Origin of the sequence: Pseudomonas spartinae, assembly GCF_965197125.1 — a bacterium.
In the GTDB taxonomy this organism is placed as follows: domain Bacteria; phylum Pseudomonadota; class Gammaproteobacteria; order Pseudomonadales; family Pseudomonadaceae; genus Aquipseudomonas; species Aquipseudomonas composti_A.
Window position 1 is genome coordinate 1 of the sequence record NZ_CBDAMB010000012.1, and the last position, 56,409, is coordinate 56,409.

Below are 56,409 nucleotides of genomic sequence, written 5' to 3' on the forward strand. Positions count from 1 at the left end.
TTCTGATCCGCGAGACAGAGGACTCCACTACCTTCAGTATCGAGAACCCAGGGGACACAATCAGCTCAGAGCATCTAGAGAAGCTCTTCGACCGTTTTTACCGGGTTGACCCCGCTCGGCGGGAGGGCAGCCCGAGCAACGCCGGGCTCGGGCTTGCAATCACCCGATCCATCATTGAGGCTCACAAAGGCCGCATCTGGTGCACCTCAGCGGCTAGCCTCACGGGCTTTCACATCGAATTGCCCCATCCCAGATAATGCCGGTCTGGCGGTAAGTAGGCTACAGCTAACCGCTAGCCCAACTTGACAGGGTGGGTGCAGGTGCAACTCGACTGAGCGCAGATTGCATTCGCCATCCAGACAGTCAGGAAACTGCGGGTAGTCGCAGGCGACCGTCTCGCCGCTTTCCAGCTCCTCAGCTTCCAGCGTCTCGCCATCGGTAGCGAGCACATATTTAGCCTTGGCACGGGCCGTCGCGGGGCTGGCCTTCAGTGCCGCCAGGGTTTCGGTGACCTTGCCTGGCTCACACACAGCCAAATGGATATTGCTGGTCTGCAGTACGCCGCCCAGATCGGACTTATTGGTTGCACCCGAACGCAGGCGCTTGAGGGTGGTTTCCTTATTACCGAAAGCCTGCAGGAAGGCATAAGGGAACTCGACCCGGTCAAACGGCTGGCTGGCCAGGTCGGTGATGGCTTGTTCGATTTCTACGGCGTTCATATAAGGCTGTTCCGATCACTGCTGCCAAGGCGGCAAGGGGGCCTCTAGGCCCACCATCCATGCAAAGTGCATGGATGATAAAGGAACGAGCATTGGCATGTGAAAATGATCCTGTGCCCCATGGAAGCTATCAAAAACTGCTGAGGACGTGGAACGCTGCAGCCAGGACGCATCGCCAAGCCAGTCGAGTGGGCTATGCGAAGAAAGCTGCTATCCCCCGCCTACACCACTCGCTGGTCTGAGTTAATGGTCGCAAAGGCGAACTAGCCACTACCCTCGGCTAGTGCCGAATCCTCGCTGACGATCCCCGTAGGACTTGGTCGCTTTCTTACACAGGTAGCTGGCTCGTTTGAACAGATCATCCAGCTCATCGCCCTTGTCTCGACGCTTTACTCGATCGATTCGATACTCAGCATTCTTCGGGATGTGCACCAGCCCCCTGACGCAGTCGACATGTTGTCCCAGCGCACGTGCCCAGGACTCTTCTATACGGCTGATCATGTTCACCCGTTCTGACCCAAGACGCCCAATGCCGTAGTAGGCATCGCGGTTCAACAGTATCAGCAGGTGATAATGCTGCCGACCGGCCTGGCCGATCTCTCTCGACCAGACGTACCGGACTTTGCAACCACGCGAGTACCCACGCTCAGCCACTCGCTCCTGGTGGTACTGAATCCTCTTCGTAAACGATTCGAAGAACCGGCTGATGACCTGGTTTGTATAGGCGAAGTCGGGTAGCTCGACACCCTGAGGCAAACGGAGATCCACCCTGTAGGCCAAGACCCTCGGATACTCAGCTAGTGCCAGATCGACGGTGCGCTTGAGATCAGACAGGTATTCCCGAATAAAGGGGCCTACTTCGATCTGTATGGGAAAGCCCTCGAAGGTATCCCCGTAGTGCAGATGGAGGTTGGGATTATCAGGATGACGGAGTGGGTAGCGCTGGGTGGGTTCGGTATCGTTGAGCATGGTTATGACCTCTCGTTGGTTGAGTTTCATAACCAGTGCCTGCTGTGTACTTTTTAACCGTTACCTGTCCTCGCCTGATCCGTTGGTTGGTCTCTCTGGATACGCTGTAGTGATGGCCTCTCAGGTGGTGGATCAGTGTCCGACTCCCTGTGTAGGTCAGTAAAGGTTGCTACTCGGTTAGGCGTGAACCCTTCGGGTGGTAATGGCTAGTAAAAGCATAATACCCGCACCGCAATTTCCTTCTCCGAGCAGCTCGGGTAAAGCCACCTCAATCGTCCCGCCATAGCGGCAATTTTTACCGAGTTCGGATTTCGGAAATAAATCAAGCCGAAGAGGCCTGAGCCAGATATCGAAGAGGCTGTCGGGGCGGCGGGAGCGATACCGCCACGACTTGCCATGCGAGGCCGCACAGCCAGTCAATGAACGGCGGCATAAGCGCCATGACCAGCCGAAGCCGATCATGGCGCAGGTGGCGGTTCTAGCTGGCCATACTCAGATGGCCAATCGGGCGCGTAGCAGCCCCCTCGGCTTGGTCACGTTCCTCAATCCTGGCCAGGATCCAGTCGTGCACCTCGCTATCGACCCAGCCGACGCAGCGGTCGCCCAACGATACCGGTTTCGGGAAGGTGCCTTCCGAGATGTACTTGTACAGGGTCGACCGAGACAGGCCAGTGGCAGTGATCACGTCTTGTAAGCGGAAAATTCGCATGAGCAGGCTCCTCTGTGGCTCAGAAGATGTGCTGAGACGGTAAAAAAAGACCGCAATACGCCTCTCCTGAACCAGGTGCATGCCGCTCACAGACTCGTGGCTTTGAAAATATCCACAGCTTGTAATTAGAAAAACCTGCTATTTTTGCGATTAATAGCAGAAATAGCAGGTTTTAAGATGATTGAGGAAATTGAAAAAAACCAACCCTGGACTAGCCCTAACCCATCAATGGACGAACAAGGTTGGCCCCACTTTAGCGAGCACAGCCTCTTTGAGGCCGCAGTGGGGGAATCAGCGCGAGAGCATCAAGTCTCTCGTGAAATGGCGATGATGTGCGCCCTAGGTGCCATTGCCACGGCCTGCCAAGGCCTCGTTGACGTAGAAATGCCAACCGGACATAGAGTGCCAACCTCATTGATGCTCCTAACCATTGCGGAGTCTGGGGAGCGAAAAACAGTTACACAGAACTATTTTTTTGAGGCCATCACCAATCTAAATGATGTCGCACATCGCACAAATGAAGCCGCCTTACTTCAGCAAAAAGTTGATCATCAGCTGTGGATCACACAAAAAAAGCACCTAGAGCGTGCATTTAACAAATGCGCGACCCAAGGGGATGAGGCTGCTACACATGCAGCTTTAGAGGCAGTAGCTGAGCACCTCAGAGCTGAACCACAACCAGTTCGATCTGGAAAGTTTTTGTACGAAGACACAACCCCACAGGCTCTCGTACAGATGCTCTACGAGAATATTCCACATGGCTGCTTATTAACGAGCGAAGCAAGCAGTATTTTTAGCGGGAAAGCCTTAGGAGAACTGGACAAACTCAACACGCTGTGGGACGGCGGCAGCGTGAAGGTTGACCGAATATCAAGGGATAGTTTTGTCCTACAGAATGCTCGCCTTACTCTTTCATTAATGGCTCAGCCGAATGTAATTAATCGATTCATGAGCAAGCGCGGCGAAGAGGCTAGAGGAACTGGATTTTTAGCTCGATTCTTAGTCGTAAAGCCTCGCACAATGGCTGGGCACCGAACAAACCAAAAACTATCCAAGCTATCTCGTAAGAAAGCCTTCAATACCCGCATCCAAGAACTTTTGACTTCAGAATCATCATCAGAAAGACAAGTACTGCAATTCTCAGAACAGGCAAAAGACTTCTGGTTTATGTGCAACCAATACCTTGAAAAGCAGATGCAGGAAAACGGATTATATTATTACCTCAAAGATCACGCCTCAAAGCTACTAGAAAACACTAGCCGACTAGCAGCCACATTGCATACTTTCGAACGAAAATACAATAGCGATATAGAAATAGATATCTTCACATTAAAGTTTTGCTGGTCTTTTACCCAAAACTGTTCAAAGCACTTTATTGAGCACCTAGCCAACGAACCGCAAATCGTCACAGACACAAACCTCCTTGCGCACTTCTTGCTTAAAACCGCTTACAAGCGCGACCTTCACTCACCAGACCCCGAAACTGAAAGCAATCGAAAATCGGACCCTAACCGAATCAAAGCTAGACCAGTGCAACCAGGTGATCTGATAATCGGCGTGGAAACTATTTTCACACTATCCCAAGTTAAACAGTCTGGGCCAAGCGTACTAAGAGGTCGCGCTAATTCTGAGCGACTATATTCAGCAATAGATCTACTTATCAAGCTGGGGCACGTCAAAAGGGAGAGAAGTCACTTCAGGTTCAGAGAATCAATCCTTCTTAGCACCGGAGAGCCTGAACTAAAAAATGGCCAAATCATTACAATCAAGGAGCTACCGCTATTTTGCGAGCAGGAATTTGTTCAAGAAAATAACTCGCCTCACCATACATCGGGCTATCGCATCAAAATTAGTTAAAAAACTAATTCCAAGACAACCCATTCCAAGGGAAAGATTTTTTGGAACACAATTAACGCTACGTTATAACATATTATAAAAACCATAAGACACCTGAGCGAAGACCCGGATTTAACGAACAGGCACCCGAGTTTTTCTCTGAGAAGGAGTCTGAAGCTAACAGGAATGCCGAGAAGCCAATGCGCGAGATCCAAGAGGCAATCAGGGCAGTCGAAGCGAAGTGTAAAATGATAAGCCATAGGAACATCTGAGCCCACTAGGGAAGGTCTGAAAAAGCCGCCTGTTTTTGACCGACTTCAGCCCTTGCCGATTTTGAAAGCGGCAAATCGATCAAAACCCGCCCGATCACCCGCTCATTTCTTGGTTTTTAGCCGCTGCGAGCTTCTCGCGGCGGCTATTCCCCGCATTACAGGCGCACCTCTCCTGCACTCATCAAATGTCTTCGCGCCATCCACAGGTTCGACAGCGCGAACAGTGTCACCAACTGAGCGGTGTTTTTCGCCAGACCACGGAAGCGCGTCTTCACATAGCCGAACTGGCGTTTGATCACTCGAAACGGATGTTCGACCTTCGCGCGCACCTGAGCTTTGGCTTGTTCGATCCTGCGCTTGGCCTTGTACAGCACGCTGCGCTTGCCCAGCTTCTTGTAGGTGCTGCGACGGGCGGCAATCTGCCAGACGACCTTCCGGTCGGCGTGCTCCGGACGTTTGTCGACGCCGGTACGCTCCAGGCTCAAGCCCGCAAACTGGCGCAGGATGGTCGTCTCGTACAACGCCTCTTCCATCGCCGGATCGCTGTAGCCAAACCAGTTCTGCATCAGATGTACTCGCAGCATCGCCATCAACGGATAGGCCGGACGGCCGCCTTCACCCTTCGGGTAGTGCGGCTCGATCAACGCAATCAAACCCTTCCACGGCACCACTCGATCCATCTCGATCAGGAACAGCTCTTTGCGGGTCTGCTTGCGCTTGCCTGCGTACTCGGCGTCGGCGAAGGTCATCTGCTTCATGGGAAAACTCGGCGAGGTGAAGTCGGGGGATTTTGCCAAATCAGGAAGTCTTTTTCAGACCTTCCCTAGGGCAGCGACCCGCATCAGTGTGGGTCAAAGTGTGGGTCCCAACAGCAAGCAGAAATAAATTACTTTAAAATCAAAAGCATATTTAATAAGAATACCGGCCACAAGCCGGCTTTTTTATTGCCTGCGCCCCGGCCAAGTCTGGTCTCGCCTCAGGCGGCCCGCCCCCAGGCTGATGTGCAAGGACGGCGGCTGAGCGAACTCATGAGCGGGCGCACCCTGCGCGGTGGTGGCGCAAAGTGCGCGAATGCAGCTGACTCAGGCTTTTTTGCGTGAGTGGCGGCGGCTCTGCCAGGCTGCCGCCAGACCGCTGAGGCAGATGATCAGAATGCCGATCAGCACGGTGGCATCCGGCGTATGCCCGAACACCAGCAGACCGAGCAGGCCGGCGAAGATGATCTGCACGTACCCGAACGGCGCCAGCAAGGCGGGGGCCGCGTAGCGAAAGGCGTGGGTCAGCAACAGGTGCGCGGCCATGCCACAGCCGCCCAGAGCCAGCATCATCAGCCCGTGGGTGAAGCTGGGCACATGCCAGAAGAACGGCACCAGCAGGCTCATCACCAGCGTATTGACCAGGCCGGCGAAGAAGTTGCTGGTGGTCGCACTGTCCACTTCACTCAGGCGCCGGGTCAGAATCTGGTAGAAGCTGAAACACAGGGCGGCGCAGAGCGGCAAAAGCACCGCCGGGGTGAACAGGTTGCCCCCCGGATGCACGATGATCAGCACACCGACGAAGCCGATGATCACCGCCGCCCACTGCCCCCGGCTGACGCGTTCGCCGAGCAGTGGCACCGAAAGCGCCGTGACCAGCAAGGGCGCGAGAAAGATCACCGAGGTTGCCTCGGCCAACGGTATGAACATCAAGCCGGTGGTGAACAACAGGCTGACGCCGAGCAGGCACAGCGCCCGTAACACCTGCAAACCAGGCCGTTTGGTGCGCAACACTCGCAAACCCGATTGCGGCAGGAAGATGCCGGCCATCAGCAGCGTGTGCACCAGATAGCGCGCCCAGACGATGAGGATGATCGGATAGAAGCCCGACAGGTACTTGGACATGGCATCGTGACTGGCGAACATGAAGGTCGCCATTACCATCAGACCAATCCCCTTGAGCGGGTGACTGGTGCCGGACAATGGAATGATGCTCATGGAATACCTGAAGGATGTGCCTTGAAAGATAGCAAGGTAAGCAACTATACAGGCGTGGAGTACCGACGCCTATCGCCGACCGGCGCACGCTGACCAATAAGTCAGGCCGTGGCTCAAGATAACTGAGCGCGCTCGGCATGCGGCATAAGGTTTGCGCCGAAGCCGTGTAACTTGCCCATCTTGCCAGGTAAAAAAGCGCCGCCCGGATGCGTGGTCCGGGCAGCGCTCCATTGCTCGCGGGCTCAGTCCTGCAGCGACTCCACGCCCAGCTCATCCCACAGCGCCTCGGCAAGGTGGAAAGTGGCGTTGGCCGCCGGGATGCCGCAATAAATGGCGCTCTGCATGATCACTTCCTTGATCTCTTCGCGGCTCACCCCGTTGTTCTTCGCCGCGCGCAGGTGCAGCTTCAGCTCACCTTCGCGGTTCATGCCGATCAGCATGGCGATGGTCACCAGGCTGCGGGTATGGCGCGGCAGGCCCGGGCGGGTCCAGATATCGCCCCAGGCATGACGGGTGATCATCTCCTGGAACTCTTCGTTGAATGGCGTCAGGTTCTGCAGGCTGCGGTCGACGTGGGCGTCACCCAACACCGCGCGACGCACCTGCATGCCGGCTTCGTAGCGTTGTTTCTCGTCCATCGATCAATCCTCGAATTGGATCTGCAGGAGCGGCTGGGCGGCATTGCGTTTTAGCCGCGAAGTCGCATCGCGGCTGAAGCCGCTCCTACCAGATCAGGCCGTCAGAAAAACCAGTACCCGCTGGCTGAACTCGTCACCGGCCTGCACATTGGACAGGTGCGCGGCATGGAACTCCACCAGCTCGGCGCCAGCGATGCGTTCTTGCATGAAGCGGCCATGCTCGGGGGTGGTGACCGGGTCGCCACTGCCGCAGACGATCAGCGTCGGCGCGCTGATGCTGCCGAGTTGTTCGCGATAGTCGGCATCGCGCACCGCCGCGCAGTTGGCGGCATAGCCTTCGGGCGAGGTCTGCGCCAGCATGCCGACGATGGGCTCGACCTTGCCCGGATTGGCCTCGGCGAAGTCGGCGGTGAACCAGCGCGAGATCGACGCATCGCGCAGATCGCGCATGGCCTGCGCGCCTCCGGCCAGTACGGTTTCGATGCGCGGATTCCACACTTCCGGCGTGCCAATCTTGGCGGCGGTGTTGCACAGCACCAGGCGCTCGATACGCTCGGGCGCGTTGATGCCCAGCCACTGACCGATCAGCCCGCCCATGGACAGGCCACAGAAATGCACCTTGGCGATGCCCAGCGCATCGAGCAGGGCCAGCACATCGCGGCCATTCTGCTCGATGCTGTACGGGCCCGCGCTGACCAGCGAGGCGCCGTGGCCACGGGTGTCGTAGCGCAGCACCTGGAAGTGCTGGGTGAAGGCCGCAATCTGCGCATCCCACATATGCAGGTCGGTGCCCAGGGAATTGGACAGCACCAGCACCGGCGCACCGGCCGGGCCTTCGAGCAGGTAGTTCAGATCGCCATCGGCGAGACGTACGGCAGGCATGGACAGCTCCTAACGCGAAAGTTGGTTATGCTCGGCAACGGCCCGCTCGACCCAACGGCGAGCCTGGCCCAGGTAATGCGCCGCATCGAGCAGACGATCCAGCTCGGCGGCAGAAAGCTGGCCAATGACTTCGGCATTGGCGCCGAGCACGGTGCGCAGATGAGCGCCCTCACGCACGGCCTGTTTGCAGCATTGTTCGATCAGGTGGTGAGCGGCGTCTCGGCCAATCTTCTGCGCCAGGGCGATGCTCACCGCCTCGGCCAGCAGCAGCCCCTGAGTCAGCTCCAGGTTGGCGCGCATGCGTGCGCCATCCACCTCCAGGCCCGGCACCACCAGCAACGCCTGCTGCAGGGCGCCGGAGACCAGACAGCACAGCTCTGGCAGGCACTCCCACTCGGCATGCCACAGGCCGAGGCTGCGCTCGTGTTCCTGCGGCATGGCGCTCAGCATGGTCGCCACCAGGCCCGGCGCACGGGTGGCGGCGCCGATCAGCACGGCGGCGCTGACCGGGTTGCGCTTGTGCGGCATGGTCGAAGAACCACCTTTGCCCGGTGCTGACGGCTCGAAGACTTCGCCGGCCTCGGTCTGCATCAGCAGGCTCAGATCGCGCCCCAGCTTGCCCAGGCTGCCGGCGATCATTCCCAGCAGGCTGGCGAATTCCACCAGGCGATCACGCTGGGTGTGCCAGGGTTGCTCGGGCAATTTCAGATCCAGCTCCTGGGCCAGCGCTGCGCTGACGGCCCAGCCGTCGTCACCGAGCGCCGCCAGGCTGCCGGAGGCACCGCCGAACTGCAGGCACAGCAGACGCGGCTTGAGTTCTTTTAGGCGCTGACGATGACGGGTGACCGCGCCGAGTACGCCTGCGAGCTTCATGCCGAGGGTGACCGGCGTGGCCTGCTGCAGCCAGGTGCGCCCGGCCAGCGGTGTATCGATATGGCGTTCGGCCTGCGCCGCCAGGGCATCGGCCAGCGTCGCCAGATCGCTTTCCAGCAGGCCGATGGCGGCGCGTAGTTGCAGCACCAGGCCGGAGTCCATGGCGTCCTGGCTGGTGGCACCAAGGTGTACGTAGCGCTCGGCCTCAGGGTTTTCGGCGGCGATGCGCTTGCCCAATGCCTTGACCAGCGGGATGGCGGAATTGCCCGCCGTGGCGATGGCATGGGCCAGCGCCGGGTAATCGTAGAGTTCGGCCTTGCAGGCGGCCTCGATGGGCGCCACGGCCTCGGCGGGGATCCCCCCCACGCGCGCCTCGGCCCGCGCCAGGGCGGCCTCGAAGTCGAGCATGCCCTGCACCCGGCCGGCATCGCAGAAGATCGCGCGCATGGCCGGCGCGGTGAAGTAGGCATCGAAAAGTTGGTTGCTCACGCGCGCAACGCTCCTGGGAAAAATGTACGGCTAGTGTGGCATCAACCGGCGGGGCCGCGCACGGAGGGTGTCTGTGGGAGGGGCTTTAGCCGCGACCGATTAAAAGTGTCGCCGCTGAAGCGCCTCCCACAGGGCTCAGAACCTCACACCCGCTCGATGGCCAGTGCCAGGCCCTGCCCCACACCCACGCACATGGTCGCCAGGCCCAGTTTGCCGCCGGTCTTTTCCAGGTGATGCACGGCGGTCAGCACCAGGCGGTTGCCGCTCATGCCCAGCGGGTGGCCGAGGGCGATGGCGCCGCCGTTCGGATTGACCTTGGCGCTGTCGTCCGGCAGATCGAGGTCACGGGTCACGGCCAGGCCTTGGGCGGCGAAGGCTTCATTCAGCTCGATCACGTCGAACTGCTCGATGCTCAGGTTCAGCCGCGCCAGCAGCTTGCGCACCGCCGGCACCGGGCCGACGCCCATGATGCGTGGCGCGACGCCGCCGCTGGCCATACCCAGCACCTTGGCGCGCGGCTTGAGGCCGTACTTCTGCACCGCTTCAGCGGAGGCCAGAATCATCGCCGAGGCGCCGTCATTGAGGCCCGAGGCGTTGCCGGCAGTGACGGTCTTGCCTTCGCCGTTGACCGGTTTGAGCTTGGCCAGGCCTTCGGCGGTGGTGTCGGCACGCGGGTGCTCGTCACGGTCGACGACGATCTCGCCCTTCTTGCTCTTGATCACCACCGGGACGATTTCCTCGGCGTAGTAACCGCACTCCTGAGCTGAAGCCGCACGCTGCTGGCTGCGCAGGCCGAAGGCGTCCTGATCGGCGCGGCTGACGCCGTAGTCCTCGGCGACGTTGTCACCGGTGACCGGCATCGGGTCGACGCCGTACTGCGCTTTCATCAACGGGTTGACGAAGCGCCAGCCCAGGGTGGTGTCTTCCAGCTTCTGGCCACGGCCGAAGGCGCTGTCGGCCTTGCCCATCACGTAAGGCGCGCGGGTCATCGACTCGACGCCGGCAGCGATGGCCAGCTCCATCTCACCCGAGGCGATGGCACGGAAGGCGGCGCCCACCGCCTCCATGCCCGAGGCGCACAGGCGATTGAGGGTCACACCCGGCACCGTTTCCGGCAGGCCGGCGAGCAGCAGCGCCATGCGCGCCACATTGCGGTTGTCCTCGCCGGACTGGTTGGCGCAGCCCATGAACACTTCGTCCACGGCGCTCCAGTCGACCTGCGGGTTACGCTCGATCAGCGCCTTGAGCGGAATCGCCGCCAGGTCATCGGCGCGTACCGCCGACAGCGCGCCATTGAGGCGGCCAATCGGCGTGCGGATGGCGTCGCAGATGAAGACCTCGCGGCTCATTCTTCACCTCCAGCCTGACCGTGGGCCTTGGCGGTGCGGGCCTCCAGGTCACGCAGCGCGGCCAGTTCGGCGGCGGTTGGCGCCTCGGTGGTGGTCACGCTGTCGGCGAAGCGAATCTGCCAGCCGGTGTTCTCGATCACCTGCTCGCGGGTTACGCCCGGATGCAGCGAGGTAACGATGAACTCGTTGGTGCCGGCTTCCGGCTCCATGATGCACAGGTCGGTGATGATCGCCACCGGGCCTTCGCCCGGCAGACCGAGCTGCTTGCGGTGATCCCCGCCCTCGCCATGGCCGACCGAGGTGATGAAGGCCAGCTTGTCGACGAAGGTGCGATGGCCCTGCTTGAGGATGATCAGCACCTTCTTCGCTGAGCCTGCGATTTCCGGCGCGCCACCGGCACCCGGCAGGCGCACTTTCGGGTTGTGATAGTCACCGATCACGGTGGTGTTGATGTTGCCGTACTTGTCGACCTGGGCGGCGCCGAGAAAGCCGACGTCGATGCGCCCGCCCTGCAGCCAGTAGCGGAAGATTTCGCCGGTCGGCACCACGGTGTCGGCGGTTTCGGCCAGCTCGCCATCACCGATGGACAGCGGCAACACGCTCGGCTTGGCGCCAATCGGGCCGGACTCATAAATCAGCACCACTTCCGGGGCGTGGGTCAGGCGCGCCAGGTTGGCGGCCTTGGATGGCAGGCCGATGCCGACGAAGCAGACGCTGCCATTGCCGAGGCGACGGGCAGCGGCCACGGTCATCATTTCATTGGTGTTGAACTCGCTCATCACTTGGCCTCCCCATTCACTTTCGCCTGGTACTGCGCAAAATCCTCGGTGCCACGGATGTACTCATCGATCCAGGCAGTGAAGGTGTCGCGGTCGCGGGCAATCGGATCCCAATCCTGATAGAAGCGGTTGTCGCGCTCGTAGTAGCCATGGGCGTAGGACGGATGGGCGCCGCCAGGCACCACGCACACCGCGCTGATGGCCCAGGTCGGCAGCACGCAGGCATTCATCGGCGCCTGCAGGTCGTCGACGATTTCTTCGACCGTGACGATGCAGCGCTTGGCCGCCAGGGCGGCTTCCTTCTGCACGCCGAGGATGCCCTGGATCAGCACGTTGCCCTTGCGGTCGGCCTTTTGCGCGTGGATCACGGTGACGTCCGGGCGCACGCTGGGGATGGCCGCCAGCTTCTCGCCGGTGAATGGGCAGTCGATGAACTTGATGTCCGGGTTGACCTTGACCAGGTCGGAACCCTGGTAGCCGCGCAACACGGCGAACGGCAGGTTGGAGGCACCGGCGACGTAAGCGTTGGCCATGGCCGCGTGGCTGTGCTCGCTGATCTCCAGCTTGTGCGGCCAGTGCTTCTCGACCGCATCGCGCAGGCGGTGCAGCGAACCGACGCCGGGGTTGCCGCCCCAGGAGAAGGTCAGCTTGCGCGCGCAACCGGCACCGATCAGCAGGTCGTAAACCAGATCCGGGGTCATGCGTACCAGGTGCAGGTCTTTCTTGCCCTGGCGGATCAGTTCATGAGCGGCGGCAGTGGGAATCAGGTGAGTGAAGCCTTCGAGGGCGATGCAATCGCCGTCGTGAACATGGCGCGAAATGGCTTCGCGCAGCGTGATGATGTCGGCCATCTTGGTGTTCTCGTCAGTTTGCAGGTACCGGGTGACTGCAACCTTAGAAAACGGCCCGAACAAGAACAATCCGATAATCGCCATACCGGGCGATTATCGAACGACTTCCACCTTCAGGCTGGACGGAACAACTGGCCACTCAACTCGCGACTGGCACTGAGCATCAGCGGTAGGAAGCGCTTTTCCAGTTCGGCGGTGGGCACGCGACTGGCGTGGGTACTGATGTTCATCGCCGCCAGCACATGGCCGGCCGAGTCGTACACCGGCACCGCCAGCGAACGCAGGCCCTGCTCCAGCTCCTGGTCGACGATGCACCAGCCCTGCTGGCGTACGCGCTGCAGGCACTCCCACAGTGCGTCGGGAGTGTGCAAGGTACGACTGGTCTTGGCCTGCAGCTCGGCGTGGGCCAGGTAATCCTGGAGCTGGTCATCGTCCAGTGCGGCGAGGAGGATGCGGCCCATGGACGTGCAGTACGCAGGCAGTCGGCTGCCGACGCTCAGGTCCACCGAGATCAGTCGCTGCGGAATCGCCGAACGGGCGATGTAGAGCACCTGTTCACCTTCCAGCGTGGCCAGGTTGCAGGCTTCGTGCAGCTGTTCGCTGAGACGGTCGAGAAACGGCTGCGCGGACACCGCCAGCGGCGTCGAAGACAGGTAGGCGTGGCCCAGGGTCAGCACCTTGGGCAACAGCGAGTAAGTGCGCCCGTCGGTGGTCACGTAGCCCAGCTTCATCAGGCTGTAGAGGCAGCGGCGCACGGCGGCGCGCGGTATCTCGGTGCGGTGGCTGATCTGCGCGATGGTCAGGTGACGCTTGCGCTCCTGGAAGGCGTTGATCACCGCCAGACCACGAGCCAGGGAACTCATGAAGTTGGGGTCGCCGGCGAACTCCTCGATACGCTTGGCCGGCGACACGTAGGGCGGCGGGGCAAGACTGGTAAGCGGCGGACGGTTTTCGCTCATGGGGCCTCCGAGACTGGGCTGACAGCATCTGGCGATTATCGAACCATCGTGCGGTTATCGTAAATAGCCACAGAAAACGGCTGTCCAGTGAGGCTGAAACCACGGCGCTGTTGATCCGTAAGCGGGGCATCAGCGAGCCGCAGGCCGGGCGCCTCGATGAAGCGCGCGGCCTGCGTGCACCACTCAGAAGTCGAAGAAGACCGTCTCGGCGTCCCCCTGAATGTGGATATCGAAGCGGTAGGCCGGCTTGCCGTCCACTTCGCAGCGCCTGGCGATCAGCGTCTCGCGGCGCTGCGGCTGCTCGATCAGGTTGAGTACCGGATCCTTGGCATTGGCCTCGGCCTCGTCCTCGAAATACAGGCGAGTGTTGAGGTGAATGTTGATGCCACGGGCGAACAGCGCGACGTTGATATGCGGCGCCATCGGCACGCCGGCTGCGTTATTCAGCACACCCGGCTTGACGGTGTAAGCGAACCATTCGCTGCCGGCATCGAAGGTGGTGGCGGTGCGGCCAAAGCCATTGAAGGGTTTGGACTGGTCGTAATCCTCGTCGTACTGGCCCTGATGGTCGGCCTGCCACAGCTCAAGGAAGGCATCGCGCACCAGGTGGCCGTTGCCGTCATAGACGTGGCCGAGCAGCACGATGTGTTCGCCCGGCACCTCGGCCTTGGCCATCTGATTCCAGATTTCCTGCTCGCGGGTCGGGTTGCCGGCCGCAGCCAGGGCCAGGCCGATATGCACGTAGGGGCCGGCGGTTTGCGAGGGGGTTTCCGGCAGCAATTCAACAGGCATGGTCATCCTCCTATGAGCCTGCTCAGGATCTAGCGAGCTAGAACCAGACAAGGCAAAAAGGGCTGAGGAAGCGCAGTTTACGAGTAGTAAATGAGCATTCCGAAGCCGTTTTTAACGCAGTCTGGCCGACGCGCAGCAGATCCTGGGCGGCTCATTAACGGTTCTCGAAATGGGTCTGGCGCTGCCCACGCAGCACGATATCGAAGCGATAGGCCAGGCAATCCATCGGATTGGCCGTGCTCATGTCGAGCTTGGCGATCAGCGTCTGCACGGCGTCCGGGTTGGCGATGGACTTGACGATCGGGCACAACGGGATCAGCGGATCACCCTCGAAGTACAGCTGGGTGATCAGACGCGCTGAGATCGACGGGCCACTGATGGAGAAGTGGATATGTGCCGGGCGCCAGTCGTTGGGGTTGTTGCGCCACGGATAGGGGCCGGGCTTGATGGTGCGGAAGATGTAGCGCCCTTCGCTGTCGGTCAGCGCACGGCCGACGCCACCGAAGTTGGGATCGAGCGGCGCCAGGTAGCGGTCGTTCTTGTGCCGGTAGCGGCCACCGGCGTTGGCCTGCCACATTTCCACCAGGGTATGCGGGATCGGCTTGCCGTACTGGTCCATGACCCGACCGGAGACGAGGATGCGCTCGCCGATGGGCAGGCCACCGTTGTTGAAGTTGAGCAGCAGGTCGTTGTCGTGCTCGGCGAACTGCAGGTGCGAGAAGTCAGGGCCGCTGGTCTCGGAAATCGACTGCGGGATGCTCACCAGCGCCTGGCGCGGCGAGCGGGCGATGGAGGTCTTGTAGTCGGGGGTGAAGGCTTTCGGATGCCAGTTGCGGTCGCGAATGGCAAAGCGACGGTTGTCCTCGGCAGGCATGCTGCACTCCTGTTGTGAATATTGTGGAGTCGTGCGAGGGGCATGTTGCCCCGGCAGGTTGGCGCAGTCTCGGCCAATGCAGTGCAGCTGAAAATTGAAAAGACGCCGTCAGTTCATAACCAAATGGTTATGGAAAATGCCCATCGCGATAGGCCTGCGCCACCTCGCGCAGCACATCGCAGCAGCGCTCCCCCGCCAGCGACAGGCCCAGCGCACTGTTACGGCAGATACCCACCGAGCCGCCCGGCTCGCGTACCGGCAGTTGCAGCTCGGCCAGCTCGCCACGGCGCACATCCAGGCATACCGAGTCCTGCGGGGCGACCCACAGCGCGTCGCTACACAGCACGTAACGCCGACTCAAGGCCGGCGAGAGGGTTTCCAGCCGCTGCCGCGAAGGCGTCACCCCGCATTGCACGAACAGGCTGTCGGCATGTTTACGGATGGTGGTGCCGGTCGTCGGCAATACCAATGGGTAATCGCCCAGCCGTCTCAGCGCATCCTCACCGGCGGCCAGCAACGGATGCCCCGGGCGCACCACCAGAGTCATCGACTCGCTGTACAGGTGCTCGAAGGTCAGGCCCTGGATGTCCGGGCTGTCGGTCATGCGGCCGATCACCAGATCCAGCTCACCGACGCGCAACTGACCCAGCAGGTAGGCACCGGGCCCGGTGGCCACGCTGACCACCAGCGCCGCATGACGCTGATGCAGACGCCCGACCACTTCGGGCATCAGCAGGCTCTCGACGGTAGACAGCACACCGACCCGCACCTGCCCGGCCTCGTGCTCGCCATCGCGCAGGCTGCTGACGCCATCACGCAGCGCCTGCACGCAAGGCCCGGCATAGCGCATGAACGCCACCCCGGCAGCGGTCAGGCTCACCCCGTTCTTGCCGCGTTCGAACAGACTGGCCTGGAGAATCTCCTCCAGCTCCTTGAGCGTCTTGGAAATTGCCGGCTGGCTGACCGCCATCGCATCGGCCGCCCTGGCGAAACTGCGCTGGCGGGCGATTTCCAGAAAACACAGCAAGTGGCGGAATTTGATTCGGGTGTCGATGTTCATCGGGAGCACCAAAGGCGGATGCCAGTGATGATGCCGCAAAGCCTGTCCGGCTCCCAGCCCGATTCCACAAGCGCCCTGCGACGCGCGACAGAATAAAAAAAGCCGGCCCTGAAGCCGGCTATAAAGGGGTGGTTGGCACCCGGTTTATTGCAGAGCGCGCGGACGAGCGTTGCGCTGCTCGGCGTCAGGTGCAGGAGCACTCTGCAGCTGGAAGTCGAATTTCACTTCGGCGAAGCGATTGCCCTGGAAACCATGGTCACGCGCGGCGGTTTCGTTCTCGACGAAGGCGATGTCACCGATCAGGCCATCGCGGGTGGCATAGGCGAAGTCGTCCCACAGGTACTCGTCGCCGGCCAGGTTGATCTGCGTGGTCAAGTGACGATAGCCAGGCGCGGAGATGAAGAAGTGGATGTGTGCCGGGCGGTTGCCGTGGCGACCGAGCAGGTTGAGCACTTCCTGGGTGGTGCCATCAGGCGGGCAGCCGTAGCCGGACGGCACGATGCTGCGCGCGCGGTAGCGGCCATCGGCGTCGGTGACGATGCGGCGGCGCAGATTGAACTCGCTCTGGCGCGAATCGAAGTAGGAGTAGGTGCCCTTGGTGTTGGCGTGCCACAGGTCAACCACGGCACCGGCGACCGGCTTGCCGTCGACATCGAGCACCTGGCCGTGCAGATACATCGGTGTGCCCGGATCGGTACCGTCGTCCATCCGCGCCTCGCCTTCGCTCAGCGGCGCGCCGGCCACGTACAGCGGGCCTTCGATGGTGCGCGGGGTGCCGCCGAGCAGGCCGGCCGCTTCGTCCTGCGCATCGAGCAGCAGGTCGAGATAGTGCTCCAGGCCCAGACCAGCCACCAGCAGGCCGGCTTCACTGCGCGCGCCCATGCGGTTGAGGTAGTCGACCGCCTTCCAGAACTCCTCGGTGGTGACTTCCATATCCTCGATGAGGCGGATGCTGTCCAGCAGGATGCGGTTGACCAGCGCCTTCATGCGCGGGCTGCCCTGGTCGTTGTCGAGGCCGCTGACCTCCTTGAAGAACTTCTGCACGCTTTCGGTGTGCGACAGTTTGATGCCCATGATTATTTCCTCATCTTGTTTTTATCGACTGGAAGATTGATCAGCGATCGTCCTGGTGGATCGAAGACGGGTGGCGGCACAGGCCGTTCACCTCGATCTCCATGTAAGGGAACAGCGGCAACTGCATGAGGGTGTCGTGCAGTTCCTCGACACTGGCCAGGTCGAAGACGCTGTAGTTGGCGTAGTGCCCGGCGATGCGCCACAGGTGGCGCCACTTGCCCTCGCGCTGCAGGCGCTGGGCCAGTTCTTTCTCGTCGGCCTTGAGCTTGGCCGCCTGGGCGGGGTCCATGTCGACCGGCAACTTCACGGTCATCTTCACGTGGAACAGCATGTTGGCTTTCCTCCTTCAGGCTGGATCAGGAACGGCGGAAGCGCGCCAGGCGCTCCTCGTCGAGGGTCAGGCCGATACCGGGCAGGCGCGGCACGTGCAGTTGGAAGTCACGGTACAGCGGCGGCTCGGTGACGATGTCTTCGGTCAGCAGCAGCGGGCCGAACAGTTCGGTGTCCCAGGCCAGCTTGTTCAGGGTAATGAAGGCATGGGCCGAGGCCAGCGTGCCGACGCTGCCCTCGAGCATGGTGCCGCCATACAGGCCGATACCGGCCGCCTCGGCAATGCTGGCGGTGCGCAGTACGGCGCGCGGGCCACCGTTCTTGGCGATCTTCAGGGCGAACACCGGGGCAGCGCCGTCGCGCGCCAGGTTGAAGGCGTCTTCCACGCACTCGATGGACTCGTCGGCCATGATCGGCGCCGGGCTGGATTGGTTCAGGCGCACCTGGCCGCCACGGTTGTGGCGCGAGATCGGCTGTTCGATCAGGTCGATGCCGTTGTCCCCGAGAATGCGGCAGGCGCGCAGTGCCACTGCTTCGTCCCAGGCCTGGTTGACGTCGACACGCACGCTGGCGCGCTCACCCAGGGCCTTTTTGATGGCGATGACATGAGCCAGGTCCTTGTTCACCTCGCCGGCACCGATCTTCAGCTTGAAGATGCGATGGCGACGGGCTTCGAGCATCTGCTCGGCCTCACTGATGTCCTTGCGGGTGTCGCCGCTGGCCAGGGTCCAGGCCACTTCCAGGCTGTCGCGCACGCGGCCGCCGAGGATTTCGCTGACCGGCAGACCGAGGCGCTTGCCCTGGGCATCGAGCAGCGCGGTTTCCACCGCGGAACGGGCGAAGGTGTTGCCCTTCACCACACGGTCGATGCGCTGCATGCAGGCGTTGATGTTGCTGGCGTCCTGACCGATCAACAGCGGCGCGAAGTGACAGTCCAGGTTGACCTTGATGCTGTCCGGGCTCTCGTTGCCATAGGACAGGCCACCGATGGTGGTGGCTTCACCGATGCCCTCGATGCCGTCGGCGCAGCGCAGGCGCAGGATCACCAGGGTCTGGTTCTGCATGGTGTGCATCGCCAGCTTGTGCGGGCGGATGGTCGGCAGGTCGACGATGATCGCTTCGAGCGACTCGATCGCGGCGTGGCTCATTTCAATACCCATCAGGTTGTTCATGTATGTGATGGGATATTGATCCTGCATTTTGGCAGGTTCCAATATTGATTTTGTCTGCAACAATACCCTTAAGGTATCGTCAATTTCAGAGGAAAGCCGCCCATGGAGCTTCGCCACCTGCGCTATTTCCAGGCGCTCGCCGAAACCCTCAACTTCACCCGCGCCGCCGAACGCCTGCACATCGCCCAGCCGCCGCTGAGCCGGCAGATCCAGCAACTCGAGGACGAACTCGGCGTGACGCTGCTCGAGCGTGGCCGGCCATTGCGCCTGACCGAGGCCGGACGCTTCTTCCACGAGCACTCCAGCACCCTGCTCGAGCAACTGGGCAAGGTCTGCGACAGTACCCGGCGCATCGGCTCGGGCGAGAAAGCCTGGCTCGGCATCGGTTTCGCCCCGTCCACGCTCTACGGCGTGCTGCCGGAGCTGATCCGGCGCCTGCGTAGCGACGCCGGCCTGGAGCTGGGGCTGTCGGAAATGACCACGGTGCAACAGGTCGAGGCACTCAAGGCCGGACGCATCGACATCGGCTTCGGTCGTATCCATATCGACGACGCGGCCGTACAGCAGCAGGTGCTGACCCTCGACCCGCTGGTTGCCGCCCTGCCCGCCGGGCATGCGCTGCTGCCAGGCCCGGTGAGCCTGGCCGAGCTGGCCCGCGAGCCCTTCGTGCTGTATCCGGGTAATCCGCGGCCGAGCTACGCCGATCATGTGCTGGCCTTGTTCGACGCGCACGGCCTGCAGATTCGCGTGGCGCAATGGACCAACGAACTGCAGACGGCCATCGGCCTGGTCGCTGCCGGTATCGGCATCACCCTGGTGCCGGCCTCGGTGCAGGTGCTGCACCGCGTCGACATCGACTACGCGCCGCTGCAGGAAGCGCAGGCCACCTCGCCGATCATCATCAGCCAGCGTATCGGCGACGCCTCGCCAGCGCTCGATCACTGCCTGGCAATGGTCGACCAACTGTCGCGCGCCAGCCAACGCTGAGCGCAGAGAAAGAAAAAAGCCCGCAAGGAGCAAGACGGGCATGAAAAGGTTCACCTGCTACTGCAACGGCGAAAACGCCGCCGGCAGATAGAGGGTGGAATGCATCTCGCGCAGTTGCGACCCGGAGTTTTCAGGTGGCCAGACGCCGTCGGCGACGGCACGGGTGCGCACGTCCAGGCGCTGCTCCTGGCTGGCGTAGGGCCAGATGTGCAGGTAGCGCGGAGTGCGTCCGTCGGTGGCGAAGAACGCCGCGTAGACCGCTGAATAATCCTGCCCGGTGCGCGGGCCGACGGCCTTTTCCCAGCCTGCCATCGTCGGCGCCAGGCCGGAGGCAATCAGGTTGTATTCGCGCAGCTCGTAGAACGGCCCGTGCTTGCCGGGCGCCAGCGGTTCGAGAAAGGGAAACAGCGTGTAGTTTTCCACCTTCATGTCGAGCATGAAGGCTTCGATGCCGAAGGCATCCGGTGCCTGGAGGAAGCGCTCGCGCTCAACCTGCCGCGCCGTTTCGTCACGAAATCCACGCAGCACGGCGACCTGGTTCAGTGGGCCGATTTCCGACGCCCAGCAGCCCATCAGCACGCAGCCGTCACGCGCCTCGGCGAGGGTTTCGCGCAGACGTTTCAGCGCTTCGGCCGGGGTGCGTACGCGCAAGGTGAAGGTGATCAGTTCGTAGAGTCGCATCGTCTTCTCGCAGCCTGTGAATGCAGGCGGAGCCGGATCTGCACCCGGCCCCGCCGTCGGTCAGAACTTGAAGGTGTAGGAGGTGATCAGGCGGTTTTCCTGGTAATCGGCACCCGACGCCGCGCCGTTGCCGTAACGGGTCTTCACGTCGATGTTGCGCCACTCGAAGCCCACGCCCTTGAGCGGGCCGTCCTGCACCACGTAGCCGAGGACGATGTTGCGCTCGCTCTCGACGTTCTGATCCAGATCGTTGCTGCCCCGGTCGATGCCAGTGCCGCGCAGGTAGCGGGTCATCAGCTTCAGGCCCGGCACACCGTAGCCGGCGAAGTCCAGGTCGTAGCGCAGTTGCCAGGAGCTTTCGTTGGGCTTGACGAAGGCCACGGTGGACCAGTTCACCAGGTACGGCTGTGGTGCGTAGCCATTGAGCGTGGGGAAGGTGCTGTCGCCGAGCATGCGCTGGTAGCCGACACCGATGGCGTGAGAGCCCTTGCGCAAGGTGGTCATCGCGCCGTAGGAGCGGTTGTCGATGTCGCCGTAAAGCGCCTTGCCATCTTCACGGTTGTCGAAGTAACGCAGGTCGGTCTTCAGCCCGAAGCCGTTGCCCAGGTCGGCGTTGTAGGTCGCACCGAGGTACTGCTGCTGGTAGATATCCTCCAGCTGACCATAGAAGTAGGTCGCCGAGAATGCCGGGCTGAAGGCATAGGTGGCACCGGCGAAGTTCAGGCCATCACTGCGGCGCTGAATGTTCGGCCCGTTGAACAGGTACATCTTCTCGCGGTTGGACGACTCACGGCTGCTGATCTCGGTGAAGCGGCCGGCGGTGAAGGTGAGCTTGTCCACCTCGCGCGACTCCAGCATGAAGCCGTGGTAAGTGGTGATCAGCTGGCGAGAGTCATCGTAGAAAGCCACCGGCAGCGTCGGGCGATGCTCGCCGATCTTCAGCTCGGTCTTGGAGTAACGCATCTTGGCGGTCAGTGCGGCGCGGCCGTAATCACGGACCTGCTCACCCTTGCTGTCGTCGTACGGAATGATGCTGTCAGGGCCGCGACCACCACCGCCATCGAGGCGATAGGCATATTGCGCAGAGAGGTCGAGACCGAACTGCACGGTGCCTTCGGTATAGCCGGAAATGGCGCGAAAATCGAAACCCTGCGTCCAGCTGCCAATACGCGACTTGGGCGCGTCATGTTGTTTGAAGTCACGATCAATATAGAAGTTGCGCAAGCCAAGACTGACTTGCCGATCGTCGAGAAAGTCCGCCTGGGCGGAAATAGACGTGAACATGCCCATCAGGCCCACAGCACCAATGCTGCTGGCCAGCCAGTTGTTCTGGAACATTGTTTTGATCCTTTGTTACCTGTGCAAGGCACAATGAGTGGAAGCAGATTAATTGGCAGTTGATATAACCGAGATCGGTAAAACGTCCGCTTCGCCAGGCTCTATCGGGCCTGGCTTGAGCATGCGACAGGTTTAACCGGTTCCGAGGCAGTTAATCCGCAGTTTTGTTTTTATAACCACTTACTGCAAAAAAGGTCGTAGCAAGGCACTGCCTATCACTATCTGGCAGTTGTTTCTTATTGACGGGTATTGCCTGTTTCAGAATGAAGTGAAACTTCATCCGTTATTTCCGACATTAGTTCGGAAATTCCTGCAGCACTGGCAAGACGGCGGGTGGGACCAAGGCCCACCCAAGCGCCTCAGCAGGCCGACCGCGACTGTTCGCCCAGACGGTGATAGGCGCGGTTGAAATACACCAGACCTTCCTGGCTGTTGCCGTTACGAATACCCAGCACCTCGCAATAGAAGATGGTGTGCGAACCCACCTCATGCGCCTGGGCGATACGGCAATCGAAATTGACCAGGGCGTTGTCCAGCAGCGGCGCGCCGCTTTCCAGCGTGCTCCAGCTGGCCTGAGCGAAACGCTGGTCGGAGTCCATATCTCGGTTGGCGAATACACCGGAGATGTCCTTCAGCTCGGCACTCAGCACGTTCACGCTGAGCACACCGTTCTGCTTGAAGTGGCCATTGGAGAAAGATGAACGATTCATGCATACCAGCAGTGTTGGCGGCTGGTCGGTGACGCTGCACACGGCCGAGGCGGTGAAGCCCCAGCGCCCGGCAGCACCGTCGGTGGTGATCACTGAAACGGCGCCGCCCAGCAGCGCCATGGCATTACGGAAACCTGTGGTGTCGACCATGATCTTGCCCTCGCGTGTTAGATATCCAGCACCAGTTTTTTCGACTTGGCGCGCGAACAGCAGACCAGAATCTGGTCATTGGCGGCCTTCTCGTCATCGGTCAGGTAGACGTCGCGGTGATCCGGTTCGCCCTCCAGCACATCGCACAGGCAGGTGCCGCAGACGCCCTGCTCGCAAGAGATCTCCACCTTGATGCCAACCGTGGCGAGTGCGTCGATGATGGTCTGGCCTTCGGCGACCTGAACGGTCTTGCCGCTGCGCTGAGCGACCACTTCGAAGCTGTCGCCGCTGGCGTCGACCTCCACCTGGAAGTACTCGCGGTGGATGTGATCCTCGGCGTAGCCGGCCTGGCGCGCGCCCTCGATGACCCAGTCCATGAAGCCGCTCGGGCCACACACATAGACGTGCACGCCAGCGCCCGGCTGGCCGAGTACGGCCGGCAGGTCGAACTTCTGCGCATCGCCTTCATCATCGAAGTGGGTGCGCACGCAGGCGGCGAAGTCGGCGCCTGCCAGTTCGTCGAGGAAGGCCGAACGCTGACGCGAACGCCCGCAGTAGTGCAGCTCGAACGGGCTGTCCTGGGCGGTCAGCTGGTGCGCCATGGCGATCATCGGGGTGATGCCGATGCCACCGCCGATGAGGATCGAACGGCTGGCACCAGCGGCCAGGGGAAACAGGTTGCGCGGCGTGCCGACGCTGATGTGGGCGCCTTCGCTGAGCAGCTCGTGGACGGCCACCGAGCCGCCGCGCGAGGCTGGGTCGCGCAGCACACCGAGGCGGTAGACGGCGGCATTGGCCGGGTCACCGCACAGCGAATACTGGCGCACCAGGCCGGGCTTGAGGTGGACATCGACGTGGGCACCGGCCTCGAAGGCCGGCAGATTGCTGCCCGTCGGATCGGCGAGGTCGAGGATTACCACGCCCTCGCCTTGTTCCTGCCGCTTGCGTACCACCAGGTTCAACACTTGCTCAGTCATACCGACCTTCCCGCACCCTTCGAGGTGCTGATTGTTCTCGTTCGTTACAGTCCGCAGCTCGCACGCGCGGCATTCTTTCGTTTGCCCGGCACACCCGAAGGGCCTGCCGGGCGGGGTTCAACGCATGAACAGTCCGCCGTTCACATCCCAGGTCGCCCCAGTGGTGAAGTAGGCTTCCGGGCGCGCCAGCTGTACCACCAGATCACCGAGGAAGTCGGCATCACCGAGACGCTTCACCGGGATATTGGCGAGCAAGCCGGCCATGCGCTCCGGCGGCACCGCCGCATGTACGGCGGGCGACTCGATGGGGCCGGGGGCGATGGCGTTGACCGTCACACCGGCGCCGGCCAGTTCCTTGGCGAAGATCTTGGTCAGGGTGACGATGGCGCCCTTGGAGGCCGCGTAGTGCGCCCCAGTGGCGGTGCCGCCGTTCTGCCCGGCCAGCGAGGCCATGTTGATGATCCGCCCGTAGCCTGCAGCTGCCATGTGCCCGCCAAGTACCTGGCAGCCGAGGAAGATGCTGCGGGTGTTGAGGCTCATGACCAGGTCGAACTCCTCCGGACTGATCTGCATGACCGGTGTGGTGCGGGTCATCGCAGCACTGTTGACCGCCACGTGCAGCGCGCCCCAGCGCGCCAGCACGGCGGCCAGTGCTGCCTCGAAGTCAGCCTTGCTGGCGACGTCGAGCTGCAGTGCCAGGCTGCGCTGGCCGCTCGGATCGAGGCGGTCGGCGGCGGCCTGGGCACGCTCCAGCGACAGGTCGGTGATCACCACCGCATAACCGGCTGCGAACAGACGGTTGGCGATGGACAGACCGAGGCCCTGGGCCGCACCGGTGACGAGAGCTACCTGAGTCATGACGGCGTCCTACAGGATGTAACCAATACCGGCGAGGGTATCGGTCGAGTTGATCAACTGGATCAGCTTGCGCTGGATCTTGAAGCTGTCACCGTCGCGCTTGAGCTCGAAGGTGACATCCGCGGTGTAGTGCTTGAGCACGTCCTTGCGGAACTCGCGCAGGTTCTGCGCGCAGCGCACGGTGACCACACCGCCTTCCTCGCCGAGCACGCGAAAGCGCGACAGGCTGCGCACAGTGCGGGCACGCGGGCTGGTGGAGATGGACTCGCCGCCGATCAGGCGCTGCACACGCAACTGGCGCATGTGATGGTCGTCGTAGGCGTAGTTGAGGGTGTTCTCGAAATCGGTCTCGTTGGGGTCGATGGGGATGATGTAGGTCCCCTTGTCGGCCCACAGGTTCAGCCAGGCGTCGAAATCGCCGTGGTCGAGCATGTCCGCTTCCTGCCAGATGAAGGCGCTGACGTGGTTGAGCAGTTCAAGATTCATAGTGGTTCTCTTCAAATAGGTGCATGACGGGCCCCTCTCACCCGTGCGGGCAGAGGGGCGCGGCGGCTCAGGCCGACATCATCTTTTTCCACTGCTGGTAGGCCGCGCGCATGCCGGTCTCGGCACTCACGTCGCTGACCAGGCCGTCCTCGCTCGGCTTCTCACCGGGCAGGCCGCGATTGAGCATGATCCACAGGTCGCTGCCGGCCTGGGCGCCCTTCTGCACGCGCTCCCAGGCCTCGGAGTCGTCCGGGGTACCGAAGCCCATCGGACCCTGGAAGTGCTCGTGCAGGCGCAGGCGGTAGCGGTTGGCCACGGCCGGGCCGCCGTCCATGGTGATCACCGCGTGGTGAATCTCGGTCTCGTTCACCGAGACCGGCTGCAGCACGCGGAAGAAGGCCATGGAGCAGGCGACGTTGGGGAACAGGTTGAGGTTGAAGCCCGAACCGCCGACGGCACGGACGATGCGGCGTACCTGCTGTTCCTCGATGCCTTCGTCACGCAGCTCCTGGGCCAGCGCCTCGAAGCGCTCGGGGATCGGCTTGTCCAGGTCGGCTTCCAGATCCACCAGGTCGGGGATCATCACCATCACGCTGTGGCCGTTGCCAAGATCCTCGACGTAGCCCGGACCTTCGACGAAATCGAACAGCTCCAGGGTCTGCTCGTCCACCGAGGACAGGAAGGACTTGTGCACCAGCGGGAAGTGGTAGGCGTCGGTGGTGTTCTCCAGCTGGATCTTCCAGTTGCCGGGGAAGCGGAAACGATGCTCGCCGGACACCTTCACGCCGTAGCCGGCACCCTGCTTCATGAACAGGTCGATCCATTTCTTGGCCGCGCCGAGGAAGTCTTCCAGCGGCTCGATGTCATCCTTGAAGGTGGCGAAGATCATGCCGTTGTATTGCTCGACGCGCAGGCTCACCAGCGGCAGCTCGCCCTTGTCCAGGCAGTCGGCGTAGCTCTCCGGGTGCGGCACGCCGCGCAGGCTGCCGTCGAGGGCGTAGCTCCAGCCGTGGTAGGGACAGACGAAGCTGTTGGTCTTGCCCTTCTTGTGCTCACAGACGGTGGCGCCACGGTGACGGCAGCGATTGAGCAGCACGTGCACGTCCTTCTTGCGGTCACGCACGACGATCACCGGCTGCTTGCCGATGAAGGTGCTCTTGTAGCTGCCGTTGTCGGGAATCTCGCTGGCGTGCGCCACCCATACCCAGGTGCTGTAGAACACCTTCTCCAGCTCTTCGTCGAAGAGACGGGCATCGGTATACAGGGAGGTGTGCACGCGGTCATGCAGCACCAGGTCGGCCGGCGAGCTGGCCAGGTTCACGGTTTCGATCAGGTTGGTCACGGTCACTCCTCGTCGGCGCAGGTCACCGACTCATAAAAGTCATTCTTCGGTCTGCCCCGGCACGGGCAGGTGGGCATCGCTGTTCCATGCATCGACCGGGCGGCCGAACAGGTTCTCGGTCTGAAAATGAGCCATGCGCCAGACGCCTTGCTCTTCGCGAAAACGCACCGTCAGCCGCGCCGCGTTGAGGTGCGAGCCGCCACTGGCGAAGGTAGAGGTCTGCAACATCACCCAACTGCCGCTGGCCTCGTCGCCCTCCACGCGGATCAGCTCCGAGCAGAGGAAGTGCACGTTGAGAGCAAAGTGCGCCGGCTCGGTCATGTAGCCGGCGAACATCGCGCGGATCGCCTCGCGCCCCTGATAGCCGCCAAAGCTCTTGGCATACTTGGCGCCCTTGCCTTCCCAGATGGCGTCGGCGGTGAACAACCCGGCCAACTCGTCCAGCGGGGTGCGTGCATCGAGCGCGTCGCACAGCACCATGTAGCGGTTCATGCAGGCACGCACGGCGTTCTCGCTTTCCAGCTGGTGCAGGCGGGCTTCGAGGGATCGGCTCATGGCTCAGGCCCGCTGGATGATCAGTTCACGGCCGGTACGCGCTTCCACCTTGCAGTAGCGCCACAACTTGTACGGGCCGGTGCCCACGGCAGTGGTGCGGAACAGGTTGCAGGCGGCGTGTACCGTCTCGATGTCCGGCACGTCGGCCAGCAGGTAGGTGGTCCAGGGGTAGCCGGTGGATGGGCCGACCATGCTCTGGTCGTCGTCCATGTTGCCGAACACCGTCACGCCGGGCAGATCGTGGATGCCGTTCCACATGGCGCTGAACGCCGCCCAGACTTCCAGCTGCTCCTCACGGGGGGCGTCGAAGAAGTTCTGGTTGATGCCCATGCAGAACAGGACACGCAGGGCTTTTTTATCAGTCATCACAATCACCAATCGTTAGTTGTCGATTACAGGTAGCCAGGCATCGGCTTGTTGCCGAAGAAGATCGCGCCGGCGTTCTGGTAGGTCATGTCGCCCATGAAGGCATGCTGGGTAACCACCTGGGCGTCGTTGACGAAGCGCGCCAGCGGGCTGTGGCGGTAGACGCCGGTCATGCCCGAGAGCATCTGCGCGGTGCGCGCCACCTCAGCCGACACACGAGCAGCATGGGTGGAGGACAGGCGCAGCAGGTTGGTCTGCTCGACGCTCACCACATCGCCGGCGAGCACGCTGGCCCAGGCGTTTTCCATGGCGTCGTAGAACCAGGCGCGGGCAGCGCGCAGCTCGGCTTCGGCCTTGGCCACCTGCATCTGCGCCAGCGGGCGGTCAGCCAGGGCCGGCGCGCCGGTAACGGAGAAGCGACCACTGGCCATATCAGCCAGATAATCCAGCGCGGCGCGGGCAACACCGAGGCCGACCACGGACAGCACCTGGGTAGCGAAAGACAGTGACGGATAGCGGAACAGCGGCTCGTCGAGGTTGGCCGGGCCACCCCGGACGAAGGTCCACTCCTCCGGCACTTCGACGCCGTCGAGTACTAGGTCATGGCTGCCGGTTCCGACCAGGCCGACCACATCCCAGGTGTCCTCGATGCCGACCTTTTCCCGTGGCATCACGGCCAGGCGCGGCAGCGACAGGGTTTCGCCAGTCTTGGGGCTGATGCCGACGCCGATCAGGTCGGCGCCCATGCAGCCACTGGAGAACTTCCAGCGGCCGCTGACCTTGAAGCCACCGTCGATGGTCTCGGCCGGTTGCGGCGGGAAGATGCCGGCGGCGAACACCACATCCGGGCCGTTGGCGTACACCTTGTCCAGCGTCTCAAGGGGCAGGGCCGCCAGGTACACCGGGTTCATGCCGAAGCTGGCGACCCAGCCGGCGGAACCGTCAGCGGCGGAGACATCCTCCACCATCTCGCAGAATTCCATGGGGCTGCGCTGCTCGCCGCCGAAGCGCGTGGGCACCAGGGCACGGTAGACGCCAAGCTCCTTGAAACGCGCGATGACGTCATGGGAGATGTAGCGCTGCTTATCGAACTCCTCGCGCCGAGCGCGCTCGCGGATATCGGTCAGCAGCGCCTGAAAGGCTTCATTCGCGGTAATCGGGGCAAGGCGCTGGTGATCCAGCTGGCTTAGGGAAGACATGGGCTTCTCCAGGATGGGCACGGTTATTGTTCGAGGCGCCGCAGCAGCTCGCGGGCGACTGCCAGAAGCAGTTCGTCAGCGCCCTTGGCGGCGATCAGTTGTAGTCCTACCGGCAACTTCGAGGCCCCCTCGAAAGGGATGCTCAATGCCGGGTGGCCAGTCAGGTTGAAAGGGCGTACGAAAGCGGTCATGCCGATGGCCGCGCGGGTATCGGCCGCGTCTGCGACGCGCGCCGGGTAATCCGGCATGGTCGGCAGGGCGAGAATCGGGCACTGCGCCAGGGCGGCGTCCACCTCGGCGGTGAAGGCGGCGCGGCAGCGTTCGGCGTCAGCCAGAGCGTCGTCGCGGGTCTCGCGTGCGGCCAGCAGCCGGCCGGCAACATCGGCGCCCACCAGGCCGGTTTCCACCAGGTGCCCGCAGGCATTCCAGGTCTCGCGGTTGATCACCGCCAGGCCAGCGTCGTAGGCCACCTGCATGCCGGGCAGCGGCATCTCGCACTGTGCGAAATCCGCCGCCTCGAGCACGGCATCGAGAGCAGCTTGCACCTCGGCATGAGCCTGCACCGGCACCACGCCGATGCGGATGCCGGTTACGTCCGGCAGCGCCTTGAAGGTCGGGTCGATGGCCTTCATCGCGCTGATCAGCATCTCGATGCTGGCCGCGAAGGGGCCAACGCAATCGAGCGATGTCTGCGCCGGCATCACCCCGGCGCGACTGATACGGCCGAAGGTGGGCTTGAGGCCGAACACACCGCAGCAGGCAGCGGGAATACGCACCGAACCACCGGTGTCGGTGCCCAGGGAGAAGTCGCACAGACCGGCAGCCACGGCAGCGGCCGAACCACTGGAGGAACCACCGGGAATGCGTCCGGGGTAGCGCGGGTTCTCGGCCGTGCCCGTCCAGGCATTGAGCCCGGTAGTGCCGAAGGCCAGCTCGTGCAGGCTGGTCTTGCCAATCAGCTGACAGCCGGCTGCCAGCAGCGTCTCAACCACCTCGGCATGACACTCGGCGTCCGGCGCATGTTCAAGGGCGCGGCTGGAAGCACGAGTGGGATGGCCAGCCACATCGATGGTGTCTTTCACCATCACACGGGGGCCATGCTCACCGAGCGTCAGCTTCTCGACCACTATCGCCATCTGCTTCACCCATTGCTGTTCCGGTTGATCGACAGAACCGCAGGACGAGCCGCGATTCACGTAAATCCAGAATCGGAAGAATTACGTGAATTGTCAATTGAATTATCACCCAAAAAAGAGTGTGTAGATTCGGTGCATTTTCGCTACCTCGAGCACCATTCCCGTGCAGTTCGGTAACACTAAAACCCTGTAACATTCACGCAAAATCAGTACTTTAATCCATTAAAATCAACCACTTAGCACTAACATGAGAAACACTATCATCACGCACTCGCATTTTCAGGCCATCTGACAAGCTCACTTTAACGGCCGATAATCGCACAAAAAATGCACCTCAAATGACGCCATTTTCAAAGCAGAAAATGATCATTTTTTAGATAAAAAAACGCTAAGAAACGACCCATTTCAGGCAATCGAAAAGTGCCGTCAGCCCTGATGACATCGGCCATGAGCCGATCAACAGGCGCCTCCTCGAACGTGGCTGACAAGCGCTTCGCCAGCCCACTCGCAACCCTCTCGAACACGGCGGCTGGACGTCTTGCAACAGCGCGGTGCACGGCGTTCTGGCACGGGAGGTGCAATTCAGCCCGTGTCGGACGGGACAACCACCGGCAGCGCCCACAAGGCGCCAGAACAAAAAGAAGACGACACACCATTCGTGCATCGCGCCTCGATGCGCACGCCGACTGGCTCTGTCTCTCCAATAGCCTTGCAACCCCTCGGAGTACGTCATGCACTTCAAACGAGCTGTGTCCACCCTCCTTCTCAGCGCGGTCTGCGCGTCCTTCGCACAGGCCGAGGTAAAGGTCGGTGTCATCACCTCCTCTACCGGCCCCATTGCACTGGTCGGGCTACCGCAGAAGAACTCCGTACCGCTGCTGCCCACCCAGGCCGGCGACCAACAGGTGAAGTACATCGCCCTGGATGACGGCAGCGACCCCACCGCCACCGTCAAGGCGCTGAAGAAGCTGATCAGCGAGGAAAACGTCGACGCCATCATCGGCCCAAGCGGTTCGCCCAACGCCATGGGCGTGATCCAGTTCGTCGCCGAGGCCGGCGTGCCGCTGCTGGCGCCGGTCGGTACCGCCGCCGTGGTGGTGCCGATGACCGAGCAGAAGAAGTGGGTGTTCAAGACCACGCAGAACGACGACCTGATCGCCAAGGCCCTGGTCGAGGACATGGACGCCCGTGGCGTGAAGACCCTGGGCCTGATCGGCACCGCCGATCCCTACGGCGAGAACTGGTCGAAGGTGATGAGCGCCCTGGCGGCCGAACACGGCATCAAGGTGCTTGCCAACGAGCGCTTCCAGCGCCAGGACACCTCGGTCACCGGGCAGAGCCTGAAGATTCTCGCCTCGCGCCCTGATGCCGTGCTGGTGGCGGCACCGGGCAGCTCGGCGGTACTGCCGCAGACCACCCTGTTCGACCAGGGCTACCGTGGCCAGATGTACCAGACCCACGGCGCGGCCCTGCCGGACTTCCTGCGCCTCGGCGGCAAGAAGGTCGAAGGCACCATCCTCGCTGCCAGCCTGATGCTGGTGCTCGATGAGATGCCTGACAGCCATCCGTCCAAGGCCATCGCAGGCGAATACGTGGCCGCCTACGAGAAGCTAAACGGCAGCAAGCCGGCCACCTTCGGCGCCAATACCTATGACGCCGGGCTGCTGCTGCAACAGGCGATTCCGGCGGCCGCCGCCAAGGCCGAGCCCGGCACGCCCGAGTTCCGCGCGGCACTGCGTGACGCACTGGAGGCGACCCACGAGTTCGCCGCCACCCAGGGCGTCTACAACATGAGCCCCGAGGATCACAGCGGCTTCGACGAACGTGGCCGTGAGTTGATCCAGGTGAAGAACGGCACCTGGACGCTGCTCAAGCGCGACTGATCGCGGAGTCCAGCCCCGCAGGGTGGACAGTGTTTTCTGTCCACCGGATGGAGCCTGGCCCGGTAGCGGCAAGGGGGATGAGAAAAGCGTCATCCACCCTACGCCCGGGCCGCACCAACCCGCACGCCCATACCGCAAAAGAGTTTCCGACATGAATTTCCAGATTGCCCTGCTGCTCGGCCAGGACGGCATCACCAACGGCGCCATCTATGCGCTGCTGGCGTTGTCGATCCTGCTGGTCTTCACCGTGACGCGCATCCTGCTGATCCCGCTGGGTGAGTTCGTCACCTACGGTGCGCTGACCATGGCCGCCATCCAGGCCGGCCACCCCACCGCACTGGTCTGGCTGCTGCTGGCCCTGACCCTGGCCGACTGCGCCATGGATCTGTATGACGCCATTCGCACCAGCCATCACCTGCGCTTCCCGAAACGCATCGCGCTCAAGCTCGCCTACGCCCTGGCCATGCTCGGCCTGATTCGCTATCTGCCGCTGGCAGAGCTGCCCATGGCATTGCAGGCCCTGCTCACCCTGGCGCTGGTGGTGCCGCTCGGCCCGCAGCTCTACCGCCTGGTGTTCCAGCCGCTGGCCTCGGCCAGCGCCCTGGTGCTACTGATCGTCTCCATCGCCGTGCACGTGGCCATGGTCGGTATCGCCCTGCTGCTGTTCGGCCCCGAAGGCGCGCGTACCGAGCCGTTCTCCGAAGCCGGCCTGACGCTCGGCCCGGTGACGTTCAACAGCCAGACCCTGTGGGTCATCGCCGTGTCCCTGGCGTTGATCATCGGCCTGTTCCTGTTCTTCGAACGCAGCCTGTACGGCAAGGCCCTGCGCGCCACCGCGGTGAACCGCATGGGTGCACGCCTGATGGGCATCTCGCCGACCCTGGCGGGCAAGGCCACCTTCGCCCTGGCCACGTTCATCGGCGCGCTGTCGGGCATTCTCATCGCGCCCATCACCACCCTGTACTTCGACTCCGGCTTCGTCATCAGCCTCAAGGGCTTCGTCGGCGCCATCATCGGCGGCCTGGTCAGTTACCCGGTGGCGGCCCTGGGCGCGCTCGCCGTGGGCCTGATCGAAGCCTTCTCGATGTTCTGGGCCAGCACCTACAAGGAGATCATCGTCTTCACCCTGATCATCCCCTTCCTGCTCTGGCGCTCCCTCACCAGCCGTCATGTGGAGGACGATGAATGAAACCGCGCTACCTGATCCTCGCCCTGGTCGCCGCGCTAGCCGTGGCGCCAGCGGTACTGCCGCCCTACTACGTCACCTTGCTCAACTACATCGGCCTGTACACCCTGGTAGTGCTCGGCCTGGTGCTGCTCACCGGCGTCGGCGGCATGACCAGCTTCGGCCAGGCCGCCTTCGTCGGCCTCGGCGCCTACACCAGTGCCTACCTGACCACCGTGCAAGACCTGCCAACCTGGCTGGCCTGGGCCAGCGCCTCGCCCTGGCTGACCCTGCTGGTCGGCCTGGCCCTGACCGCCTTCGTGGCGCTGGTACTCGGCGCGCTGACGCTGAAGCTGTCCGGCCATTACCTGCCGCTGGGCACCATCGCCTGGGGCCTGTCGCTGTACTACCTGTTCGGCACCCTGGAGTCGCTCGGCGGCCACACCGGCGTCAGCGGCCTGCCGAGCATCTCCCTGTTCGGCTGGGCCTTGGACAAGGGCGAGAAGATCTATTACCTGATCTGGGCCATCCTGCTGTGCGCCATGCTGCTGACCCAGAACCTCCTCGACTCGCGTGAGGGCCGGGCCATCCGCGCGCTCAAGGGCGGCCAGCTGATGGCCGAGTCGATGGGCGTGAACACCTTCCGCGCCAAAATGGTGATCTTCCTCATCTCGGCGCTGTTCGCCGCCCTCTCCGGTTGGCTCTACGCGCATACCCAGCGCTTCGTGAACCCGACGCCGTTCGGCCTGCACATGGGCATCGAGTACCTGTTCATGGCGCTGATCGGTGGGGTTGCCAGCGTCTGGGGCGCCCTGCTCGGTGCCGGCGTGCTGACCATGCTCAAGCAGTGGCTACAGGATCTGCTGCCGCAACTGCTGGGCAATACCGGCAACTACGAGGTGATCGTCTTCGGCATCGCCATCGTGCTGCTGATGCAGCGCGCGCCCGGTGGCCTGTGGCCCCTACTGACCCGTCTGCTGCCGGACAGCTGGAAGCCGCGCCGCGCCACACTGCCCATCGACGCGGCCAGCGCGCTGCCACAGCGTGAAGCGCCGGCCGCCGGCGAAGTACTGCTGCAAGCGCGCGACGTGACCCGTTGCTTCGGCGGCCTGGTGGCCAACGACGCGATGAACCTCGAGGTGCACGCTGGCGAGATCCTCGCCCTGATCGGCCCCAACGGCGCCGGCAAGAGCACCCTGTTCAACCAGCTTTCCGGCGTCGATACACCCACCTCCGGCGAGGTGCTGTTCCGCGGCCAGCGCATCAACGGCATCCCCTCACGGCGCATCGCACGCATGGGCATGAGCCGCACCTTCCAGCACGTCAAGCTGCTGCCGGAGATGAGCGTACTGGAGAACGTCGCCCTCGGCGCCCACCTGCGCGGCAGCAAGGGCGTGCTCGCCGCTGCCCTGCGCCTGGATCGCGCCGAGGAGGCGCGCCTGCTCGGCGAGGCGCGGCGCCAGCTGGAACGGGTCGGCCTCGGTGACGCCCTGTACCTGGAGGCCGGCAGCCTGGCGCTGGGCCAGCAACGCATTCTCGAAATCGCCCGCGCGCTGTGCGCCAACCCCTGCCTGCTGCTGCTCGACGAGCCGGCCGCCGGCCTGCGCCACAAGGAGAAGGAAGCCCTCGGCCAGTTGCTCAGCCGCCTGCGCAGCGAAGGCATGGCGATCCTGCTGGTCGAGCACGACATGGACTTCGTCATGGGCCTGGTCGATCGCGTGGTGGTGATGGAGTTCGGCCAGCGCATCGCCTTCGGCCTGCCGGCCGAGGTGCAGAAGGATCCGGCGGTGCTGGAAGCCTATCTCGGAGGAGCGGAGTGATGAACATGCCCATGCACAACCTGCAGCGCACGCAGAACCAGGTGAGCAACCCGGTGCTGGAGGTCAGCGACCTGTGCGTCGCCTACGGCAAGGTCGAGGCCTTGTCCAACGCCAGCCTGCGCGTCGGCCAGGGCCAGATCGTCACCGTGATCGGCCCCAACGGCGCCGGCAAGACCACCCTGCTCTCGGCCATCATGGGCGTGCTCGGCTCGCGTGGCCGGGTCGCCTTCGATGGCAGCCTGGAAGCCGTGCCGGAGGTCGAGGTAATGGTCGGCCGCGGCCTCGGCCTGGTACCGGAGAAGCGCGAGCTGTTCAGCAGCATGACGGTGGCCGACAACCTGCTGCTCGGCTCCTTCCAGCGCCACCGCAGCGGCCACCGTGACCACGGCCAGACGCTCAAGGAAGTCTATGAGCTGTTCCCGCGCCTGTGGGAGCGCCGCGAGCAACTGGCCGCCACCCTCTCCGGTGGCGAACGGCAGATGCTCGCCGTCGGTCGCGCGCTGATGGCCAAGCCCAAGCTGCTGATGCTCGACGAGCCGAGCCTGGGCCTGGCGCCGCTGATCACCCGCGAGATCTTCCGCATCATCACCACCCTGCGCCAGCAGGGCGTGTCGATCCTGCTGGTGGAGCAGAACGCCCGCGCCGCCCTGCGCGTGGCGGACTACGCCTACGTGCTGGAAACCGGACAGATCGCCATGCAGGGCCCGGCCGCGCAGCTGGCCGATGACCCACGGGTGATCGAGGCCTACCTCGGCCTGGCCAGCAAGCATCAGGAAATGCTCGCCACCTGAACCCACGGCGCCCGCCTGACGGGCGCCGTCTTCAGCTTCGCAAGGAATCACATCCATGCCCGACTCCAAGCCACTACGCGTCTGCATCGCCGGTGCCGGCGCCATCGGCTGCACCCTCGCCGCGCGCCTGGTCACAAGCGGCCAGCCGGTCAGCCTGCTGGCGCGCGGCCAAACGCTCACCGCGCTGTGCGAAAACGGCATCCAGTTGACTGACCTGGACGGCGAGCATCGCGTGCCCGTCAGCGCCAGCGATGACTGCCGCGAGCTTGGCGAACAGGACCTGCTGTTCATCTGCACCAAGGCTCCCGCCCTGGCCGGCCTGCTCCCCGAACTGCAACCGCTGATCGGCTCCGAGACCGTGGTGGTGCCGTTGATCAATGGCGTGCCCTGGTGGTATTTCCACGGCCTCGAAGGGCGCTTCGCCGGTCGCCGCGTCGAGGCGGTCGACCCAGGCGGCGCGCTCAGCGCCAGCCTCGACCTGCGCCACGTGCTCGGTTGCGTGGTGTTCATCACCGCCGAAACCAGCGCCCCCGGCGTGGTGCGCTCGAACAATCCGCACCTGATGATCTTCGGCGAGCCGGACGGGCAGATGAGCGAGCGCCTGGAGCGGGTGCGCGCACTGATCGCCGCCGCCGGCATCGAGGCCCGCGCCACCGAACGCATCCGCGACCAGCTGTGGACCAAGATCATCGCCAACCTCAGCTCCAACCCGCTGTCGGTGGTCACCGGCGCGACCCTGGAGCAGCTCTATGGCCAGGCCGAGCTGAAGACGGTGGCCGGCAAGATCCTCCAGGAAACCCTGCTCACCGCCGCGGCCTATGGCGCGCGCATCGCCTTCGACCCGCAGACCTTCATGGAGCTGGGCGCCGGCATGGGCGCGGTGCGCACCTCGATGCTGCAGGACTACGAACAGGGCCGGCCGCTGGAGATCGCCGCGATCGGCGACGCGGTGGTCGAACTGGCCGGCTACCAGGGCCTGAGCATGCCCACCACCTGAGACATCCTCGCCCTGGCGCGCTTTCGCAGTGCGTCCGGGCAGGCCCTCTCCCCCGCACCTTGATAGGAGACTTCGCCATGAACGCCATGACCGATTTCAGCAAGCCCGCCCATTGCAGCGACGAAGAATGGGCCCTGCGCGTCAAGCTCGCCTACTGCTATCACCTGGTGGACTGGTTCGGCTGGACCGAGACCATCTTCAACCATATTTCCGCGCGCCTGCCTGGCCCCGCGCACCATTACCTGGTCAACCCCTTCGGCCTGAACTACAGCGAGGTCACCCCGGGCAACCTGCTCAAGGTCGATCTGCACGGCAAGAAGCTCGAGCCCTCGCCCTACGACGGCAACCCCGCCGGCTTCGCCCTGCACAGTGCCGTGCACGGCGCACGCGACGACATCCAGTGCGTGATCCACACCCACACCACACCGATCTCCGCCGTGGTGCAGAAGAAACGCGGCTTCACCCACGACGACTTCTACGGCGCCCAGCTGTATGGCCGTATCGGCTACCACCGCTTCGAGGGCATCACCCTGTTCGATGACGAGAAGGCGCGGATGATCGAAAGCCTGGGCGACAAGCATGTGCTGGTGCTGCGCAACCACGGCATCGCGGTCGGCGAGAGCAGCATCGAAAAGACCTTCTTCCTGCTCTGGACGGTGCAGCGCGCCGCCGAGAACCAGTGCGCCGCCGGTGCCCTGGGCGGCGAGGACAACCCGTTGGAAGACGGCGTTGCCGCCAAGTGCGCCGACCTCACCGCGATGCTGATTCGCGAGAGCGGTTTCGCCACCCAGTTCTATGCCGCCATGGTGCGCAAGATGCGCGCCGAGCGGGCCATGCACTGGTAATCGGACGGCTTGCCCCAGGGCAGGCCGCAACGGGTTACAGCCGAGGAGTCGTGCCATGCAAACTGCCAGCAACACCCCATCAGGTTTCCAGGAGCCGCCGATTTCCCGGCTCGATCCGCAAGGCGTTCTGCTTACCTGCAACGCCGCCTACCTGGACATGAGTGGCTACGCCGAACACGAACTGCTCGGCAAGCCACACCAACTGCTCAACCATCCGCACATGCCGGCTGCGGTGATCGCCAGCATGTGGCAGGCGCTGCACGCCGGTGTGCCGTGGACGGCGCCGGTGATGATCCGTCGCAAGCAGGGCGACGCGCAGTGGCGCAGCCTCTACGTGGTGCCGCTGTTCGACGACGGCAAACTGGCAGCGCTGGGTACCGTCTACCAACCCATCGAGCCGGCGCAAGTGCGCCAGGCCGAACGCCTCTATGCGCGCCTGGCGCGCGGCCAGGCGCCGTGGAGTGCGCTGCAACGCCTTGGCGAACTGCTGCTGGGGCATGGCCTGCAACTGGCGCTCGGCCTGGGCCTGGCGCTGGCCACTGTGCAGGGCTATCTGCCCCTGGCGCTGGGGGCGCCGCTGCTGCTGGCGCTGGGCCTTGCCGGGCTGCAACCGGCACTGCGTCAGCGTCAGTTGAGCCGCGCCCTGCTCGCCCAGCACATGCAGGCCTACAGCGACCCGTTGCTGACCCCGCTGCACGCCCGGCACCCCGGCCCGACCAGCCTGCTGGCCATGGCCCTGGACAGCCAGCGCGCACGCATGAGCACGGTGATGTCGCGCATCTGCATCAACAGCGTGGTGTTGCGCCAGCAGGCACAGACCTCGGCCGACGTGGTGGAGCACTCGGTCGAGCAGCTGGATCGCCAGGTACGCGAGACCGAGCAGACCGCCGCCGCGATCAACCAGATGAGCGCCACCATCCAGGAACTGTCGCGCAACCTGCAGCACACCGCGCAGGCGGCGCAGAACGCCGATCAGCTGGCACGCAATGGCGAGCGCCTGTCCGATGACAGCCAGCATTCGGCGCAGACCATGCGTCACTCGGTGAGCGAGATAGGCCAGGCGGTTGGCAGCCTGGCGGCGGCCATCGAGTCCATCGGCGGCGTGGCCACGGTGATCCAGAGCATCGCCGAGCAGACCAACCTGCTGGCCCTCAACGCGGCCATCGAAGCCGCCCGCGCCGGCGAGTCCGGCCGCGGCTTCGCGGTGGTCGCCGACGAGGTGCGCAGCCTCGCCTCACGCACCCGAGAGTCGACCCACGAAATCCAGCGCTCACTGGAAAGCCTGCGTCAGGACAGCGGCACGGCCCTGGCCACCGCACAACGCGGCGAACAGGCGGCCCTGCGTGCCAGCAGCGATGCCGAACAGGCGCGCCAGGCGTTGACGCGCATCTGCGCCGAGGTCGCGCAGATCAGCGGCATGAGCCTGCAGATGGCCGCCGCCATCGAGCAGCAGGGCCAGGTCGCCGAGCAGATCAACCAGCAGATCACCGAGATCGCCGGCTTCACCGAGCGCACCAGCCAGCAGGCTGGACGCACCAGCGCAATCAGCCAGGCACTGCACCAGTTGGCCGAATCACAGTTGGGACTGGCGCAGCGCTTCCTCAAGGGTTGAGAACCTGGCAGCCAGGTACAACAACTTGGCCGCCAGGATCAAGCCACAGCCGGCAACGGGCGATTGAATGACACACAAAGGCGTCGCTCCATGCCGGCGCCTCTCGCTCCACTCGCCCAGCCAGGAGGCCCTCCGATGAAGCGGCTACTCGTTCTGCTGCTCCTGCTCGCCAGCACCACCGCCCATGCCGAGGAAGTGCTGCGCGTCTATGGCTGGAAGGACTACATCGACCCACAGGTGCTCGAGGACTTCCGGGCGCAGACCGGTATCAGCGTCGACTACCAGGGTTTCACCACCTCCGACGAACTGCTCGAGGCACTGGCTGCCGGTACCGATTATGACCTGGTGATGCCCAGCCATTTCATGCTCGAACAATTGATCGCCGAGGGCCGCCTGGCGCCATTGGATACAAGCCGGCTGCGCCACTATTCCAGCCTCGACCCATGGCTGCTGTCGACCCTGGCCGGCATCCCCGCCGCCAACCGTCACGTGGTGCCTTATCTGTGGGGTTCCATCGGCCTGGTGGTCGATCCGCAGCTGGCCCAGGCGCATTACAGCGGCCTATTGCCCAACAGCTGGAGCCTGCTGTTCGACCCACAACAGGCAGCGCAACTCAGCGGTTGCGGTCTGGGCCTGCTGGATGCCGCCGAGGAAACCGGCTCGCTGCTACTCAATTACCGTGGCCGGCGCCTGGCGGCCAGCAGCGACCGGCAGATCACCCGCCAGTTGCAAGGCCTCGAACAGGTCGCGCCACTGCTGCACAGCCTGGACAACTGGGCGTTCGTCGACGAGTTGATCGCCGGCCGACTGTGCCTGGCCATGGCCTGGAGCGGCCATGCATTGCGCGCCATGGAGGGCAACCCGAAGTTGCTCTATCAGATTCCCGACGAGGGAGCGGCCATCACCATCGATACCCTCGCGATACCGACCCACGCCGCCCATCCGGACCTCGCCTATCGCCTGATCGACTTTCTCATCGATCCACCCGTGGCCATTCGTAACGCCAGCGCCACCCGTTTCTACGCGCCCCTGCCCAGCGACTCGCCCAGCATGCAGGCCTTCGTCGCCGCACACCCGGCCCAGGTGCTGAGCGCCGAGCAACGGCGCCGCAGCTACCTGCTGGAAGGCCTGCCGCCTCGCCGCAAGCAGGTACTCGACAGCGCCTGGGAGCGGATCAAGGCCGCACGCCACTGATCCATCCCCGGCGCCAGGTTGGCAGGCATCTACAAGAAGCTGTCCCTCACGTTCAATTCCACCCTCGCGGGCGCTGCTATGAATAGCGCCCAGATACCCTCGGCCCGGGCCCGTTGCTGCCCGCATGCCCCAGCCGGCCACAGAGGCACAGAACCTCGGGCCGCCTCAACTCCGGAGTGCTTCATGAGCGAAATCCAGTTACTGCCCCAGGTGCGCGAGTTCCTCCAGCGCAGCCATGCCCATTTCATCGACGGCCAGTACCGCGCGGGCACCTCCAGCCGGCACGTTCCCATCGTCAACCCGGCCAACGGCGAAGTGATCGCACAGATCACCTGCGCCACCGCCGACGAGGTCGAGTCGGCCGTCGCGGCCGCCCGGCGCAGCTTCAAGGGCGAGTGGGCACAGACTTCGCCTTATCAGCGCGGCGTGGTCCTCAACCGCCTGGCCGACCTGATGGAAGCCAACGGCGAGGAACTGGCGCAGCTGGAAACCCTGTGCTCGGGCAAATCCATCCACCTCTCGCGCATGTTCGAAGTCGGCCAGAGCGCCATCTTCCTGCGCTACTACGCCGGCTGGACGACCAAGATCAACGGCGAAACCATGAGCCCGTCGTTCCCCTCCATGGCCGGCGAACAGTACACCGCCTTCACCCGCCGCGAGCCGGTCGGCGTGGTGGCCGGTATCGTGCCGTGGAACTTCTCGGTGATGATCGGCGTGTGGAAGATCGCCGCCGCCCTGGCTACCGGCTGCACCCTGGTGCTCAAACCCAGCGAGTTCACCCCGTTGACCCTGCTGCGCCTGGCCGAGCTGGCGATCGAGGCCGGCGTGCCGGCGGGTGTATTCAACGTGCTCAACGGCACCGGCGAGGTCGGCGCCCGCCTGATCGAACATCCTCACGTGGCCAAGGTGTCCTTCACCGGGTCGGTGCCCACCGGCCTCAAGGTCGGCCAGAGCGCCATGGCCGCCAACCTCACGCGCGTGACCCTGGAGCTGGGCGGCAAGAACGCCGCCGCGCTGCTGCCGGATGCCGATATCGACGGTGCGGTGGCCGGCCTGATCCAGACCGGCTACGTGCACCAGGGCCAGGTCTGCGCCGCACCGGAGCGCATCTACGTGCACCGCTCGCGCCTCGACGAGACCCTGGCCAAATTCACCGCAGCACTGCAGGGCATGAACATCGGTTCACCGCTGGATGAAAGCGTCAACTTCGGCCCGCTGGCCAACAAGCCGCAGTTCGACAAGGTCGCGCAGTTCCTGCAACTGGCCCGCGAGCAGAGCAAGGTGGTGTGCGGCGGCAAGCCTCTGGCCCGCGCCGGCTACTTCGTCGAGCCGACCGTGGTGCTGGCCAACGGCCCGCAGGACCGCCTGCTGCACGAGGAAACCTTCGGCCCGATTCTCTGCGTGCTGCCTTATGACGAAGTAGAAGAGCTGCCAGGGCTGATCAACGATTCGCCTTTCGGCCTCACCGCCAGCATCTGGACCAACGACCTGTCCCGCGCACTGCGCCTGATCCCACAGATCGAGGCCGGCACGGTGTACGTCAACATGCACACCTTCCTCGATCCCTCGGTGCCCTTCGGCGGTATCAAGGCCTCGGGTACCGGGCGCGAATTCGGCAGCGCCTTCATCGACGACTACACCGAGCTGAAGTCGGTGATGATCCGCTACTAAAAAGTTACAAACGGGCCGCCTGCCACAGGCAGCGGCCCACCCTCCTCTGCCCCCTGCGGCCTCCCCCACAGCCCCTCCGAACACTGCCCGCGGCCCACTACAGGCGCAGGCACTCACCTGCCCGAAGCCAATCGCCCGTCGATCTCAAATCGACATCGCCTGGCAATTTCTGGCTCAAAAAATGCTTGAACATTCACGTTATTTGTCAAGTGTGCAGAAACGACACAAACAGCGCACCAAAACACCAAGAATAAAGCGAGGCTGCCCCATGAGCGTGCATACATCCCGTGATTTCGAACGCTGGAACCACAACGTTCACAGCGTTTGCGGACGTTTCGAAACCCGTCCGTCCTGGCATGACGCGTCTTTCATCGGCGAGATCGAGCGCATCGACCTGGGCGGCCTGGAGATTGCCGACATCAGCACCAACGCCATGGCCATCAATCGCCAGCGTGGCAACAGTGCCCGCGCCGATGATCGCTACTACTTCCTGGTGATGCAGCGCGAAGGAATGATGGCCATCGACCAGGGTGATCGCGAGTTCATGCTCTACCCCGGCGACATGGCCCTGCTCGATTCGGCGCAGGCCTTCGAGATGAAGCCGCAGGGCCTGATTCGCCAGCTTTCCGTGCACCTGTGCCGGGACATGGTCGACCCGCTGCTGCCGGTGGCGGCGCGGCGCTTCGGCAAGCTGGAGAAGGAAAGCCCGACCGGGCACCTGCTACAGGGCATTCTGCAGCAGATCGCCAACGGCGAGCTCGGCTCGGCGCCCCAGAACCACTACGGCTCTGCACTGCAGAACGCCTTGATCGCCCTGCTGCCCCCCGCCTTCCACGACGAACAGTTGCTCGAACCGGGCCGACCGCTGCGCCGTCTGGCGGAGAAGATCATCAGCGAGTCGCTGCCCAATGCGCCGACACCGACCGAGCTGGCAGCAAAACTGAACGTGTCGGTGCGCAAGCTGTACCGTCAGTTCGAGATCGACGGTGACAGTATCTGCCGCTATATCCAGCGCCAGCGTCTGGAGCGCAGCGCCAGGGAGCTGGCCGATACCGGCAACCAGGCGTTACCGATCACCACCATCGCCTACAAATGGGGCTTCACCGACTCGGCGCATTTCTCCCGCGTGTTCAAGCACTGCTACGGCATGTCACCGCGGGCTTACCGGGCCGCCGCCCTGAGCCGCCAACTGGCAGGCCAGGCGCACCTGCACGGCTGACTCGACGCGAGTCAGATCTCGGAAAGGTTGTCGAACATGGCAGCCAAGGTCTGATTGAGCTTGCGGATCTGCGCCTCGGTCATGCCCTTGAAACCAGCTTGGAACAGTTCGGCGGTGACTTCGTGCATGGAGAAATAGGCCTGACGGCCCTTTTCCGTGATGGAGACCTGGGTCACGCGACCGTCGACATCGCTCTGGCGGGTATCGACCAGACCATCGTCCTTCATCCGGTAGACGATCTTGGTGATGGTCGACAGCTTGGCCACGGCGAACTCGGAAATCTCCGAGATGCTGGCATCCTGGGTTTCGTAAAGGATGTTGAGAACACGCCAGCGAGGAATGTCGAGATCGACCTTCTTCAACAACCGCTCCATGCTCATCGAATAGCGAGCATGAACACGCACCAGCCAATAGAACGGGAACTCTTCCTTGTGGAACTCTTCGCTAATCGGGTTATAGCGATTGCGACGTTTCTTCGGCACCTTCATGGACTGACCGCTGCGATGGGAACAAGCCGGGATAATAGATAATTCCAGTATTCGTTGCACCGTGACAGAGCGCCTCACGGGCCGTAGCGCCTCGCCAGAGGCTCTGGCGAGGCAGCTGTTTCAGGCGTCAGAAGTGGAAGGCAACGACCAACTGGCTGTACAGATTACGGTCGTTGTTGCCTAACTGGGCACCGCCCTCGTCAGCGCTTTTCTTCGGCTGATACAGGCCCACCACCGGCATCACCACCAGATTTTCGGTCAGCCCCAGCTCGGCATAGAGATTGAACTCGCGACCGGAGAAATCGCCCCGATCACGATCGAGCGTATCGAAATCGAACCAAAGCGCACCGATGCTGAGATTTTCCAGTGGCGTGGCCCGCACCCCGACATGATGCACACGGCTGTTGGAGTTGAACGGGCCGGCGTAGTTACCCGCCACCTCGCCCTGGAACCAGGTGCCGAAGCCTCGGCTAAAGCCGTAGAACAGCGGGTCGAAGCCTTCCGAGAAACGGCTGTAGCGGTAGGTCAAGGTCGGCGACCAGGCGACATCGGCGAAGGTCCAGCCGGCCTCCAGGTACCAGGCGTTTTCGTCAGGCCCCTGGTCACGATCCTGCCGCGCGTACTCGCCGGACAGCGACAGGTTTTCCACGCCGGCATTACCCGCTGCACGCAGGCTGTAGGTCTCCATGCCCTTGCGCTGAAGCTGTGTGGGCGAAGCGTAGTTTTCGTCGACATCGCGGGTACGGATGTAGGTGAGGCCAACCGTACCGGCATCGGCCACGTGCTCCAGGGTTCCGACGTAGAGTTCGGTCTTGGCCTGCGCGCGGTTGTCTGACTTCAACCACATCAGGTCGCCGCGCCAGCCCTGCTGCCCGCCCAGACGCAGCACGGCGGTCTGGTCGAACGCCTTGCGCGCGGCCAGGTAGTAGGCACCGCCACGGTTGAACTCACCATCGGCCAGGCCCTTGCCGATGTTCAGCGCATCACCGTTGATCAGGAAGCCGTCGCCGACCATGACGTTCTGCCGGCCGAACGAGACATCCACGCCGTCCTCGCCGAGTGCCTCGAAGAGATTGCCCGAGCGCCAGCCGAGGTAGGCGTCCTCGATTTTCGTGGTGCGCTCGGAGCCATCGGAGAAGCCCGCCGCGTCACCGTCGCCCCAGGTCGCCGAGCTGAGCAGGGAGAAGGCGCCATAGCCACTGCCCATGCTGCCCAGCCCCTGATCCAGGCTCAGACCATATTTGACGTAGCCCTCTCGCCAGGACGAGCTGCCTTCCTGCAGGCGGCCACTGGCCGCGTAGTTCTCACCGCTGTGGAAAATGCCGAATGCGGCTTCGAGATTGCCCTGCAGGCGTGTGTCGTCATCGGCATAGAGTTCGACTGCAGCGGCCGGCAACGCGGTCCCGATCAGCAAGGCAAGAGTGGATAGATGAAACGTTGGCAATTTGCGCATAGCGATCCCCAGTGTCGTGAGTGGAGTTGGCGAGACTCGACGCTATGTCCAATGCCCCCGCGCGAACTTTCATCTGCCTGCCATTCATTTGCCGATGCCTGCCAGATCGCGCCATGGAGCGCCAGAGGGCTGGAGACTGGCAGGCAAATACAAGTTTCGTGCAGGCGCTTACAAGTCACCAGGCAGCGTTTTTAGGATCGTTGTGATGCCCATTCCCCATCACCTGCTCCCGGAGAAAGCCCGTATGTTCAGCACCCGCCTGGCCCGACCGCTACAACCTCCGAGGGCAATGCCTTGCATGCCCAAGAACAAGGAGAACTCCATGCGAACCCCCTGGATCATCCGGCAGACAGCCCTTGCGCTAGCTCTGTCCCTGGCTGGGCTCAGCGCCCACGCCGATCTACCCAATGACACCATCGGCCAGGAAACCCTGCCCTTCCCGCCATCGCCGCACCGTGCCTACATCATCGACGCCGAGTTCGAGAACCTGGTGACCGGCCGCATCACCGTGGTCGATCCCGAGAGCAAGCGCATGCTCGGCATGATCAGCACCGGTTTTGCCGCGCCGTCGACCCTGGGCCGTGACGGCAAGCACCTGTACACCGCCGACCTCTACTACTCGCGCGGCGTACGCGGTACCCGCACCGACGTGCTCACAGCCTGGAACACCAGCACCCTGTCGCCAGACTGGGAAGTGGTGATCCCGAGCAAGCGCGGGGTCATGCTGCCGGAGCCGCATGCCCTGGGCACCAGCGCGGACGACCGCTTCGTCTACATCTACAACTTCACCCCGTCCACCTCGGTCACGGTGGTCGACACGCAGGCCAAGAAGGTGGTCAGCGAGATCTCGATTCCCGGCTGCGTACTCAACTACCCGGTCGGCAAGCGCCGCTTCGCCTCGCTGTGCGGCGACGGCAATCTGCAGGTAGTGACCATCGACGACTCCGGCAAGGAGGTCGCCCGTAGCCACACTGCCTTCTTCGACCCCAACGCCGAGAAGCTGGTAGAGCGTGCCTACGCGGTAGGCGACACCTACTACTTCGTCAGCACCACCGGCACCGTTCGCGGCGTGGACTTCTCCGGCGACAAGCCGAAGATCATTCCCGCCTGGGAGCTGGTGACCGACGCCGCCGACAAGAAGGCTGGCTGGGCGCCGGGCGGCTGGCAGTCGATTGCCGTTGCGCCGAAGCTCAATCGCCTCTATGTGCTGATGCACGACGCACACGAACCGCTGAAGTGGGAAGACCCTAGCCCGGTGATCTGGGTCTTCGACCTCAAGACACACAAGCACATCGGTACCCTGGAAGCTCCCGCGCCGATCTGGAGCCTGCGCGCCACCACCGACGACAAGCCGCTGCTGCTCGGCGCCAACGTCATCGGCGGCCTGGAGGTCTTCGACCTGACCAGCGGCAAGCACAACGGTACCGTGGAAAAAATCGCCAAGACCGCGATTTACGTCCTCAGCCACTGACGAGGTGCCGTCATGCAACCTGATCCGATCTTCGTCATAGCCGCCGCCATCACGGTGGCGGTGATCCTGGCCAGCGCCGCGACCCACAAGTTGCGCGCGCCAGCCCGCTTCGCCAGTCAGCTGGAAAACTATCAGCTGCTGCCACAAGCGCTGGTGCGCCCCGTCGCCCGCATGCTGCCGTGGCTCGAAGCGGTATTGGCCTTCACCCTGCTGGTGCCGATGGCTCGCCATTTCGCCGCACTCGGCGCCGCCGCCCTGCTGGCCAGTTACGCGCTGGCCATCGCCATCAACCTGTGGCGCGGTCGTCGCGACATCGATTGCGGTTGCGCCGGGCCGCAGCAGGATCAGCCGATCCGTCCGCTGTTGCTGGCACGCAACGCCGTACTGGTAAGCCTGGCATTGGTCGCCAGTGTTGCCCCACAGAGCCGCGACCTGGGCCTGTTCGATGGCTTCGTCGCCATCGCCGCCAGTGCCGTGGCCCTGCTCATCTACGCCACCGCTGATGGCCTGCTGGCCAACAGCCCCCGTCTGCTCAAACTCATCGGAAGGTGAATCATGGAAGCTATGATCGTTTCTAACATCCTGTTGTGGTGCCTGCTGATCGCTCTGGCCTTCGCCGTCATGGGCCTGGTACGCCAGATCGGCGTGCTGCATGGCCGCCTGGCGCCCGCTGGCGCGCTGATGGTCGACAAGGGCGTGGCCGTCAACGAGCCTGCCCCGCAAGTGACTGCCGCCGACCGCAGTGGTCGCCCGGTGAACTTCGGCTACGCCGGCGAGAAGGCGCAATTGCTGTTCTTCCTCTCGCCCACCTGCCCGATCTGCAAGTCGCTGCTGCCGTCGATCAAATCCATCGCCAAGGAGCAGGCTCATCGCCTCGACGTGATCTACGTCAGCGACGGTGACATGGACGCGCAAAAGGCGCTGATCGCCGAGCACAAGCTCGAAGACGCCACTTACGTGGTCGGCCCGGAAGTGGGCATGACCTACCAGATCGGCAAGCTGCCCTACGCCGCCCTGATCGATAACGCCGGCGTGCTGCGCGCCAAGGGCCTGGTCAACTCCCGCGAGCACCTCGACAGCCTGTTCGAGACCGAGCACCTGGGCAGCGCCACCCTCCAGCAGTACCTGCACAACAGCCAGCCCGCCCACGGCGCGCACAACCACTGAGCCAGGGAGCCCTGACATGAAATTGCTAGATCGCTTGTTCGAACGCTCCACTCGCCACGTGGCCGACACCACCTCGCGGCGCAACTTCCTCGGTCGCCTCGGCTCGCTGATGGTCGCCGGCGCCGCCCTGCCCCTGCTGCTGCCCATCGACCGCACCAGCAAGGCCCTGGCCGCCGAAGCGCCCAAGGCCGGTGATCCGGGCGACCCCAATAGCTGCGACTACTGGCGCTACTGCTCCATCGACGGCTTCCTCTGCAGCTGCTGCGGCGGCTCCGTCACCTCTTGCCCACCGGGCACCGAGGTATCGCAGGTCAGCTGGATCGGCACCTGCCGCAACCCGGGCGATGGCAAGGACTACATCATTTCCTACAACGACTGCTGCGGTAAGCACAGTTGCACCCAGTGCGCCTGTACCCGCAACGACAGCGAGGAACCGCTGTATCGCCCCTTCAACAACAACGACATCAACTGGTGCCTGGCCGCCAAGTCGAACATCTACAACTGCACCATCGCCGTCATCCGCGGCGTCGCGATCTGAGAAAAAGGGGGCCAGCATGCGTAAGCTCATCATCGGACTGGCCTGCGCCATGGTCGCCCCCCTGGCCATGGCTCGGGCGATCCCCGATCCCAACCAGAAACACGCGCCGGGCAACGAGTCGCCACAAACGCCGATTGCCCAGGCCGGCTACAGCACACCGGTCAACTACCAGTTGCAGTGCGCCGGCTGTCATCTGGGCGATGGCACCGGCTCGAAGATCAACGACACGCCGAAGATGAAGGACTTCGTCGGCAACTTCCTCAAGGTCGAGGGCGGGCGCGAGTTCCTGGTGCGCGTGCCCGGCATGTCGCAATCGGCGCTCAACAATGCGCAGCTGGCCGACCTGCTCAACTGGTTGCTGGACAAGAACGGTATGGCGGGTGCCAGCATGCCGGAGCACTACCAGCCCTACAGCGAGAACGAAGTCGCCCGTCTGCGCAAGGTGAGCATGCTCAACCTTCCTGACACCCGCGCACACCTGATCGAGCAGATGCGCGAGCAAGGCATCGTTATCGATGATGGTATGAGCGACAAAACCCCCTGAGCCATTGGTCGGGCTGGCTGCATGAGGCGCCAGCTCTTATGCTGCACTCTTTTAGTGCGAGCCTGCCCGATGACTCTGTCCGATCTGCTGCTGTTGGCCCTCGCCGGTTTCGCCGCCGGGGGCATGAACGCCCTGGCTGGCGGCGGCACCTTCTTCTCCTTCCCTGCCCTGCTCGCTACCGGTCTGCCGCCGGTGACGGCCAATGCCACCAACGCCGTGGCACTGTGGCCGGCCAGCCTGGCTGGGGCCTGGGCCGCACGCGCTTCGCTGCGACCACTCGGCCGTTATCTGCTGCCCCTGTTGTTCGCTGGTCTGGCGGGCGGTTTGCTCGGTGGCCTGTTGCTGCTGGCTGGCGGCGACGACGTGTTCCGCGTGCTGATTCCCTGGCTATTGCTGGCCGCCACCGCGTTGTTCGCCGCCAGTCCCTGGCTGGGGCGCTGGCTGGCCGCACGGCGCAGGGAGGCCGAGCACCCACCGCACACGCCGCTGTCGTTGGGCGCGCACATCGGTGTGTCGATCTATGGCGGCTACTTCGGCGCCGGCATGGGCATCCTGCAGCTCGCCGCGTTCTCCATCGAAGGTCACCCGCTGGCCCGCGCCAACGCCCTGAAGAATCTGATCTCGGCGGTGATCTACAGCATCGCCACGCTGACCTTCGTCATCGCTGGGCGGGTCAGCTGGTACGAGCTGGTCATCCTGCTCACCGGCGCCACGCTCGGCGGCTATGCCGGCGGCGCCCTGGGCGAGAAGCTGCCACCGGCGCTGCTGCGCAGCTTCGTGATCATCGTGGGTAGTTCGATGACGCTCTATTACTTCTGGAGTACCTACTTCTCTGCGTAATAAAGCGACGCCTTTGTAGGAGCGGCTTCAGCCGCGATGGCCGGTGGGTGCCTGGACAGCATCGCGGATAAAACGCAATGCCGCCCAGCCGCTCCTGCAAGCGCCTATCGATCAGCCCGCTGATTTGCCCGTACGGCGCGGCTCTGCTAGTGTCGCGACCGTTCCAGAATCAGCGAGAACCCGCGCCATGGCCCGCAAGAAAGCCGCCCCCGACTTCGAACACTCCCTCGCCGAGTTGCAGACTCTGGTCGAACGCATGGAGAGCGGCGAGCTGTCGCTGGAGGACTCGCTGACCGCCTTCGAGCAAGGCATCGGCCTGACCCGAGAATGCCAGGCCGCCCTGGCCCAGGCCGAACAGAAGGTGCAGATCCTGCTGGAGCGCGACGGCGAGTTGCAGGCTGCGCCCTTCGACACGGACGAATCGGCATGATCGCGGCGTACCAGAAACGCTGCCAGAGCCGCGTCGACGGCGCCCTGGAGGAGCTGTTTCAAGCGCCGCGCAGCGAACTCGAACGTCTCTACCAGGCCATGCGCTACAGCGTCATGAACGGTGGCAAGCGCGTGCGCCCGCTGCTGGTCTACGCCGCCTGCGAAGCGCTTGAGGGCGATATCGAACGAGCCGACGGCGCCGCCTGCGCGGTGGAGCTGATCCATGCCTATTCGCTGGTGCATGACGACCTGCCGGCGATGGACGACGACGACCTGCGTCGCGGCCAGCCGACCACCCACAAGGCGTTCGACGAAGCCAGCGCCATCCTCGCCGGCGATGCCCTGCAAAGTCTGGCCTTCGGCGCACTCGCCGATCGCCGGCGCAACCCGCAGGATGCCGAGACGCGCCTGCAGATGATCGAAATCCTGAGCCAGGCCGCAGGCCCTGCAGGCATGGTCGGCGGTCAGGCCATCGACCTCGGCTCGGTCGGCGTGCGACTCGACCAGCAAGCGCTGGAGATCATGCACCGGCACAAGACCGGCGCACTGATCGAGGCCAGCGTGGCACTCGGCGCCCTGGCCAGCGGCAACGCCGACGAACTGACGCACAAGGCCCTGCTGCAGTACGCCCGGGCCATCGGCCTGGCCTTTCAGGTGCAGGACGACATCCTCGACGTGGAAAGTGACACCGCGACCCTGGGCAAGACTCAGGGCAAGGACGAAGCCCACGACAAGCCCACCTACCCGGCCCTGCTCGGCCTCAGTGCGGCCAAGGACTATGCCCTGGAGCTGCGCGACCAGGCCCTGCACATGCTGCGCCCGTTCGGCAACAGCGCCGAACCGCTGCGCGAGCTGGCGCGCTATATCGTCGAGCGGCGCAGCTAGCAGCCTGTTGAACAACTACCTGCCAGGCCGCTCTTGTAGGAGCGGCTTCAGCCGCGCTAGCCGCCTGCCCATCATTGTCATCTATGACTGCATGATCGCCGTATAAGGCTTGCTTTACCCCGGCCACCAACCTCCTAAGATGGCTCCATAACGACAAGACGTCCGGAGCCGCCATGCCCTTCCCCGCCCTGCTGATCGCCAACCGTGGCGAGATCGCCATCCGCATCGCCCAGGCCTGCGCCGACCTTGGTATCCGTAGCGTTGCGGTATTCGCCGCGGATGACAGCGCCTGCCTGCACACGCGCAAGGCGGATCTGGCATTGCCGCTCGCAGGACGTGGCGTCGCAGCCTATCTGGATATGGATCAGCTGATCGCCATCGCCCGCGAACAGGGCTGCACGGCCATCCACCCCGGCTACGGTTTTCTCGCCGAGAACGCCGAGTTCGCTCGCCGCTGCCAGGCTGCCGGGCTGACCTTCGTCGGCCCTACGCCCGAGACGCTGCAACTGTTCGGCGACAAGGCCGCCGCCCGCGAACTCGCTCAGCGCTGCGACGTGGCGCTGGTGCCGGGTCTCAATCACGCCATCACGCGGGAACAGGCCGATGCCTTCTTGCGCGAGCACGGCAGCGTGATGCTCAAGGCCCTGGCCGGCGGCGGCGGACGCGGCATGCGTGCGGTGGACGATCCGGCGCAACTGGCCGAGGCCTTCGCCCGCTGTACCTCCGAAGCCCAGGGCGCCTTCGGCAGTGGCGCGCTGTACGTGGAGAAGCGCGTGCGCCGCGCCCGGCATATCGAAGTGCAGGTGCTCGGCGACGGCAGCGGCGCGGTCAGCCACCTGTGGGAACGCGACTGCAGCCTGCAGCGCCGCCACCAGAAGCTGGTGGAAGTCGCCCCCAGTCCCGATCTGGATGTGGCTACCCGTGATGCCATCATCGCCAGCGCCCTGCGCCTGGCCGCCGAGGTGCAGTATCGCGGCATCGGCACCTTCGAGTTCCTGCTCGACCTCGACCAACCAGGGCGCTTCTACTTCATGGAAGCCAACCCGCGTGTGCAGGTGGAGCACACCGTCACCGAACAGATCAGCGGCGTCGACCTGCTGCACACACAACTGCACCTGGCCGCTGGCAAAAGCCTGGCCGAGCTGAACCTGCTCACGCCGCCAGCGCCCAATGGCTACGCCGTGCAGGTGCGCCTGAATCTGGAAACCTTGCTAGCCGACGGCAGCGCGCGCCCGGCCGCTGGCGTGCTCAGCGCCTACCAGCCACCGTCCGGCCCGGGCCTGCGTGTGGATGGTTGTGGCTATGCCGGCTACGCCGTCAGCCCGGCCTACGACTCGCTGGTGGCCAAGCTGATCGCCAGCGCCAGCGACTACCCCGGCGCCCTGCGCCGTGCCTACCGGGGGCTGTGCGAATTTCGCCTCGAAGGCGTGGCGAGCAACCTGCACCTGCTGCAGAACCTGCTGCAATGCGAGGCGGTGATCGCCCACCGGGTCGACACCACCTATGTCGAGCGCCACCTGAGCGATCTGCTGGCGGCGCGCGAGCAGGCCCACCCGCACCGTTATTTCGCCGCTGACGCCGCGCTGCACAGCGCCGATGCCACTGTCGAAGCACCGCCTGGCACGCTGACTCTGAGCGCCCCTTGCGCCGGCGTGCTGGTCAGCCTGGCGCTGGCCCAGGGTGATGCCGTGGCCGCCGGCCAGACCATCGCCGTGCTGGAGGCGATGAAGATGGAGTTCGAGGTCAAGGCCGAGCACAGCGGTATCGTCCACGCGCTGGCCGTGGCCCCCGGTGACACCATAGTCGAGGGCCAGGCGCTGGCGTTCCTGCAGCCGGCCGAGGTCGATGGCCTCGCCGAGCACGGCGAGCAGGCGCTCGACCTGGCGCATATCCGCGCCGACCTGGCAGAGGTGCTCGAACGCCACGCTCGCCTGACCGATGCGCGCCGCCCCGAAGCCGTTGCCAAGCGCCGCAAGACCGGCCAGCGCACCGTGCGGGAAAACCTGACCGACTTGCTCGATGCAGACAGCTTTATCGAATACGGCGCCATGGCTCTGGCCGCCCAGCGCCGACGACGCTCGCCCGAGGAACTGCTGGAGCTGAGCCCGGCCGACGGCCTGGTCGCCGCTATCGGCACAGTGAACGCCGCGAGTTTCGGCAGTGAGGCCGCACGCTGCATGGCCATCGCCTACGACTACACGGTATTCGCCGGCACCCAGGGCGTGATGAACCACAAGAAGACCGACCGCATGCTGGCCCTGGCCGAGCAATGGCGCCTGCCGGTGGTGCTGTTCGCCGAGGGCGGCGGCGGCCGACCGGGCGATACCGACTTCGTCGGCGTAGCCGGGCTGGACTGCCACACCTTCGTCGCCATGGCCAAACTCTCCGGCCTGGTGCCGACGGTGGGCGTGGTTTCCGGTCGCTGCTTCGCCGGCAACGCCGCGCTGCTCGGCTGCTGCGACGTGATCATCGCCACTCGTAACGCGACTATCGGCATGGCCGGCCCGGCGATGATCGAAGGCGGCGGCCTCGGCAGTTTCACCCCCGAGCAGGTCGGCCCGACCGACGTGCAAGGCCCCAATGGGGTGATCGACGTGCTGGTGGAGGACGAAGCCGAGGCGGTCACCGTGGCCAAGCAGTACCTGGGGTATTTCCAGGGCCCGGTGAGCGACTGGCAGTGCAGCGATAGCCGCGAGCTGCGCCAGGTGATCCCGGAAAACCGCCTGCGCGTGTACGACATCCGCAAGGTGATCGAACTGCTGGCCGATCACGGCAGCGTGCTGGAACTGCGCCGCCAGTTCGCCCCCGGCCTGATCACCGCGCTGATCCGCATAGAAGGCAAGCCGTTCGGCCTGATTGCCAACAACCCCGCGCACCTGGGCGGCGCCATCGATGCCGTGGCTAGCGACAAGGCCGCACGCTTCCTGCAACTGTGCGAGGCGCATGACCTGCCCATCGTCTCGCTGTGCGACACCCCCGGTTTCATGGTCGGGCCGGAGGCGGAGAAGCAGGCCACGGTGCGCCACGTTTCGCGCCTGTTCGTCACCGCCGCCAGCCTTACGGTGCCGTTCTTCACCCTGGTACTGCGCAAGGGTTACGGTCTCGGTGCCCAGGCCATGGCCGCCGGCAGCTTCCATTCGCCGCTGTTCACTGCCGCCTGGCCCAGCGGCGAATTCGGCGCCATGGGCCTGGAAGGTGCAGTGCGCCTGGGTTTTGCCAAGGAACTGGCAGCCCAGCCGGACGAGGCCGCACGCCAGGCGCTGTTCGACAAGCTGGTGGCCAAGGCCTACGACAACGGCAAGGCACTGAACATGGCCAGCTATCTTGAGATCGACGCCGTGATCGACCCGGCCGACAGCCGCGCCTGGCTGCTGCGCGGTCTCAATGCGGCGCCGCGTCCGCCACGGCGCGACGGCAAGAAACGTCCATTCGTCGACACCTGGTAAGGACATCTCCATGCCTATCGATCACCGCCTGCTCGCCGTCAACGGCATCGAACTCAGCCTGTACAGCGCCGGCCCCGAGCACGGCAAGCCGGTGTGGCTGCTGCATGGCTTTCCCGAATGCTGGTACGCCTGGCATCCGCAGATCGAGGCGCTGGCCGCCGCCGGCTACCGCGTGCTGGCCCCGGAAATGCGCGGCTATGGTGCCAGCAGCGCGCCGTCTGATCCGGAGGCCTATGACCTGATCACCCTGTGCGGCGATATTCAGGCCGCCATGGACATGCTCGGCCAGCGCGAGGTGGCGGTGGTCGGCCATGACTGGGGCGCGCCGGTGGCCTGGCACCTGGCGCTGCTGGAACCGCAGCGGGTCAAGGCGCTCGGTGCGCTGTCGGTGCCCTTCGGCGGCCGGCCTAAGCGACCGGCCATCGACATGATGCGCGAAGCCTACGCCGGGCGTTTTCATTACATCCTCTACTTTCAGCAGCCGGGGCTGGCCGAGGCGGAACTGGACGAAGACATCGGCCGCAGCCTGCGCCTGCTGCTCGGCGGCCTCGGCGATGCCCTGCTGGCGACGGACAAGCCGGCCGATGCGCGGCTGTTCGACGGCATGCCGGACGACCTGCCGCCGCCGCCCTGGTGCAGCGAAGCGACCTTCGCCCACTACCTGCGCACCTTCGAGCGCCACGGTTTTCGCGGCGCGCTGAACTGGTACCGCAATTTCGAGCGCAACTGGCAGCGCACTGAACCCCTGGCCGGGCTGCAGGTGGCGCAGCCGACGCTGTTCCTGCTTGGAGAGAACGACCCGGTCGGCCGCTTCGAGGCGCCGACACTCAAGCGCATGGCCGACCAGGTGCCGCGCCTGGAACGCCACGATCTACCCGGCGCCGGCCACTGGCTGCAGGCCGAATGCAGCGAGCGGGTCAGCGCCCTGCTGCTGGACTTCCTGCTCAGGCACTACCGTTGACGGCGAAATGGATAGCAGATTGGGCTGTTTTCCTGGCATCAGGTAAACTGCCGCATCTTTTACGCCTATAACGATTCGCCTGATGCCGACCACTTTCCACGAGATCCCCCGCGAGCGCCCGTTGACGCCGCTGCTCGACAGCGCCAACACGCCGGACGAACTGCGCCGCCTGGCCGAAGCGGACCTGGAAACCCTCGCTGACGAACTGCGCCAATACCTGCTCTACAGCGTTGGCCAGAGCGGCGGGCACTTCGGTGCCGGCCTCGGCGTGATCGAGCTGACCATCGCCCTGCACTACGTCTTCGACACCCCCGATGACCGCCTGGTGTGGGACGTCGGCCATCAGGCCTACCCGCACAAGATCCTCACCGGCCGCCGTGAGCGCATGGGCAGCCTGCGCCAGAAGGACGGCCTGGCCGCCTTCCCACGGCGCGGCGAGAGCGAGTACGACACCTTCGGCGTCGGCCACTCCAGCACCAGCATCAGCGCGGCACTGGGCATGGCCATCGCCGCCCGTCTGAAGGGCGAGAAGCGCAAGAGCGTAGCGGTGATCGGCGACGGCGCACTGACCGCCGGCATGGCCTTCGAGGCGCTCAACCACGCCACCGATGTCGGCGCCAACATGCTGGTGATCCTCAACGACAACGACATGTCGATCTCCAAGAATGTCGGCGGCCTGTCCAACTACCTGGCCAAGATCATCTCCAGCCGCACCTACGCCAGCATGCGCGAGGGCAGCAAGAAGATCCTCTCGCGCCTGCCCGGCGCCTGGGAAATCGCGCGCAAGGTCGAGGAACACGCCAAGGGCATGCTGGTGCCCGGCACCCTGTTCGAGGAACTGGGCTGGAACTACGTCGGCCCCATCGACGGCCACGACCTGCCCACGCTGCTGGCCACCCTGCGCAATATGCGCGACCTCGATGGCCCGCAGTTCCTGCATGTGGTGACCAAGAAGGGCAAGGGCTTCGCCCCGGCCGAGGCCGACCCCATCGGCTATCACGCCATCACCAAGCTGGAACCGGTGACCCCGGTCGCCGCGCCGAAGAAGCCAAGCGGCCCGAAATACTCCAACGTGTTCGGCCAGTGGCTATGCGACATGGCCGCCGCCGACAACCGCCTGGTCGGCATCACCCCGGCGATGAAGGAAGGCTCCGATCTGGTGGCCTTCAGCGAGCGCTTTCCCGATCGTTACTTCGACGTGGCGATTGCCGAGCAGCACGCCGTAACCCTGGCCGCCGGCATGGCCTGCGAAGGCGCCAAGCCAGTGGTAGCGATCTACTCCACCTTCCTCCAGCGCGCCTATGACCAACTGATTCACGACGTGGCCGTGCAGCACCTCGACGTGCTGTTCGCCATCGACCGCGCCGGCCTGGTCGGCGAAGACGGCCCGACCCACGCCGGCAGCTTCGACCTCTCCTACCTGCGCTGCATCCCCGGCATGCTGGTGATGACCCCGAGCGACGAGAACGAGCTGCGCCGCATGCTCACCACCGGCCACCTGTTCGACGGCCCGGCCGCCGTGCGCTACCCGCGCGGCACCGGCCCCAACGCGCCGCTCGATGCTGGCCTGGCGCCGCTGGAGATCGGCAAGGCAGTGGTGCGCCG

General features: G+C 63.9%; 55 protein-coding genes and 1 pseudogene (1 of these 56 only partly in view). 25 read left to right on the top strand and 31 right to left on the bottom strand.

Annotated elements, in window-relative coordinates:
- On the top strand, positions 1–257 hold a 257-nt coding region (locus ACN8M7_RS21380; RefSeq protein WP_490262108.1), incomplete at its 5' end, for an ATP-binding protein.
- Between the two features lie 105 nt (positions 258–362).
- Here the strand turns inward: ACN8M7_RS21380 and ACN8M7_RS21385 are convergent.
- Positions 363–719: pseudogene (locus ACN8M7_RS21385) on the bottom strand (type IIL restriction-modification enzyme MmeI); the annotation flags it as partial.
- A gap of 156 nt (positions 720–875) precedes the next feature.
- On the opposite strand from ACN8M7_RS21385, the gene ACN8M7_RS21390 reads away from it, so the two are divergent.
- Entirely contained in the window at positions 876–986 is a 111-nt protein-coding gene (locus ACN8M7_RS21390; RefSeq protein ID WP_225850683.1) for a DUF4113 domain-containing protein, read from the top strand.
- A gap of 3 nt (positions 987–989) precedes the next feature.
- Here the strand turns inward: ACN8M7_RS21390 and ACN8M7_RS21395 are convergent, their stop codons facing one another.
- Both ACN8M7_RS21395 and ACN8M7_RS21400 read right to left on the bottom strand, forming a co-directional pair.
- On the bottom strand, positions 990–1,688 hold the full coding sequence (locus ACN8M7_RS21395) for an inovirus Gp2 family protein (protein ID WP_282340425.1): 699 nt from the start codon (positions 1,686–1,688) through the stop codon (positions 990–992).
- A 478-nt stretch (positions 1,689–2,166) separates the two neighbouring features.
- Positions 2,167–2,397 (bottom strand): helix-turn-helix transcriptional regulator, encoded by a 231-nt coding sequence (locus ACN8M7_RS21400; protein WP_033937793.1) that lies wholly within the window; start codon positions 2,395–2,397, stop codon positions 2,167–2,169.
- Between the two features lie 177 nt (positions 2,398–2,574).
- Here ACN8M7_RS21400 and ACN8M7_RS21405 point away from each other — a divergent pair, with 177 nt between their 5' ends.
- Positions 2,575–4,254, top strand: a complete 1,680-nt coding sequence (locus ACN8M7_RS21405) for a YfjI family protein (RefSeq protein WP_282340260.1) — start codon at positions 2,575–2,577, stop codon at positions 4,252–4,254.
- Positions 4,255–4,660: 406 nt separating this feature from the next.
- Here ACN8M7_RS21405 and ACN8M7_RS21410 read toward each other — a convergent pair whose 3' ends face one another.
- The 15 genes from ACN8M7_RS21410 to ACN8M7_RS21480 all read right to left on the bottom strand — a co-directional run bounded on the left by ACN8M7_RS21410 (position 4,661) and on the right by ACN8M7_RS21480 (position 18,576).
- Positions 4,661–5,263: a transposase gene (locus ACN8M7_RS21410; protein WP_282340258.1), complete on the bottom strand. Its 603-nt coding sequence runs from the start codon at positions 5,261–5,263 to the stop codon at positions 4,661–4,663.
- A gap of 324 nt (positions 5,264–5,587) precedes the next feature.
- Positions 5,588–6,478, bottom strand: coding sequence for a DMT family transporter (locus ACN8M7_RS21415; protein ID WP_490262109.1), 891 nt, complete (start codon positions 6,476–6,478; stop codon positions 5,588–5,590).
- Between the two features lie 242 nt (positions 6,479–6,720).
- The gene (gene pcaC / locus ACN8M7_RS21420; protein WP_061240799.1) at positions 6,721–7,116 is read right to left on the bottom strand and encodes a 4-carboxymuconolactone decarboxylase; all 396 of its coding nucleotides are present in this window, start codon (positions 7,114–7,116) and stop codon (positions 6,721–6,723) included.
- A gap of 93 nt (positions 7,117–7,209) precedes the next feature.
- Positions 7,210–7,998 (bottom strand): 3-oxoadipate enol-lactonase, encoded by a 789-nt coding sequence (pcaD, locus tag ACN8M7_RS21425; protein ID WP_490262110.1) that lies wholly within the window; start codon positions 7,996–7,998, stop codon positions 7,210–7,212.
- A 9-nt stretch (positions 7,999–8,007) separates the two neighbouring features.
- Complete coding sequence (locus ACN8M7_RS21430) at positions 8,008–9,360, bottom strand: 3-carboxy-cis,cis-muconate cycloisomerase (RefSeq protein WP_490262111.1); 1,353 nt, start codon at positions 9,358–9,360, stop codon at positions 8,008–8,010.
- 143 nt (positions 9,361–9,503) lie between these two features.
- Positions 9,504–10,709 carry a 3-oxoadipyl-CoA thiolase gene (gene pcaF / locus ACN8M7_RS21435; RefSeq protein ID WP_490262112.1) on the bottom strand — a complete coding sequence of 402 codons (1,206 nt, stop codon included), beginning with the start codon at positions 10,707–10,709 and terminating at the stop codon, positions 9,504–9,506.
- Complete coding sequence (locus ACN8M7_RS21440; RefSeq protein WP_061240795.1) at positions 10,706–11,488, bottom strand: CoA-transferase subunit beta; 783 nt, start codon at positions 11,486–11,488, stop codon at positions 10,706–10,708. The genes pcaF and ACN8M7_RS21440 overlap by 4 nt, the downstream gene beginning before the upstream one ends.
- Positions 11,488–12,339, bottom strand: a complete 852-nt coding sequence (locus ACN8M7_RS21445) for a CoA transferase subunit A (RefSeq protein WP_490262113.1) — start codon at positions 12,337–12,339, stop codon at positions 11,488–11,490. Before ACN8M7_RS21445 ends, ACN8M7_RS21440 begins: the two co-directional genes overlap by 1 nt.
- A 113-nt stretch (positions 12,340–12,452) precedes the next feature.
- Complete coding sequence (locus ACN8M7_RS21450; RefSeq protein WP_490262114.1) at positions 12,453–13,298, bottom strand: IclR family transcriptional regulator; 846 nt, start codon at positions 13,296–13,298, stop codon at positions 12,453–12,455.
- A gap of 183 nt (positions 13,299–13,481) precedes the next feature.
- On the bottom strand, positions 13,482–14,090 hold the full coding sequence (gene pcaG, locus ACN8M7_RS21455) for a protocatechuate 3,4-dioxygenase subunit alpha (RefSeq protein WP_490262115.1): 609 nt from the start codon (positions 14,088–14,090) through the stop codon (positions 13,482–13,484).
- Between the two features lie 154 nt (positions 14,091–14,244).
- Positions 14,245–14,964 (bottom strand): protocatechuate 3,4-dioxygenase subunit beta, encoded by a 720-nt coding sequence (pcaH, locus tag ACN8M7_RS21460; RefSeq protein ID WP_490262116.1) that lies wholly within the window; start codon positions 14,962–14,964, stop codon positions 14,245–14,247.
- Between the two features lie 127 nt (positions 14,965–15,091).
- Complete coding sequence (gene pcaQ / locus ACN8M7_RS21465) at positions 15,092–16,024, bottom strand: pca operon transcription factor PcaQ (protein WP_490262117.1); 933 nt, start codon at positions 16,022–16,024, stop codon at positions 15,092–15,094.
- Positions 16,025–16,168: 144 nt separating this feature from the next.
- Positions 16,169–17,098: a catechol 1,2-dioxygenase gene (catA, locus tag ACN8M7_RS21470; RefSeq protein ID WP_490262118.1), complete on the bottom strand. Its 930-nt coding sequence runs from the start codon at positions 17,096–17,098 to the stop codon at positions 16,169–16,171.
- A 40-nt stretch (positions 17,099–17,138) separates the two neighbouring features.
- Positions 17,139–17,429 carry a muconolactone Delta-isomerase gene (catC, locus tag ACN8M7_RS21475; RefSeq protein ID WP_037000634.1) on the bottom strand — a complete coding sequence of 97 codons (291 nt, stop codon included), beginning with the start codon at positions 17,427–17,429 and terminating at the stop codon, positions 17,139–17,141.
- Between the two features lie 25 nt (positions 17,430–17,454).
- Entirely contained in the window at positions 17,455–18,576 is a 1,122-nt protein-coding gene (locus ACN8M7_RS21480; protein ID WP_490262173.1) for a muconate cycloisomerase family protein, read from the bottom strand.
- A gap of 126 nt (positions 18,577–18,702) precedes the next feature.
- On the opposite strand from ACN8M7_RS21480, the gene ACN8M7_RS21485 reads away from it, so the two are divergent.
- A complete protein-coding gene (locus ACN8M7_RS21485) occupies positions 18,703–19,587 on the top strand; it encodes a LysR family transcriptional regulator (RefSeq protein ID WP_490262119.1) in 885 nt (294 codons plus the stop codon).
- Between the two features lie 57 nt (positions 19,588–19,644).
- On the opposite strand, the gene ACN8M7_RS21490 is transcribed toward ACN8M7_RS21485, so the two are convergent.
- The 11 genes from ACN8M7_RS21490 to ACN8M7_RS21540 form a co-directional block, all read right to left on the bottom strand.
- Complete coding sequence (locus ACN8M7_RS21490) at positions 19,645–20,268, bottom strand: NIPSNAP family protein (RefSeq protein WP_490262120.1); 624 nt, start codon at positions 20,266–20,268, stop codon at positions 19,645–19,647.
- Between the two features lie 60 nt (positions 20,269–20,328).
- Positions 20,329–21,606 (bottom strand): OprD family porin, encoded by a 1,278-nt coding sequence (locus ACN8M7_RS21495; RefSeq protein ID WP_490262121.1) that lies wholly within the window; start codon positions 21,604–21,606, stop codon positions 20,329–20,331.
- Positions 21,607–21,965: 359 nt separating this feature from the next.
- Positions 21,966–22,466, bottom strand: coding sequence for a flavin reductase (locus ACN8M7_RS21500; RefSeq protein WP_490262122.1), 501 nt, complete (start codon positions 22,464–22,466; stop codon positions 21,966–21,968).
- A 17-nt stretch (positions 22,467–22,483) separates the two neighbouring features.
- Complete coding sequence (locus tag ACN8M7_RS21505; RefSeq protein WP_490262123.1) at positions 22,484–23,443, bottom strand: PDR/VanB family oxidoreductase; 960 nt, start codon at positions 23,441–23,443, stop codon at positions 22,484–22,486.
- Between the two features lie 117 nt (positions 23,444–23,560).
- Positions 23,561–24,301, bottom strand: coding sequence for an SDR family NAD(P)-dependent oxidoreductase (locus ACN8M7_RS21510; protein WP_490262124.1), 741 nt, complete (start codon positions 24,299–24,301; stop codon positions 23,561–23,563).
- Positions 24,302–24,310: 9 nt separating this feature from the next.
- Positions 24,311–24,787 carry an aromatic-ring-hydroxylating dioxygenase subunit beta gene (locus ACN8M7_RS21515; RefSeq protein ID WP_490262125.1) on the bottom strand — a complete coding sequence of 159 codons (477 nt, stop codon included), beginning with the start codon at positions 24,785–24,787 and terminating at the stop codon, positions 24,311–24,313.
- A gap of 67 nt (positions 24,788–24,854) precedes the next feature.
- A complete protein-coding gene (locus ACN8M7_RS21520; RefSeq protein ID WP_490262126.1) occupies positions 24,855–26,129 on the bottom strand; it encodes an aromatic ring-hydroxylating oxygenase subunit alpha in 1,275 nt (424 codons plus the stop codon).
- 39 nt (positions 26,130–26,168) lie between these two features.
- Positions 26,169–26,684: a nuclear transport factor 2 family protein gene (locus tag ACN8M7_RS21525; RefSeq protein ID WP_490262127.1), complete on the bottom strand. Its 516-nt coding sequence runs from the start codon at positions 26,682–26,684 to the stop codon at positions 26,169–26,171.
- A 3-nt stretch (positions 26,685–26,687) separates the two neighbouring features.
- Complete coding sequence (locus ACN8M7_RS21530) at positions 26,688–27,050, bottom strand: IacB protein (protein ID WP_490262128.1); 363 nt, start codon at positions 27,048–27,050, stop codon at positions 26,688–26,690.
- 26 nt (positions 27,051–27,076) lie between these two features.
- Positions 27,077–28,249, bottom strand: a complete 1,173-nt coding sequence (locus ACN8M7_RS21535) for an acyl-CoA dehydrogenase family protein (protein ID WP_490262129.1) — start codon at positions 28,247–28,249, stop codon at positions 27,077–27,079.
- Between the two features lie 23 nt (positions 28,250–28,272).
- Complete coding sequence (locus ACN8M7_RS21540; RefSeq protein WP_490262130.1) at positions 28,273–29,385, bottom strand: amidase; 1,113 nt, start codon at positions 29,383–29,385, stop codon at positions 28,273–28,275.
- 731 nt (positions 29,386–30,116) lie between these two features.
- On the opposite strand from ACN8M7_RS21540, the gene ACN8M7_RS21545 reads away from it, so the two are divergent.
- The 10 genes from ACN8M7_RS21545 (at position 30,117) to feaR (ending at position 42,582) form a co-directional block, all read left to right on the top strand.
- Positions 30,117–31,268, top strand: coding sequence for an ABC transporter substrate-binding protein (locus tag ACN8M7_RS21545; RefSeq protein WP_061240776.1), 1,152 nt, complete (start codon positions 30,117–30,119; stop codon positions 31,266–31,268).
- Between the two features lie 151 nt (positions 31,269–31,419).
- Positions 31,420–32,457: a branched-chain amino acid ABC transporter permease gene (locus tag ACN8M7_RS21550; protein ID WP_490262131.1), complete on the top strand. Its 1,038-nt coding sequence runs from the start codon at positions 31,420–31,422 to the stop codon at positions 32,455–32,457.
- Positions 32,454–34,253, top strand: coding sequence for a branched-chain amino acid ABC transporter ATP-binding protein/permease (locus ACN8M7_RS21555; protein WP_490262132.1), 1,800 nt, complete (start codon positions 32,454–32,456; stop codon positions 34,251–34,253). Before ACN8M7_RS21550 ends, ACN8M7_RS21555 begins: the two co-directional genes overlap by 4 nt.
- Entirely contained in the window at positions 34,253–35,044 is a 792-nt protein-coding gene (locus ACN8M7_RS21560) for an ABC transporter ATP-binding protein (protein ID WP_490262133.1), read from the top strand. Before ACN8M7_RS21555 ends, ACN8M7_RS21560 begins: the two co-directional genes overlap by 1 nt.
- Before the next feature lie 55 nt (positions 35,045–35,099).
- Positions 35,100–36,041 (top strand): ketopantoate reductase family protein, encoded by a 942-nt coding sequence (locus ACN8M7_RS21565; protein WP_490262134.1) that lies wholly within the window; start codon positions 35,100–35,102, stop codon positions 36,039–36,041.
- Between the two features lie 77 nt (positions 36,042–36,118).
- Positions 36,119–36,886, top strand: a complete 768-nt coding sequence (locus ACN8M7_RS21570; RefSeq protein WP_490262135.1) for a class II aldolase/adducin family protein — start codon at positions 36,119–36,121, stop codon at positions 36,884–36,886.
- Between the two features lie 55 nt (positions 36,887–36,941).
- Complete coding sequence (locus ACN8M7_RS21575) at positions 36,942–38,498, top strand: methyl-accepting chemotaxis protein (protein WP_490262136.1); 1,557 nt, start codon at positions 36,942–36,944, stop codon at positions 38,496–38,498.
- Positions 38,499–38,633: 135 nt separating this feature from the next.
- Entirely contained in the window at positions 38,634–39,692 is a 1,059-nt protein-coding gene (locus ACN8M7_RS21580) for an extracellular solute-binding protein (RefSeq protein WP_490262137.1), read from the top strand.
- A gap of 183 nt (positions 39,693–39,875) precedes the next feature.
- Positions 39,876–41,363, top strand: coding sequence for an aldehyde dehydrogenase family protein (locus ACN8M7_RS21585; protein ID WP_490262138.1), 1,488 nt, complete (start codon positions 39,876–39,878; stop codon positions 41,361–41,363).
- 268 nt (positions 41,364–41,631) lie between these two features.
- Positions 41,632–42,582 carry a transcriptional regulator FeaR gene (gene feaR / locus ACN8M7_RS21590; protein WP_490262139.1) on the top strand — a complete coding sequence of 317 codons (951 nt, stop codon included), beginning with the start codon at positions 41,632–41,634 and terminating at the stop codon, positions 42,580–42,582.
- 11 nt (positions 42,583–42,593) lie between these two features.
- On the opposite strand, the gene ACN8M7_RS21595 is transcribed toward feaR, so the two are convergent.
- A complete protein-coding gene (locus ACN8M7_RS21595) occupies positions 42,594–43,070 on the bottom strand; it encodes a MarR family winged helix-turn-helix transcriptional regulator (RefSeq protein WP_061240767.1) in 477 nt (158 codons plus the stop codon).
- Positions 43,071–43,197: 127 nt separating this feature from the next.
- Positions 43,198–44,523, bottom strand: coding sequence for an alginate export family protein (locus ACN8M7_RS21600; protein WP_490262140.1), 1,326 nt, complete (start codon positions 44,521–44,523; stop codon positions 43,198–43,200).
- 322 nt (positions 44,524–44,845) lie between these two features.
- Here ACN8M7_RS21600 and ACN8M7_RS21605 point away from each other — a divergent pair, with 322 nt between their 5' ends.
- From ACN8M7_RS21605 to dxs, 11 genes are all read left to right on the top strand, one after another.
- Positions 44,846–45,994, top strand: coding sequence for an amine dehydrogenase large subunit (locus ACN8M7_RS21605; RefSeq protein ID WP_490262141.1), 1,149 nt, complete (start codon positions 44,846–44,848; stop codon positions 45,992–45,994).
- A 12-nt stretch (positions 45,995–46,006) separates the two neighbouring features.
- Positions 46,007–46,546: a MauE/DoxX family redox-associated membrane protein gene (locus tag ACN8M7_RS21610; protein WP_061240764.1), complete on the top strand. Its 540-nt coding sequence runs from the start codon at positions 46,007–46,009 to the stop codon at positions 46,544–46,546.
- A 3-nt stretch (positions 46,547–46,549) separates the two neighbouring features.
- Positions 46,550–47,161 (top strand): methylamine dehydrogenase accessory protein MauD, encoded by a 612-nt coding sequence (gene mauD, locus ACN8M7_RS21615; protein ID WP_490262142.1) that lies wholly within the window; start codon positions 46,550–46,552, stop codon positions 47,159–47,161.
- 16 nt (positions 47,162–47,177) lie between these two features.
- Positions 47,178–47,699 carry a methylamine dehydrogenase light chain gene (locus ACN8M7_RS21620; RefSeq protein ID WP_061240763.1) on the top strand — a complete coding sequence of 174 codons (522 nt, stop codon included), beginning with the start codon at positions 47,178–47,180 and terminating at the stop codon, positions 47,697–47,699.
- A gap of 16 nt (positions 47,700–47,715) precedes the next feature.
- Entirely contained in the window at positions 47,716–48,243 is a 528-nt protein-coding gene (locus ACN8M7_RS21625; protein ID WP_061240762.1) for a hypothetical protein, read from the top strand.
- 69 nt (positions 48,244–48,312) lie between these two features.
- Positions 48,313–49,083 (top strand): sulfite exporter TauE/SafE family protein, encoded by a 771-nt coding sequence (locus tag ACN8M7_RS21630; protein ID WP_490262143.1) that lies wholly within the window; start codon positions 48,313–48,315, stop codon positions 49,081–49,083.
- Positions 49,084–49,270: 187 nt separating this feature from the next.
- A complete protein-coding gene (locus ACN8M7_RS21635) occupies positions 49,271–49,513 on the top strand; it encodes an exodeoxyribonuclease VII small subunit (RefSeq protein WP_490262144.1) in 243 nt (80 codons plus the stop codon).
- The gene (locus ACN8M7_RS21640) at positions 49,510–50,397 is read left to right on the top strand and encodes a polyprenyl synthetase family protein (RefSeq protein WP_061240759.1); all 888 of its coding nucleotides are present in this window, start codon (positions 49,510–49,512) and stop codon (positions 50,395–50,397) included. The genes ACN8M7_RS21635 and ACN8M7_RS21640 overlap by 4 nt, the downstream gene beginning before the upstream one ends.
- Before the next feature lie 173 nt (positions 50,398–50,570).
- Entirely contained in the window at positions 50,571–53,843 is a 3,273-nt protein-coding gene (locus ACN8M7_RS21645) for an acetyl-CoA carboxylase family protein (protein ID WP_490262145.1), read from the top strand.
- Positions 53,844–53,853: 10 nt separating this feature from the next.
- Positions 53,854–54,804: an alpha/beta fold hydrolase gene (locus tag ACN8M7_RS21650; protein WP_490262146.1), complete on the top strand. Its 951-nt coding sequence runs from the start codon at positions 53,854–53,856 to the stop codon at positions 54,802–54,804.
- Positions 54,805–54,886: 82 nt separating this feature from the next.
- Positions 54,887–56,409, top strand: the 5' portion of a protein-coding gene (gene dxs / locus ACN8M7_RS21655) for a 1-deoxy-D-xylulose-5-phosphate synthase (protein ID WP_490262147.1). It continues 373 nt past the right edge of the window; 1,523 of the gene's 1,896 nt are visible here — the first part of the coding sequence; the start codon lies at positions 54,887–54,889; the stop codon falls past the right edge of the window.

Coding starts and splice junctions, on each gene's coding strand:
- ACN8M7_RS21595 (WP_061240767.1), bottom strand. CDS start 43,070: ATGAAGGTGCCGAAGAAACGTCGCAATCGCTATAACCCGATTAGCGAA.
- ACN8M7_RS21445 (WP_490262113.1), bottom strand. CDS start 12,339: ATGGCCGACATCATCACGCTGCGCGAAGCCATTTCGCGCCATGTTCAC.
- ACN8M7_RS21605 (WP_490262141.1), top strand. CDS start 44,846: ATGCGAACCCCCTGGATCATCCGGCAGACAGCCCTTGCGCTAGCTCTG.
- ACN8M7_RS21620 (WP_061240763.1), top strand. CDS start 47,178: ATGAAATTGCTAGATCGCTTGTTCGAACGCTCCACTCGCCACGTGGCC.
- ACN8M7_RS21530 (WP_490262128.1), bottom strand. CDS start 27,050: ATGACTGATAAAAAAGCCCTGCGTGTCCTGTTCTGCATGGGCATCAAC.
- ACN8M7_RS21415 (WP_490262109.1), bottom strand. CDS start 6,478: ATGAGCATCATTCCATTGTCCGGCACCAGTCACCCGCTCAAGGGGATT.
- ACN8M7_RS21640 (WP_061240759.1), top strand. CDS start 49,510: ATGATCGCGGCGTACCAGAAACGCTGCCAGAGCCGCGTCGACGGCGCC.
- ACN8M7_RS21625 (WP_061240762.1), top strand. CDS start 47,716: ATGCGTAAGCTCATCATCGGACTGGCCTGCGCCATGGTCGCCCCCCTG.
- pcaD (WP_490262110.1), bottom strand. CDS start 7,998: ATGCCTGCCGTACGTCTCGCCGATGGCGATCTGAACTACCTGCTCGAA.
- mauD (WP_490262142.1), top strand. CDS start 46,550: ATGGAAGCTATGATCGTTTCTAACATCCTGTTGTGGTGCCTGCTGATC.
- ACN8M7_RS21635 (WP_490262144.1), top strand. CDS start 49,271: ATGGCCCGCAAGAAAGCCGCCCCCGACTTCGAACACTCCCTCGCCGAG.
- ACN8M7_RS21510 (WP_490262124.1), bottom strand. CDS start 24,301: ATGACTCAGGTAGCTCTCGTCACCGGTGCGGCCCAGGGCCTCGGTCTG.
- ACN8M7_RS21550 (WP_490262131.1), top strand. CDS start 31,420: ATGAATTTCCAGATTGCCCTGCTGCTCGGCCAGGACGGCATCACCAAC.
- ACN8M7_RS21410 (WP_282340258.1), bottom strand. CDS start 5,263: ATGAAGCAGATGACCTTCGCCGACGCCGAGTACGCAGGCAAGCGCAAG.
- catA (WP_490262118.1), bottom strand. CDS start 17,098: ATGGGCATCAAACTGTCGCACACCGAAAGCGTGCAGAAGTTCTTCAAG.
- pcaH (WP_490262116.1), bottom strand. CDS start 14,964: ATGCCTGCCGAGGACAACCGTCGCTTTGCCATTCGCGACCGCAACTGG.
- ACN8M7_RS21560 (WP_490262133.1), top strand. CDS start 34,253: ATGAACATGCCCATGCACAACCTGCAGCGCACGCAGAACCAGGTGAGC.
- ACN8M7_RS21450 (WP_490262114.1), bottom strand. CDS start 13,298: ATGAGCGAAAACCGTCCGCCGCTTACCAGTCTTGCCCCGCCGCCCTAC.
- ACN8M7_RS21500 (WP_490262122.1), bottom strand. CDS start 22,466: ATGGTCGACACCACAGGTTTCCGTAATGCCATGGCGCTGCTGGGCGGC.
- ACN8M7_RS21545 (WP_061240776.1), top strand. CDS start 30,117: ATGCACTTCAAACGAGCTGTGTCCACCCTCCTTCTCAGCGCGGTCTGC.
- ACN8M7_RS21650 (WP_490262146.1), top strand. CDS start 53,854: ATGCCTATCGATCACCGCCTGCTCGCCGTCAACGGCATCGAACTCAGC.
- pcaQ (WP_490262117.1), bottom strand. CDS start 16,024: ATGAACATCGACACCCGAATCAAATTCCGCCACTTGCTGTGTTTTCTG.
- catC (WP_037000634.1), bottom strand. CDS start 17,429: ATGCTGTTCCACGTGAAGATGACCGTGAAGTTGCCGGTCGACATGGAC.
- ACN8M7_RS21485 (WP_490262119.1), top strand. CDS start 18,703: ATGGAGCTTCGCCACCTGCGCTATTTCCAGGCGCTCGCCGAAACCCTC.
- ACN8M7_RS21585 (WP_490262138.1), top strand. CDS start 39,876: ATGAGCGAAATCCAGTTACTGCCCCAGGTGCGCGAGTTCCTCCAGCGC.
- ACN8M7_RS21600 (WP_490262140.1), bottom strand. CDS start 44,523: ATGCGCAAATTGCCAACGTTTCATCTATCCACTCTTGCCTTGCTGATC.
- ACN8M7_RS21540 (WP_490262130.1), bottom strand. CDS start 29,385: ATGGCGATAGTGGTCGAGAAGCTGACGCTCGGTGAGCATGGCCCCCGT.
- ACN8M7_RS21570 (WP_490262135.1), top strand. CDS start 36,119: ATGAACGCCATGACCGATTTCAGCAAGCCCGCCCATTGCAGCGACGAA.
- ACN8M7_RS21535 (WP_490262129.1), bottom strand. CDS start 28,249: ATGTCTTCCCTAAGCCAGCTGGATCACCAGCGCCTTGCCCCGATTACC.
- ACN8M7_RS21515 (WP_490262125.1), bottom strand. CDS start 24,787: ATGAATCTTGAACTGCTCAACCACGTCAGCGCCTTCATCTGGCAGGAA.
- pcaC (WP_061240799.1), bottom strand. CDS start 7,116: ATGGACGAGAAACAACGCTACGAAGCCGGCATGCAGGTGCGTCGCGCG.
- ACN8M7_RS21480 (WP_490262173.1), bottom strand. CDS start 18,576: ATGAGCCACGCCGCGATCGAGTCGCTCGAAGCGATCATCGTCGACCTG.
- ACN8M7_RS21580 (WP_490262137.1), top strand. CDS start 38,634: ATGAAGCGGCTACTCGTTCTGCTGCTCCTGCTCGCCAGCACCACCGCC.
- ACN8M7_RS21505 (WP_490262123.1), bottom strand. CDS start 23,443: ATGACTGAGCAAGTGTTGAACCTGGTGGTACGCAAGCGGCAGGAACAA.
- ACN8M7_RS21405 (WP_282340260.1), top strand. CDS start 2,575: ATGATTGAGGAAATTGAAAAAAACCAACCCTGGACTAGCCCTAACCCA.
- ACN8M7_RS21645 (WP_490262145.1), top strand. CDS start 50,571: ATGCCCTTCCCCGCCCTGCTGATCGCCAACCGTGGCGAGATCGCCATC.
- ACN8M7_RS21555 (WP_490262132.1), top strand. CDS start 32,454: ATGAAACCGCGCTACCTGATCCTCGCCCTGGTCGCCGCGCTAGCCGTG.
- ACN8M7_RS21525 (WP_490262127.1), bottom strand. CDS start 26,684: ATGAGCCGATCCCTCGAAGCCCGCCTGCACCAGCTGGAAAGCGAGAAC.
- ACN8M7_RS21630 (WP_490262143.1), top strand. CDS start 48,313: ATGACTCTGTCCGATCTGCTGCTGTTGGCCCTCGCCGGTTTCGCCGCC.
- ACN8M7_RS21400 (WP_033937793.1), bottom strand. CDS start 2,397: ATGCGAATTTTCCGCTTACAAGACGTGATCACTGCCACTGGCCTGTCT.
- ACN8M7_RS21395 (WP_282340425.1), bottom strand. CDS start 1,688: ATGCTCAACGATACCGAACCCACCCAGCGCTACCCACTCCGTCATCCT.
- feaR (WP_490262139.1), top strand. CDS start 41,632: ATGAGCGTGCATACATCCCGTGATTTCGAACGCTGGAACCACAACGTT.
- ACN8M7_RS21440 (WP_061240795.1), bottom strand. CDS start 11,488: ATGAGCGAGTTCAACACCAATGAAATGATGACCGTGGCCGCTGCCCGT.
- ACN8M7_RS21490 (WP_490262120.1), bottom strand. CDS start 20,268: ATGCGACTCTACGAACTGATCACCTTCACCTTGCGCGTACGCACCCCG.
- pcaF (WP_490262112.1), bottom strand. CDS start 10,709: ATGAGCCGCGAGGTCTTCATCTGCGACGCCATCCGCACGCCGATTGGC.
- ACN8M7_RS21610 (WP_061240764.1), top strand. CDS start 46,007: ATGCAACCTGATCCGATCTTCGTCATAGCCGCCGCCATCACGGTGGCG.
- ACN8M7_RS21575 (WP_490262136.1), top strand. CDS start 36,942: ATGCAAACTGCCAGCAACACCCCATCAGGTTTCCAGGAGCCGCCGATT.
- ACN8M7_RS21565 (WP_490262134.1), top strand. CDS start 35,100: ATGCCCGACTCCAAGCCACTACGCGTCTGCATCGCCGGTGCCGGCGCC.
- ACN8M7_RS21495 (WP_490262121.1), bottom strand. CDS start 21,606: ATGTTCCAGAACAACTGGCTGGCCAGCAGCATTGGTGCTGTGGGCCTG.
- pcaG (WP_490262115.1), bottom strand. CDS start 14,090: ATGCCTGTTGAATTGCTGCCGGAAACCCCCTCGCAAACCGCCGGCCCC.